Origin of the sequence: Tabrizicola soli (genome assembly GCF_015999335.1) — a bacterium.
GTDB classification, from domain to species: domain Bacteria; phylum Pseudomonadota; class Alphaproteobacteria; order Rhodobacterales; family Rhodobacteraceae; genus Tabrizicola; species Tabrizicola soli.
The window spans coordinates 1-54348 of record NZ_JAEACP010000021.1 but is presented as its reverse complement, the minus strand read 5'-3'; the positions used below and the strand labels follow the sequence as shown (position 1 = coordinate 54348).

The 54348-nt window shown below is 67.7% G+C and carries 57 protein-coding genes (1 of these 57 only partly in view); 25 read left to right on the top strand and 32 right to left on the bottom strand.

Annotation, left to right across the window (positions count from 1 at the left end):
• From I7S92_RS18345 to I7S92_RS23380, 9 genes are all read left to right on the top strand, one after another.
• Positions 1 to 53: the 3' end of a DUF6173 family protein gene (locus I7S92_RS18345; protein WP_242070280.1), read on the top strand. It extends 364 nt beyond the left edge of the window; only the last 53 of its 417 coding nucleotides appear in the window; the start codon falls outside the window, past its left edge; the stop codon is at positions 51 to 53.
• A gap of 69 nt (positions 54 to 122) precedes the next feature.
• Positions 123 to 266 (top strand): aa3-type cytochrome c oxidase subunit IV, encoded by a 144-nt coding sequence (locus I7S92_RS18340; protein WP_197646967.1) that lies wholly within the window; start codon positions 123 to 125, stop codon positions 264 to 266.
• 11 nt (positions 267 to 277) lie between these two features.
• A complete protein-coding gene (locus I7S92_RS18335) occupies positions 278 to 892 on the top strand; it encodes a hypothetical protein (RefSeq protein WP_242070279.1) in 615 nt (204 codons plus the stop codon).
• Between the two features lie 132 nt (positions 893 to 1024).
• Positions 1025 to 1615 carry a molybdenum cofactor guanylyltransferase MobA gene (mobA, locus tag I7S92_RS18330; protein ID WP_197646966.1) on the top strand — a complete coding sequence of 197 codons (591 nt, stop codon included), beginning with the start codon at positions 1025 to 1027 and terminating at the stop codon, positions 1613 to 1615.
• Positions 1612 to 2103, top strand: coding sequence for a molybdopterin-guanine dinucleotide biosynthesis protein B (gene mobB / locus I7S92_RS18325; RefSeq protein WP_197646965.1), 492 nt, complete (start codon positions 1612 to 1614; stop codon positions 2101 to 2103). Before mobA ends, mobB begins: the two co-directional genes overlap by 4 nt.
• Positions 2096 to 2962, top strand: coding sequence for a molybdopterin guanine dinucleotide synthesis (locus tag I7S92_RS18320; RefSeq protein ID WP_197646964.1), 867 nt, complete (start codon positions 2096 to 2098; stop codon positions 2960 to 2962). Before mobB ends, I7S92_RS18320 begins: the two co-directional genes overlap by 8 nt.
• Entirely contained in the window at positions 2953 to 3543 is a 591-nt protein-coding gene (locus tag I7S92_RS18315; protein WP_197646963.1) for a GNAT family N-acetyltransferase, read from the top strand. Before I7S92_RS18320 ends, I7S92_RS18315 begins: the two co-directional genes overlap by 10 nt.
• Before the next feature lie 71 nt (positions 3544 to 3614).
• Positions 3615 to 5060, top strand: coding sequence for an aldehyde dehydrogenase family protein (locus I7S92_RS18310; RefSeq protein ID WP_197646962.1), 1446 nt, complete (start codon positions 3615 to 3617; stop codon positions 5058 to 5060).
• A gap of 108 nt (positions 5061 to 5168) precedes the next feature.
• Entirely contained in the window at positions 5169 to 7145 is a 1977-nt protein-coding gene (locus I7S92_RS23380) for an oxidoreductase (protein ID WP_197646961.1), read from the top strand.
• A 49-nt stretch (positions 7146 to 7194) separates the two neighbouring features.
• Here the strand turns inward: I7S92_RS23380 and I7S92_RS18300 are convergent, their stop codons facing one another.
• From I7S92_RS18300 to hspQ, 7 genes are all read right to left on the bottom strand, one after another.
• Positions 7195 to 7863 carry an RluA family pseudouridine synthase gene (locus I7S92_RS18300; protein ID WP_242070278.1) on the bottom strand — a complete coding sequence of 223 codons (669 nt, stop codon included), beginning with the start codon at positions 7861 to 7863 and terminating at the stop codon, positions 7195 to 7197.
• Positions 7856 to 8746 (bottom strand): homocysteine S-methyltransferase family protein, encoded by an 891-nt coding sequence (locus I7S92_RS18295; RefSeq protein ID WP_197646960.1) that lies wholly within the window; start codon positions 8744 to 8746, stop codon positions 7856 to 7858. The genes I7S92_RS18300 and I7S92_RS18295 overlap by 8 nt, the downstream gene beginning before the upstream one ends.
• Before the next feature lie 97 nt (positions 8747 to 8843).
• On the bottom strand, positions 8844 to 9308 hold the full coding sequence (locus I7S92_RS18290) for a GAF domain-containing protein (protein WP_242070277.1): 465 nt from the start codon (positions 9306 to 9308) through the stop codon (positions 8844 to 8846).
• A complete protein-coding gene (locus I7S92_RS18285; protein WP_197646958.1) occupies positions 9298 to 10872 on the bottom strand; it encodes a gamma-glutamyltransferase family protein in 1575 nt (524 codons plus the stop codon). The genes I7S92_RS18290 and I7S92_RS18285 overlap by 11 nt, the downstream gene beginning before the upstream one ends.
• Before the next feature lie 201 nt (positions 10873 to 11073).
• Positions 11074 to 11532 carry an ATP-binding protein gene (locus I7S92_RS18280; protein WP_197646957.1) on the bottom strand — a complete coding sequence of 153 codons (459 nt, stop codon included), beginning with the start codon at positions 11530 to 11532 and terminating at the stop codon, positions 11074 to 11076.
• Positions 11516 to 11857 carry an STAS domain-containing protein gene (locus tag I7S92_RS18275; protein WP_197646956.1) on the bottom strand — a complete coding sequence of 114 codons (342 nt, stop codon included), beginning with the start codon at positions 11855 to 11857 and terminating at the stop codon, positions 11516 to 11518. The genes I7S92_RS18280 and I7S92_RS18275 overlap by 17 nt, the downstream gene beginning before the upstream one ends.
• Before the next feature lie 51 nt (positions 11858 to 11908).
• Entirely contained in the window at positions 11909 to 12235 is a 327-nt protein-coding gene (hspQ, locus tag I7S92_RS18270) for a heat shock protein HspQ (protein ID WP_197646955.1), read from the bottom strand.
• Positions 12236 to 12439: 204 nt separating this feature from the next.
• On the opposite strand from hspQ, the gene I7S92_RS18265 reads away from it, so the two are divergent.
• Complete coding sequence (locus tag I7S92_RS18265) at positions 12440 to 13021, top strand: transglycosylase SLT domain-containing protein (protein ID WP_197646947.1); 582 nt, start codon at positions 12440 to 12442, stop codon at positions 13019 to 13021.
• A 106-nt stretch (positions 13022 to 13127) separates the two neighbouring features.
• Here I7S92_RS18265 and I7S92_RS18260 read toward each other — a convergent pair whose 3' ends face one another.
• Positions 13128 to 13727, bottom strand: coding sequence for a LolA family protein (locus I7S92_RS18260; protein WP_197646945.1), 600 nt, complete (start codon positions 13725 to 13727; stop codon positions 13128 to 13130).
• A gap of 259 nt (positions 13728 to 13986) precedes the next feature.
• On the opposite strand from I7S92_RS18260, the gene I7S92_RS18255 reads away from it, so the two are divergent.
• Positions 13987 to 15291 carry a D-amino acid dehydrogenase gene (locus I7S92_RS18255; RefSeq protein WP_197647005.1) on the top strand — a complete coding sequence of 435 codons (1305 nt, stop codon included), beginning with the start codon at positions 13987 to 13989 and terminating at the stop codon, positions 15289 to 15291.
• Between the two features lie 53 nt (positions 15292 to 15344).
• Here I7S92_RS18255 and I7S92_RS18250 read toward each other — a convergent pair whose 3' ends face one another.
• Genes I7S92_RS18250 through I7S92_RS18225 form a run of 6 tightly spaced genes read right to left on the bottom strand, consistent with a single transcriptional unit; the run spans position 15345 to position 20971 of the window.
• Positions 15345 to 15698: a cupin domain-containing protein gene (locus tag I7S92_RS18250; RefSeq protein WP_197646943.1), complete on the bottom strand. Its 354-nt coding sequence runs from the start codon at positions 15696 to 15698 to the stop codon at positions 15345 to 15347.
• Between the two features lie 11 nt (positions 15699 to 15709).
• Positions 15710 to 17107 carry an NAD(P)/FAD-dependent oxidoreductase gene (locus tag I7S92_RS18245; protein ID WP_197646941.1) on the bottom strand — a complete coding sequence of 466 codons (1398 nt, stop codon included), beginning with the start codon at positions 17105 to 17107 and terminating at the stop codon, positions 15710 to 15712.
• Positions 17104 to 18225, bottom strand: coding sequence for an ABC transporter ATP-binding protein (locus tag I7S92_RS18240; RefSeq protein ID WP_197646940.1), 1122 nt, complete (start codon positions 18223 to 18225; stop codon positions 17104 to 17106). The genes I7S92_RS18245 and I7S92_RS18240 overlap by 4 nt, the downstream gene beginning before the upstream one ends.
• Before the next feature lie 2 nt (positions 18226 to 18227).
• Positions 18228 to 19013 carry an ABC transporter permease gene (locus I7S92_RS18235; protein WP_197646938.1) on the bottom strand — a complete coding sequence of 262 codons (786 nt, stop codon included), beginning with the start codon at positions 19011 to 19013 and terminating at the stop codon, positions 18228 to 18230.
• Positions 19010 to 19843 carry an ABC transporter permease gene (locus I7S92_RS18230; RefSeq protein WP_197646936.1) on the bottom strand — a complete coding sequence of 278 codons (834 nt, stop codon included), beginning with the start codon at positions 19841 to 19843 and terminating at the stop codon, positions 19010 to 19012. The genes I7S92_RS18235 and I7S92_RS18230 overlap by 4 nt, the downstream gene beginning before the upstream one ends.
• Positions 19844 to 19897: 54 nt before the next feature.
• The gene (locus I7S92_RS18225; RefSeq protein WP_197646934.1) at positions 19898 to 20971 is read right to left on the bottom strand and encodes an extracellular solute-binding protein; all 1074 of its coding nucleotides are present in this window, start codon (positions 20969 to 20971) and stop codon (positions 19898 to 19900) included.
• 245 nt (positions 20972 to 21216) lie between these two features.
• Between I7S92_RS18225 and I7S92_RS18220 the strand changes: the two genes are divergently transcribed.
• On the top strand, positions 21217 to 21828 hold the full coding sequence (locus I7S92_RS18220; RefSeq protein WP_197646932.1) for a helix-turn-helix domain-containing protein: 612 nt from the start codon (positions 21217 to 21219) through the stop codon (positions 21826 to 21828).
• Positions 21829 to 21830: 2 nt separating this feature from the next.
• Here I7S92_RS18220 and I7S92_RS18215 read toward each other — a convergent pair whose 3' ends face one another.
• The 8 genes from I7S92_RS18215 to I7S92_RS18180 are packed head-to-tail and all read right to left on the bottom strand — an operon-like array spanning position 21831 to position 30824.
• Positions 21831 to 22727: an FAD:protein FMN transferase gene (locus I7S92_RS18215; RefSeq protein WP_197646930.1), complete on the bottom strand. Its 897-nt coding sequence runs from the start codon at positions 22725 to 22727 to the stop codon at positions 21831 to 21833.
• 1 nt (position 22728) lies between these two features.
• Positions 22729 to 23283 (bottom strand): nitrous oxide reductase accessory protein NosL, encoded by a 555-nt coding sequence (locus I7S92_RS18210; protein WP_197646928.1) that lies wholly within the window; start codon positions 23281 to 23283, stop codon positions 22729 to 22731.
• Positions 23280 to 24101, bottom strand: coding sequence for an ABC transporter permease (locus I7S92_RS18205; protein ID WP_197646926.1), 822 nt, complete (start codon positions 24099 to 24101; stop codon positions 23280 to 23282). The genes I7S92_RS18210 and I7S92_RS18205 overlap by 4 nt, the downstream gene beginning before the upstream one ends.
• On the bottom strand, positions 24098 to 24994 hold the full coding sequence (locus tag I7S92_RS18200) for an ABC transporter ATP-binding protein (protein WP_197646924.1): 897 nt from the start codon (positions 24992 to 24994) through the stop codon (positions 24098 to 24100). Before I7S92_RS18200 ends, I7S92_RS18205 begins: the two co-directional genes overlap by 4 nt.
• Positions 24960 to 26288: a nitrous oxide reductase family maturation protein NosD gene (locus tag I7S92_RS18195; RefSeq protein WP_197646922.1), complete on the bottom strand. Its 1329-nt coding sequence runs from the start codon at positions 26286 to 26288 to the stop codon at positions 24960 to 24962. Before I7S92_RS18195 ends, I7S92_RS18200 begins: the two co-directional genes overlap by 35 nt.
• Before the next feature lie 4 nt (positions 26289 to 26292).
• Positions 26293 to 28257 carry a TAT-dependent nitrous-oxide reductase gene (nosZ, locus tag I7S92_RS18190; protein WP_197646920.1) on the bottom strand — a complete coding sequence of 655 codons (1965 nt, stop codon included), beginning with the start codon at positions 28255 to 28257 and terminating at the stop codon, positions 26293 to 26295.
• Positions 28258 to 28269: 12 nt separating this feature from the next.
• Positions 28270 to 30453, bottom strand: a complete 2184-nt coding sequence (locus tag I7S92_RS18185; RefSeq protein WP_197646918.1) for a NosR/NirI family protein — start codon at positions 30451 to 30453, stop codon at positions 28270 to 28272.
• Positions 30450 to 30824: a hypothetical protein gene (locus I7S92_RS18180; protein WP_197646916.1), complete on the bottom strand. Its 375-nt coding sequence runs from the start codon at positions 30822 to 30824 to the stop codon at positions 30450 to 30452. Before I7S92_RS18180 ends, I7S92_RS18185 begins: the two co-directional genes overlap by 4 nt.
• 249 nt (positions 30825 to 31073) lie before the next feature.
• On the opposite strand from I7S92_RS18180, the gene I7S92_RS18175 reads away from it, so the two are divergent.
• The 7 genes from I7S92_RS18175 to mnhG all read left to right on the top strand — a co-directional run bounded on the left by I7S92_RS18175 (position 31074) and on the right by mnhG (position 38021).
• Positions 31074 to 31853: a cyclic nucleotide-binding domain-containing protein gene (locus I7S92_RS18175; RefSeq protein WP_197646915.1), complete on the top strand. Its 780-nt coding sequence runs from the start codon at positions 31074 to 31076 to the stop codon at positions 31851 to 31853.
• Between the two features lie 200 nt (positions 31854 to 32053).
• Complete coding sequence (locus I7S92_RS18170) at positions 32054 to 34936, top strand: monovalent cation/H+ antiporter subunit A (RefSeq protein ID WP_197646913.1); 2883 nt, start codon at positions 32054 to 32056, stop codon at positions 34934 to 34936.
• A complete protein-coding gene (locus I7S92_RS18165; RefSeq protein WP_197646911.1) occupies positions 34936 to 35280 on the top strand; it encodes a Na+/H+ antiporter subunit C in 345 nt (114 codons plus the stop codon). The genes I7S92_RS18170 and I7S92_RS18165 overlap by 1 nt, the downstream gene beginning before the upstream one ends.
• Positions 35277 to 36905 (top strand): monovalent cation/H+ antiporter subunit D, encoded by a 1629-nt coding sequence (locus I7S92_RS18160; protein WP_197646909.1) that lies wholly within the window; start codon positions 35277 to 35279, stop codon positions 36903 to 36905. Before I7S92_RS18165 ends, I7S92_RS18160 begins: the two co-directional genes overlap by 4 nt.
• Positions 36902 to 37384: a Na+/H+ antiporter subunit E gene (locus I7S92_RS18155; protein WP_197646907.1), complete on the top strand. Its 483-nt coding sequence runs from the start codon at positions 36902 to 36904 to the stop codon at positions 37382 to 37384. Before I7S92_RS18160 ends, I7S92_RS18155 begins: the two co-directional genes overlap by 4 nt.
• The gene (locus I7S92_RS18150) at positions 37381 to 37665 is read left to right on the top strand and encodes a K+/H+ antiporter subunit F (protein WP_197646905.1); all 285 of its coding nucleotides are present in this window, start codon (positions 37381 to 37383) and stop codon (positions 37663 to 37665) included. The genes I7S92_RS18155 and I7S92_RS18150 overlap by 4 nt, the downstream gene beginning before the upstream one ends.
• On the top strand, positions 37662 to 38021 hold the full coding sequence (gene mnhG, locus I7S92_RS18145) for a monovalent cation/H(+) antiporter subunit G (RefSeq protein WP_197646903.1): 360 nt from the start codon (positions 37662 to 37664) through the stop codon (positions 38019 to 38021). The genes I7S92_RS18150 and mnhG overlap by 4 nt, the downstream gene beginning before the upstream one ends.
• On the opposite strand, the gene I7S92_RS18140 is transcribed toward mnhG, so the two are convergent.
• The 3 genes from I7S92_RS18140 to I7S92_RS18130 all read right to left on the bottom strand — a co-directional run bounded on the left by I7S92_RS18140 (position 38018) and on the right by I7S92_RS18130 (position 43608).
• Entirely contained in the window at positions 38018 to 40939 is a 2922-nt protein-coding gene (locus tag I7S92_RS18140) for a DNA translocase FtsK (protein ID WP_197646901.1), read from the bottom strand. The genes mnhG and I7S92_RS18140 overlap by 4 nt on opposite strands.
• A 7-nt stretch (positions 40940 to 40946) precedes the next feature.
• The gene (locus tag I7S92_RS18135) at positions 40947 to 42125 is read right to left on the bottom strand and encodes an aminotransferase class I/II-fold pyridoxal phosphate-dependent enzyme (RefSeq protein WP_197646899.1); all 1179 of its coding nucleotides are present in this window, start codon (positions 42123 to 42125) and stop codon (positions 40947 to 40949) included.
• 151 nt (positions 42126 to 42276) lie between these two features.
• A complete protein-coding gene (locus I7S92_RS18130; protein ID WP_197646894.1) occupies positions 42277 to 43608 on the bottom strand; it encodes an amidase in 1332 nt (443 codons plus the stop codon).
• A 76-nt stretch (positions 43609 to 43684) separates the two neighbouring features.
• Here I7S92_RS18130 and I7S92_RS18125 point away from each other — a divergent pair, with 76 nt between their 5' ends.
• A complete protein-coding gene (locus I7S92_RS18125; protein WP_197646893.1) occupies positions 43685 to 44914 on the top strand; it encodes a UbiH/UbiF/VisC/COQ6 family ubiquinone biosynthesis hydroxylase in 1230 nt (409 codons plus the stop codon).
• A 124-nt stretch (positions 44915 to 45038) separates the two neighbouring features.
• Here I7S92_RS18125 and I7S92_RS18120 read toward each other — a convergent pair whose 3' ends face one another.
• The 4 genes from I7S92_RS18120 to I7S92_RS18105 all read right to left on the bottom strand — a co-directional run bounded on the left by I7S92_RS18120 (position 45039) and on the right by I7S92_RS18105 (position 47425).
• On the bottom strand, positions 45039 to 45215 hold the full coding sequence (locus I7S92_RS18120; protein WP_197646892.1) for a Trm112 family protein: 177 nt from the start codon (positions 45213 to 45215) through the stop codon (positions 45039 to 45041).
• The gene (locus I7S92_RS18115; protein WP_197646891.1) at positions 45212 to 45868 is read right to left on the bottom strand and encodes an LON peptidase substrate-binding domain-containing protein; all 657 of its coding nucleotides are present in this window, start codon (positions 45866 to 45868) and stop codon (positions 45212 to 45214) included. The genes I7S92_RS18120 and I7S92_RS18115 overlap by 4 nt, the downstream gene beginning before the upstream one ends.
• A gap of 27 nt (positions 45869 to 45895) precedes the next feature.
• On the bottom strand, positions 45896 to 46798 hold the full coding sequence (trxA, locus tag I7S92_RS18110; protein WP_197646880.1) for a thioredoxin: 903 nt from the start codon (positions 46796 to 46798) through the stop codon (positions 45896 to 45898).
• Positions 46799 to 46861: 63 nt separating this feature from the next.
• On the bottom strand, positions 46862 to 47425 hold the full coding sequence (locus tag I7S92_RS18105) for a DNA-3-methyladenine glycosylase I (protein ID WP_197646871.1): 564 nt from the start codon (positions 47423 to 47425) through the stop codon (positions 46862 to 46864).
• An 85-nt stretch (positions 47426 to 47510) separates the two neighbouring features.
• Between I7S92_RS18105 and I7S92_RS18100 the strand changes: the two genes are divergently transcribed.
• From I7S92_RS18100 to yddG, 4 genes are all read left to right on the top strand, one after another.
• Entirely contained in the window at positions 47511 to 48374 is an 864-nt protein-coding gene (locus I7S92_RS18100; RefSeq protein WP_242070276.1) for an EAL domain-containing protein, read from the top strand.
• A 115-nt stretch (positions 48375 to 48489) separates the two neighbouring features.
• Positions 48490 to 49665: an acetyl-CoA C-acetyltransferase gene (locus tag I7S92_RS18095; RefSeq protein ID WP_197646869.1), complete on the top strand. Its 1176-nt coding sequence runs from the start codon at positions 48490 to 48492 to the stop codon at positions 49663 to 49665.
• Between the two features lie 135 nt (positions 49666 to 49800).
• Entirely contained in the window at positions 49801 to 50526 is a 726-nt protein-coding gene (gene phbB, locus I7S92_RS18090) for an acetoacetyl-CoA reductase (protein ID WP_197646868.1), read from the top strand.
• A 138-nt stretch (positions 50527 to 50664) separates the two neighbouring features.
• Positions 50665 to 51525, top strand: coding sequence for an aromatic amino acid exporter YddG (yddG, locus tag I7S92_RS18085; RefSeq protein ID WP_197646866.1), 861 nt, complete (start codon positions 50665 to 50667; stop codon positions 51523 to 51525).
• Here the strand turns inward: yddG and I7S92_RS18080 are convergent.
• The 3 genes from I7S92_RS18080 to I7S92_RS18070 all read right to left on the bottom strand — a co-directional run bounded on the left by I7S92_RS18080 (position 51515) and on the right by I7S92_RS18070 (position 52749).
• Complete coding sequence (locus I7S92_RS18080) at positions 51515 to 51679, bottom strand: YdcH family protein (RefSeq protein ID WP_197646864.1); 165 nt, start codon at positions 51677 to 51679, stop codon at positions 51515 to 51517. The genes yddG and I7S92_RS18080 overlap by 11 nt on opposite strands.
• Positions 51680 to 51778: 99 nt before the next feature.
• Complete coding sequence (locus I7S92_RS18075; RefSeq protein WP_197646862.1) at positions 51779 to 52537, bottom strand: tRNA1(Val) (adenine(37)-N6)-methyltransferase; 759 nt, start codon at positions 52535 to 52537, stop codon at positions 51779 to 51781.
• A complete protein-coding gene (locus I7S92_RS18070; RefSeq protein ID WP_197646860.1) occupies positions 52537 to 52749 on the bottom strand; it encodes a putative signal transducing protein in 213 nt (70 codons plus the stop codon). Before I7S92_RS18070 ends, I7S92_RS18075 begins: the two co-directional genes overlap by 1 nt.
• Before the next feature lie 52 nt (positions 52750 to 52801).
• On the opposite strand from I7S92_RS18070, the gene I7S92_RS18065 reads away from it, so the two are divergent.
• On the top strand, positions 52802 to 53809 hold the full coding sequence (locus I7S92_RS18065; protein ID WP_197646858.1) for a polyprenyl synthetase family protein: 1008 nt from the start codon (positions 52802 to 52804) through the stop codon (positions 53807 to 53809).
• Positions 53810 to 54348: the final 539 nt, after the last annotated feature.

The window sequence follows — 54348 nt, the reverse complement described above, 5'->3', positions numbered from 1 at the left end:
TCCAGTTGAACTCGGGCTGGACCGGGGGCGATTCCGGCGATGCTTCGGCGTGATGCCGACCCGTGACAGGCGGCGGCGAATAGGCTAAGGGGCAACAAGGGATCAAACAAGGAAGCGGTAAAATGGCCGACCACAACGAGCACAAGCACGGAACGATGGACATTCGCGCGCAGGAAAAGACCTTCGAGGGCTTCATCCGCCTGTCGGTCTGGGCCGCCGGACTCTCGATCGCGGTGCTGGTCTTCCTCGCACTGGCCAACGCCTGATCCGCGACTCGATGCTGCGCCTTCTCCTTTGCCTTGCCGCCCTTTCGGGCCTGACCGCCTGCGGCGCGCAATCGGTCTGGGCGCCGGAGGAGCAGGTGCAGGCCGCCCGCTTCACCTCGGACGAGCCGACGTCGATCACGCTTTACACGGTGGTGAACAAGAACTCCGGCTCGGGCGCGCATTCGGCGATCCTGGTCAACGGGTCCGAAAGGGTGATCTTCGATCCGGCGGGAACCTGGCATCACCCGAAACTGCCCGAACGCAACGACGTGCATTTCGGGATGACCGACAAGGCGCTTGCCTTCTACATCGATTACCATGCCCGCAAGACCTATGACGTGATCGAGCAGAAGGTCCAGGTCTCGCCCGAGGTGGCGGAGCTGGTGCTGCGGCGGGTCGAGGATTATGGCGCGGTGCCGAAGGCGATGTGCACGCAGGCGACGTCCTCGGTGCTGCGCGGGGTGCCGGGGTTCCAGAGCATGCCGTCGACCTGGTATCCGAAGAAGCTGGCCGATGCCTTCGGCGAATTGCCGGGCGTGACGACGCGGAAGATCACCGACGACGACGACGACAGCAACCACGGCGTTCTGCTGGTCCAGGCCAACGGCGACCCGCTGGAGGGTTGAGGGTGGGGTCCGGGCCAAAATCCTTCGAAGGATTTTGCAAGACTTTTCGAAAAGTCTTGCGCCCCTGCCCTGCCGCTTGCGCCTGCAGCCTGACCGGCTAGGCTTGGCTTGCCCACAACCGGGAACAGGAATTTGCGCATATTCGGGGTCATCCTCGCCGGAGGAGAAGGTCGCCGCATGGGGGGTGTGGACAAGGCGCTCTTGCCCTTGGCCGGTCAGCCGCTGATTGCCCATGTCCTTGACCGGCTGGAGCCGCAGGTGGAGCGGGTGCTGATCTCGGCCAATGGCGATCCGGCGCGGTTCGGGCGGTTTGGCTGCACGGTCGTGCCGGATGCCCGGCCGCAGGGACCGTTGTCCGGTATCCTTGCGGCGCTGCTGAAAGCCGGGGAGTCGGGTGCGACGCATCTGGTCTCGACCCCGGTCGACACGCCCTTCCTGCCGGGCGACCTGGTGCCGCAACTCCTCATGGCGGCCAAGGGCGCGACCGGGGGGTTGGCCTATGCTGCCGATCCGACCGGGGATCATCCCGCAACGGCGCTTTGGCCGGTCATGCTGGCCCCGGCGCTGTCCGGATTCCTGGCTGCCGGCGAGGCGAAGGTCACGCGTTTTGCCGCGGCGCAGGGGGCCGCGCGCGCTGTCTTCCCGGACCCGCGCGCCTTCGCGAACCTGAACACGCCCGAAGACCTGGCCCTCGCCGAGGCGCTGCTGAAGGGGACGGCATGAGGGTCTACGGCGTGATCGGCTGGAAGAACTCGGGCAAGACCAGCCTGATGGAGCGGCTGGTGAGCGAGATCACCGGGCGCGGCTTCAGCGTCTCGACGGTCAAGCATGTGCATCATTCCGTGGACCTGGACCAGCCGGGCAAGGACACGTTCCGCCACCGCGCCGCCGGGGCGCGCGAGGTGGTACTGGCCTCGGCCGACCGCTTCGCGCTGATGGTGGAGCATCGCGGGCCGGAGCCGGAGCTGCCGGCGATCCTGGCGCGGCTGGCCCCGGTCGATCTGGTGCTGGTCGAGGGCTACAAGCGCGACGCCCATCCCAAGGTCGAGGTCTGGCGCGCAGAGACCGGGCAGGCGCTGATCCAGCCGCAGGATCCGCTGGTGCGGGCGGTGGCGACGGATGCGGCACTGGTGCTGCCGGTGCCGGTGCTGGATCTGAACGACACGCGCACCGTCGCCGATTTCATCCTGCGCGAGGTCGGGCTTGTTTGACCGGGTGATCGTGGTCGACTGGTCGGCGGCGAACCTGCCCACCAGCGCGACGAACCGGGCGAATGCCGTCTGGATCGGCTGCCATGACGCCGAGGGCGGGGCGGAATGGCACCATCGCACCCGTGCCGCGGCCGAGGCCCAGCTGGTGACGCTGATCGACACGGCCCGCGCCGATGGACTGCGCCTTCTGGTCGGCTTCGATTTCGCCATGGGCTATCCGTCCGGCTTCGCGGCCCGCCTGACCGGCGGCGATGTGCGCACAGTCTGGGAGTGGCTGGCGCGCGAGATCACCGACACGCCCGAAAACCGCAACAACCGCTTTGCCGTGGCCGCCCGCATCAACGCGGCATTCCCCGAGGGTCCCGGCCCGTTCTGGAGCCATCCGAGCGGGCAAAGCTGGCCGGGCTTGCCCTTTCGCCGCCATGGCATCGATTATGCGGCGCTTGGGCTGGCCGAGACCCGCGCGGCCGAAGCGGCGGTCCGGGGGGCGAAAAGCCCCTGGATGCTGTTCAATCCCGGCTCGGTCGGGTCGCAGAGCCTGCTGGGCCTGCCGATGATTCACCGGCTGTCGCAGCGGCCCGATGTCTCGGTCTGGCCCTTCGACGCGCCGGAGGCCCCGGTGGTGCTGGCCGAGGTCTACCCCTCGCTGCTGGCGGGGCCGGTGGCGATCCTGGCCAATGCCGAGGGGCTGCCGGCCGATCAGGGGCAGGTCCGGCTCTTGTCGCGGGCGCTGCACCTTCTGGCGCGGGAGGCCCGGCTGGCGCCCCTGTTCGACGCGCCGTCCGAAGCGGCGGAGGAGGGGTGGATCCTTGGGGCGGGGCGCTCCGCCCTTCTGGCCGAGGCGCTGGCATGGGCGTGACGATCTATCACGGTCTGCACGAGGGCCTGCGCCGGGAAGCGGCGCTGCTGTATTGGGAGGCATTCGGCGGCAAGCTGGGCCGGGTCATGGGGCCGGAGCCGCTGGCGCTGGATTATTTCGAGCGGGTGATCCGCGCCGACCTGTGCTTCGCCGCACTGGATGGCGACGGGCGGCTGATCGGCATCGCCGGCTACAAGATCCCGGGAGGCAGCTTTGCCGGGGGCAGCTGGGACGACCTGACAGGCATCTATGGCCGGTTTGGCGGGCGCTGGCGCGGCGGACTGCTGTGGGCGCTGGGGCGCGAGGTCGACAACGACCGTTTCCTGATCGACGGGATCAGCGTCACCAGGGCGCATCGCAGCAAGGGGATCGGCTCGATGCTCATCGCCGCGCTGTGCAACGAGGCGCGGGAGCGCGGCTATCCGGCGGTGCGGCTGGATGTGGTCGACACCAACTGGCGCGCCAGGGCGCTGTACGAGAGACACGGCTTTGTCGCCGCCCGCTCGCAGCGGCTGGGACTCTTGGGCTATCTGTTCGGATTCTCGGCCGCGACCACGATGGTGCGGCCGTTTTCGGCCTGACACCGGGGCAGGCCTTGCCCCGGCAGGCCCCTCCTGTCAGAATATGATCAAATTCCTGAAAGGACCGGACCATGATCACCAAGCGTGAGTTCTACATCAACGGCGCCTGGGTCGCCCCCGAGGTCGCGCGCGACTGCCCGGTCATCGACCCTTCGACCGAGGAGGTCTGCGCGGTGATCTCGCTGGGCAGCGAGGCGGACACCAACGCCGCCGTCGCCGCCGCCAAGGCCGCGCTGCCGGGCTGGTCCGCGACGCCCCCGGCCGAGCGGCGCCGGATGGTGGAGGGGATCCTGGAGCAGTACCAGCTGCGCAAGGAGGAGATGGCACAGGCGATCAGCCTGGAGATGGGCGCGCCGATCGACATGGCGCGGGACGATCAGGCGGAGTGTCTGCCCTGGCACCTGAAGAACTTCCTGCGCGCCTTCGACCAGATCGAATGGATCCGCCCGCTTGGCCCGCATGCCCCCGACACCCGCATCGCGCTGGAGCCGATCGGGGTGGTAGGGCTGATCACGCCCTGGAACTGGCCGATGAACCAGGTCACGCTGAAGGTGATCCCGGCGCTGCTGGCGGGCTGCACCTGCGTGCTGAAGCCGTCGGAGGAGGCGCCGCTCTCCTCGATGCTGTTCGCCGAATTCTGCCATGACGCCGGCGTGCCTGCGGGCGTGTTCAACCTGGTGAACGGCGATGGCGCGGGGGTGGGGACGCAGCTTTCCAGCCACCCGGATGTCGAGATGATCAGCTTTACCGGCAGCACGCGGGCCGGGCGGGCAATCTCGGTGGCCGCGGCGCAGACGCTGAAGCGGGTGACGCTGGAGCTGGGCGGCAAGGGGGCGAATCTGGTCTTCGCCGATGCCGACGATCGCGCGGTGGAGCGTGGGGTGCGGCACATGATGAACAACTCGGGGCAAAGCTGCAATGCGCCCTCGCGGATGCTGGTGGAGCGGAGCTATTACGACCGGGCGGTGGAGATCGCGGCCGAAGTGGCCAGCAGCATCAGGGTCGCGCCCGCCAGCGAGCCGGGCAAGCAGATCGGGCCAGTGGTGAACAAGCGCCAGTGGGACCAGATCCAGGGCTATATCCAGAAGGGCATCGACGAGGGCGCGCGGCTGGTCGCGGGCGGCCTGGGCCTGCCCGAGGGGATGAACAAGGGCTTCTATGTCCGGCCGACGGTCTTTGCCGATGTGAAGCCCGGCATGACCATCGAGCGCGAGGAGATCTTCGGCCCGGTCCTGTGCATGATCCCCTTTGACAGCGAGGCCGATGCGGTGCGGATCGCCAATGACACGCCCTATGGGCTGACCAACTATGTGCAAAGCCTGGACGGCGCGCGGCGCAACCGGCTGGCGCGGGAGCTGAAGGCGGGGATGGTCGAGATGAACGGCCGCTCGCGCGGGGCGGGGGCGCCGTTCGGCGGCATCAAGGCCAGCGGCCGGGCGCGCGAGGGCGGGGCCTGGGGAATCGAGGAGTTCCTGGAGGTCAAGGCGATCTCGGGCTGGGACGTGGCCTCGGAATAGGACGGTGGGTCAACCCGCGCCAGGGCGCGGAACGACCCACCCTACCCGGCGCAGAAAACTTGACACAGGTGTCGAGAATCGCTGACATGGGGGCAACCGGAGGCCCCCATGACCCAGCATCCCCGCCTGATGTCCCCGCTCAAGCTGCGCGACCAGACCCTGCGCAACCGCATCGTCTTTGGCGCGCATACCAACAACATGTCCGACCAGGGCATGCCCGGCCCGCGCTTTGGCAAATACCTGCTGGAGCGTGCCCTGGGCGGGGCGGCGATGGTGGTGGCCGAGCCGGTGCCGGTACACCGGACGGGCGTCCTGACCCGGGGCAACATCCTGCATTCCGATGACGCGGTGATTCCGGCCTATCGCACCATCACCGACGAGGTGAAGGACGCCGGCGCGGTCATCATCCAGCAACTCTACCACATCGGCGCGCATGGCGATTCCGACCTGAGCTTCGCGCCGCACTGGTCGCCTTCGGGCGGGCCGTCCTATCACGACAGCGACGGGTCGCACGCGATGACCGGGGCGGAGGTCGAGGAACTGCTGCAGGCGCATGTCGCGGCGGCGGTGCGCGCGAAGGCGGCGGGGTTTCAGGGGGTGGAGGTCTGGGGGGCCTATCACTCGCTGGTCGACCAGTTCTGGACACCCTGGTCGAACCAGCGGACCGACCAGTGGGGCGGGTCGCTGGAGGGGCGGACGCGGTTTTCGCGCGAGCTGATCGAGCGGGTGCGGCGGGCCTGCGGGGAAGAGTTCATCGTCGGCTTGGCGGTCAGCTATTCGACGGCCTACGAGGTGACCCTAGGCGCCGAGGCCTTGTGCGAGATCCTGGCGCTGCATGACCGGACGGGGCATGTGGACTATGTGACGGTCGGGGCCGGGTCCTATCTGGAATTCGAGGCGATCATCCCGCCCTTCACCCATGCCGAGAAGCTGACGACGCCGCTGACGCAGCAGTTGAAGGGGGTGCTCAGCCATGCGGTCGTGACCTCGGAGGCCGGGGTACGGACGCCGGAGAATGGCGAGGCGATCATCGCCTCCGGCTTGGCGGATCTGGTGTCGATCGTGCGGGGGCAGATCGCCGACCCGCATCTGGCGCGGAAGGTGGCGGAGGGGCGGGCCGAGGACATCCGGGGCTGCATCTCGTGCAACCAGATGTGCTGGGGGCGGCGGTCGCGCGACTACTGGATTTCCTGCCTGATCAATCCCTCGGCGGGGCGGGAGTTCGAGTGGGGCGGGGATCGGTTCGTGGCCTCGCCCGCGCCCAAGGATGTGCTGGTGGTGGGCGCTGGCCCGGCAGGGCTGGAGGCGGCGCGGGCGGCGGCGGAGCGGGGGCACCGGGTGGAAATCGTGGAGGCTGCTCCGGTCGTGGGCGGGCAGTTCCGGCTGGCGGGGATGCAGCCGCGGCGGGGGCAGATCCTGGAGTTGATGGACTGGTACGAGCGGCAGTTCGAGAAGCTGGGGGTGCGGTTGCGGCTGAACACCTTCCTGGACGAGCAGGAGGTTGCAGAGCATCCGGCTTCGGTGGTCGTGGTGGCGACGGGATCCCTGCCGGACGAGACGGGGTTCCAGCGCTGGGTGCCATCGGAGCCCTCCCTGCCGGGGATCGAGGCGGGGGGCGTGTGGTCGCCCGAGGCGGTGCTGCGGCGCGAGGCCCGGCTGGGCGACGCGGTGGTGATCTACGACGAGGGCAGCAACTGGCGCGGGGTCGGCACAGCCTGGGCGATGGCGGAGGCCGGCAAAAAGGTGACCATCGTGACGCCGGAGCCCTTCGTCGGCAAGGAGATCGCCCGGACGGCGGCGGACGGCGTGGTGCGACGGCGGCTGGGGGCGCTGGGGGTGCGGATGCTGACAGAAAGCTGTCTTGTCCGTTGGCACGGCAACGGGGTGACGGTGCGGTCGTTCCTGACCGGGGAGGAGGAGGTGATCCCGTTCTCGGCCCTGGTGATGGCGACGACGAACCGGGCCTTCGATCCGCTGCCCGAAATGATTGCGGGCAAGGTGATGCATCGGATCGGCGATTGCACGGCCCCCCGGCTGGCGGCCTATGCCTTCCATGAGGGGCGGAAGCTGGGGCTGGCGATCTGACCTGCCGGCGGCGGGACAGGATGGGTGAATCACCCACCCTGCGCCGGGATCAGAAGGGCACGGGCGCGGCGAAGCTGACCCGCTCGCCGGTGGCCGGGTGGTGCAGCGACAGCGTCTCGGCATGCAGCATCAGGCGGGGATGGGCGGCCCTGGTTTCGGGCGCGTAGATCTGGTCGCCGAGGATCGGGTGCCCAAGCGCCAGCATGTGAACGCGGAGCTGGTGGCTGCGCCCGGTGTGGGGCGTGAGGCGGACGCGGGTCTCGTCTTCGCTGCGGCCAATCACCTGCCAGTCGGTCTGCGCCGGGCGGCCATGCGTGTGGTCGACTTTCTGGCGCGGGCGGTAGTCCCAGTCACTGCCAAGCGGCAGGTCGACGGTGCCGCTCTCGCCTTCGATCCGGCCCTTCAGCCGCGCGACATAGGCCTTTTGCGCCCGGCGCTGCTCGAACTCCTGCCCGAGGAAGCCCTGCGCCTGCCTGGTGCGTGCGAAGATGATCACGCCCGAGGTGTCGCAATCCAGCCGGTGCACCAGAAGCGCGTCCCAGCGCGCGGCCCGCAGGCGGGTGATCAGGCAATCCTGCCGGTTCTCCAGCTTGCCCGGCACGGTGAGAAGGCCGGCGGGCTTGTCCAGGACCAGGATCGCCGCGTCCTCGTGCAGGATCGAGAGCGGGGTGTCGGGCGGGTCATAGGCGAAATCGGGGATCAGCGAGGGCTTATGCAATGGTATGACCTTCGGCCGTGAGGCGGGCGTGGAGGCGGCGGATATGGGCCGGGCCGACCTCGCAGCAGCCGCCGATCAGGGTGGCGCCCTGCGCGACCCAGCCTAGCGCGAAGTCGGCGTAGCGGTCGGGCGTCAGGTCGTGGCGGGCACAATAGGTGGGGGCGGAGGTGCCGTGGCTGTGCGGCGTGATCTCGGAAAAGCCGTTGGCATAGGCGCCGAAGGGCAGGCCGAGCGGCTTCAGTTCGGCGAGGGCTGCAGACATCGCCTCGGGCATCGAACAGTTGGCGAGGACGGCATCGGCGGGGGTCTCCGCCAGCACCTCGGCCAGCGCGGCCACGGGTTCGCCGGAGCGCAGGCGCGTGCCGTCGCGGTCCTGGACCGAGACCGAGAGCCAGACCGGGCGGCCGGTGGTCCGCGCGCCCTGGAGGGCGCCCCGGGCGAGGGCGAGCGAGGAAATGGTCTCGACCAGGATCAGGTCGACATGCGGGGCAAGGATCTTCGCCTTCTCGGCATAGAGCGGGGCGGAAACCCCGACCGGCGGGGTAAGGTCGGGGCGGTAGCTCTCGCCGAGAGGTCCCATCGAACCCGCGATCAGCCCGCGCCCGGCGGCGGCGCGGGCCTCATGCGCCTCGGCCAGGGCGCGGAGGTGAAGGGCGTGGTAGAGGGGGTCGAGGCCCTGCGGGACCAAGCGGTCATGCAGGATGTTGTAGGTGTTCGTCGTGGCAAGGCTGGCTCCGGCGGCGAAGTAATCCTCATGGATCGCGCGGACCAGGCCGGGGTGGTCGAGCATGACCCGCGTCGCCCAGAGCGGGCCGGGATCGGTCCCCGCGCGGGCGATCAGCTCCTGGCCCATGCCGCCGTCGAGGAGGGTGAGTCTGCTCATGCGCTGGTTCCTCTGGCTGGCCCCGGAGGGTTTCACACCCTCCGGACCTCCCGTGGAGTATTTAGGCCAAGAGGAAGCACAATTTTAGTCGAATTGTTCAGGTTGCGTCGCGGAAGACCTCGGCCAGCAGGGGGACGAGCCAGTCCTCGTCGGCCTTGGTGAAGGCGGCGGGGTTGTCGCTGTCGAGATCGAGGACGCCGAGGAGCCTGCCCTGCCCGTTCCAGACCGGGAGGACCAGTTCGGATTTCGTCGAGGACGAACAGGCGATATGGCCGGGGAACGCCTCGACATCGGGGATGTTCTGCACCTGCCCGGTGCGCGCGGCGGCGCCGCAGACGCCCCTTGAAAACGGGATGACAAGGCAGCCGTGGCCGCCCTGGTAGGGACCGATCTTCAGAAGCTCGGGTCCGGTGACGCGGTAGAAGCCGGTCCAGTCGCAGAACGGATGGGCGTGGTGGATCTCGCAGGCCATGGTGGCCATCAATGCGACGGTATCCGTCTCGCCATGGGTGAGGGCGCGGATCGCTTCGGTGATCGCGGGGCGGTCGGGTTCAGTAGCCAAGGGCGCAGCCATCCTTTCTGGGATCCGAGGCACCGACCAGCAGGTCGCCGTCGATGCCGATTGCCTGGCCGCCCCCCAGCGGCACGTGGGGAATCACGACCTTGTGGCCCATGGCGGCAAGCTCGGCCCGGATCTGGTCGGAATAGCCGCGCTCGACCTCCATCCCCTCGGCGCCGGAGAAGCAGCGGGGCGCGTCGATCGCCGCCTGCGGGTCCATGCCGAAATCGGTGAGGTTCGAGACGAAGCGGGCGTGCCCACAGGGCTGGTAGGCGCCGCCCATCACGCCGAAGGGCATGGTGACGCGGCCGTTCTGGCGGATCATGCCGGGGATGATGGTATGCATCGGGCGCTTGCCGCCGCCGGCCTCGTTCGGGTGACCCTCGGCCAGGGTGAAGCCTGCGCCGCGGTTCTGGAAGTTGATGCCGAATTTCGACGAGGCGAGGCCCGCTCCGAAACCCCAGAAGATCGAATAGATCAGCGAGACCGCCATCCGGTCGCGGTCGACGACGGTGATGTAGATCGTGTCGCGGTGCACGGCCTCGGACAGGGGGGCGGCTTGCGGCATCGCCTGTTTCGGGTCGATCAGCGCGGCGAGCTTCGCGGCGGTTTCGGGGTGCAGCATATGCGCGAGGCGGCTGGTGTGGTCGGGATCGGCGATGAAGCGGTTGCGGGCGTCGTAGGCGAGTTTCGTCGCCTCGGCCTCGATATGGGCGCGCTGGCTGCCGAAGGGGTCCATCGTCTTGATGTCGAAGTGGCCGAGGATGTTCAGCAGGAGGATCGCCGTGGCGCCCTGGCCGTTCGGCGGATGCTCGACCAGTTCGACCCCCTGGTAGAGACCGGAGACCGGGGTGGTGTAGTCGCAGGCGGTGGCGGCGAGGTCGTCCAGCGTGTGGGTGCCGCCCAGAGCCTGCAGCGAGGTGATCATGTCCTCGGCCACTTCGCCCTGATAGAATCCGGCGCGGCCTTCGCGCGCGATGCGGCGCAGGACCTCGGCCTGGCCGGGGGCGCGGAAGATCTGGCCCACGGCCGGGGCCTTGCCGCCGAAGCTGTAGAAGTCGCGGGCGGCCCCCTTCAGGCAGGGCAGGTCGTCGACCCAGTCGAAGGCGACGCGGGGGGCGACGGGGATGCCTTCCTCGGCATAGTGAATGGCGGGGGCGAGGATTTCTTCCAGCGACTTCAGCCCGTAATCCGCGTTCAGGCGGCAGAAGGCGTCGATGGCACCGGGGAGCGTGACCGATTCGATGGCCTGGATCGGCATGACGGTCAGGCCACGGGCACGCAGCTCGGCGGCGTTCAGGCCCCGGGGCGCGCGGCCGGAGCCGTTCAGGGCGACGATCTCCTCGGATCCCGGCGGTTTCAAGAGAACGAAACAGTCGCCGCCGATCCCGGTCATCTGCGGCTCGGCGATGTTGAGGACCATGGCGCCGGCGATGGCGGCATCGGCCGCGTTGCCGCCGGCTTTCAGCACCTCGACCGCAACCTGCGCCGCGATCGGGTGCGAGGTCGCCGCCATGCCGTTACAGGCATAGACGGCGGAGCGGCCGGGAAGGTGAAGGTCGCGCATCTGGTCCCCCGATGGTTCGCGCCAACCCTAGGGCCGGGACGGTCGGGAGTGCAAGGTCGGCTGGCACCCGGAGAAGCTGAGGGCAGATGATCCGGGTGCCGGCGAGGCCGGAAGGGCCGCGGTCGGACGGTGGCCGGAAGCCGCGGCGGAAAGGCGGATGGACTGCGGCGAATCCGGGACGCTTCGCTGCAAATCGAGAGGTCAGGGATACTCGACCAGGGGAATGAGGAAGTTCAGCCGATTCGTGCCCCGCCGCCGCCGGTACTCCAGATCGCGGGTCATGCTGCGGATCAGGTGCCAGCCGAAGCCGCCCTCGGGCAGGTCGGTCTCGGCCAGGTCGGTCTGCGGCAGCCTGCCTTCGGGCAGGGAACCACCGGGCATGGCAGCCCCCTCATCCACCACCTCGCACCAGAGCGCACCGGGATGCAGCGCGACAGTCACGGCGACGTGGCCCTCCAGCTCGGCATAGGCGTGTTCGGCGACGTTGTTCAGCACCTCGGCCAGTACAATCTCGACCGTGGAGCGCAGGTCGGTGGCGAGGTCCACGACCGGCGGCGAGGCGGTGACGCGCCGGAGCGCGGCCCGGACCGAAGCCGGCTCGGCCCGGATCACCAGGTCGTGCGTGTCGGCCTGGGCGAAGGGGTCAGGTGCCGGCGGCATGCGAAGCGGCAACCTCGATCGAGGAATGGATGGTGAAGATCGAATCCATCCGCGTCAGGCGAAAGACCTTTTCGACGGTGGCGGTCAGCCCCGAAAGCTCCAGCGGGCGGGCGGGGCCAAGCATCTTCTTCACCGCGACGATGGCGCCGAGACCGCTGGAATCCAGGAACTGGACACGGGCCAGGTCAAGCACCACGCGCTGGTCCCCGGCCCTGGTGACCTCGCGCATCCGTTCCTTGAACTGGATGGCGGTGGCGGCGTCGATCCGGTCCTCCATCACCGAGACGGTCAGGACCTTGGGTCTTGTCTGGGTTTTCAGCTGCATCTTGGTTCCCCTGGCTGCATTTCCTGCAGGCTAGGGGAAAAGCGTTAAGCGTCAGTTGAGCTGGAAGGTCACCGGATAGCACCCATCCTGGAAATCCCCGAAAAGATCGCCGAGATCGGGATGGTCCACGGGCTCTCCCGTCTCGTCCGGGACGAGGTTCTGCTCGGAGACATAGGCGACATAGTAGCTTTGGCCATTCTCTGCGAGCAGATGGTAGAAGGGCTGGTCCCTTGCGGGACGGCTGTCCTCGGGGATGTTGTGATACCATTCCTCGGTATTCGAGAATATCGCATCCACATCGAACACGACACCACGAAACGGATGCTTCCGATGGCGGAGCACCTGGCCCAGGTGATACTTGGCGTGGGCGGTGAACATCTGCGCAATCCCCATGCGAGATATTTACGCCGATGGGGCGGCCCTGTCCACCAAGCTGCGCCGAATCGGTGGAAACAGTGTGTGGGGCCTGCACCGACAGTCGCGGCTGTCGGTTTTATGATCGCAGGGCGCGGAGTTCCCCATTTCATCGCCTTCAGGCTTGCGGTATCCTGCGGCCAAAAGAAGAACGAGCACGAGGGGCAGATGAGCAGGTTTCTCCGTGCGTCGCTGTTGGTGGCGTTCCTTGCGTCATGCGGGGGCGGCGGCAATTATTCGGCGCCCAGGCAGCTGGACGATGCATGTGCGATCATCCGCGAGCGGCCGCAGTATCTGCGGGCGATGGAGCGGACCGAGCGGCGCTGGGGCATTCCGGTGCATGTGCAGATGGCGACGATCTATCAGGAATCGAAGTTCATCGGCAATGCGCGCACCCCGCACACCTTCGCGCTGGGGGTGATCCCGATGGGGCGGCAGAGCACGGCCTATGGCTACAGCCAGGCGCTGAACGCGACCTGGGAGGAATATCAGCACAGCGGCGGGGGGCGGCGGGCGAAGCGGGACGACATCGCCGCGGCGACCGATTTCATGGGCTGGTACATGGACGAATCCAGCCGGGCCCTGGGGATCTCGAAAGCCGACGCCGAGGCCCAGTACCTCGCCTATCACGAAGGGCGGAAGGGCTATGCCAACCAGTCGCACCTGGGCAAGCCCTGGCTGGTCGAGGTGGCCGCCGCCGTGGGCCGGCGCTCCGAGATGTATCGCGGCCAATTGGCCTATTGCCGCTGATCCTGCCCGGCCGGCGCGGGGCCGTGGCGGGCAAGGCTCTCCCCCCGTCGGCATGAAAACCGGAGACGGACCAGCAGGTCGGCGGCGCAGAACGCCGGCCTTTGGCCTAGTTCCCGCGCCGCTTCATCTCGGCCGAGATGTCGAAAAGCCGCGCGCCCATGTTGCCGCCCTTCTTCAGTTCGCCCAGAACCACGGTGGTCTGCTGGCCGAGATCGTCGGTGATGATCCATTGCCGCAACTCGACCGGGTTCGAGGTGAAGACCAGCTCGATCGTGCCGTATTCCGGGGTCTCAGGGTCCTGCGCGCGGACGCGGGTCGAGGTGCCATCCTCGGTATGGCCCACGACCATCCTGGCGCGGGACAGGTCGATGTTCTCGGCCAGGATCAGGTTCAGGGGCGTGCGCTTCAGCGGATACTGCTCGGGCGGCTGGTTCGACTTGGCGTCGAAGACCGCAACCTGCTGGCCCCCGGCGATCACCAGGCTGCGGTCGGGCGGCGCGTATTCAAAGCGCACGCGGCCCGGGCGGCGGATGTAGATCTTGCCGGTCGAGATCGAGCCGTCGGAGTTGACCTGGGTGAAGTCGGCCTCGACCGTCGTGAGGCTGTTCAGATAGTCCGAGATGGTGCCAAGCGGAATCTTCTCGGCCGCGGCGGGCAGCGGCAGAAGGAAGGCGAGCGGGGCCAGAAGGGCGAAGCGACGGTTCATGCCGGATATAATAGCGGCGGCCCGGGCGGCTTGCACCCCCGGCGATACGGGTTTGCAAGGACGTGCCGACGCGTGATTGCGCGTGAGGGCGCAAGGCTCTACGACGGGATTCGCCACTTCCGGTTGATCATTCGAACTTTCCACGATTATACGCAACATTCTTCGACATTCAGGGCAAACCAAACCAGAAATCCCCAAGAACTTCGCGCAGGACGGACGTATTCTGCAAGGCATCGGAAAATTCTGGCGGATGACTGACATGAAAGTCGTGGTGCTTGGCGCGGGCGTGATCGGGGTGACTTCGGCCTGGTATCTGGCCAGGGCCGGGCATGAGGTGACGGTGATCGACCGCCAGCCGGCCCCGGCGCTGGAGACCTCTTTCGCCAATGCGGGCGAGATCAGCCCCGGCTATGCCTCGCCCTGGGCGGCGCCGGGCATTCCGGTCAAGGCAATCAAGTGGATGTTCCAGGAACATGCGCCGCTGATCGTCCAGCCGCGCCCGGACTGGACCAAGATCAGCTGGATGGCGCGGATGCTGATGAACTGCACCGCCTCGGCCTATGCGGTCAACAAGAGCCGGATGGTGCGGCTGGCGGAATATTCGCGCGACTGCCTGATGGAGCTGCGGACCGAGACCGGGATCTCTTACGACGAGCGAACCCAGGGCACGCTGCAGCTGTTCCGCACCGAAAAGCAGGTGGCGGCGGCCGAGAAGGACATCGCGGTGCTGAAGGCGGACGGCGTGCCGTTCGAGGTGCTGGACGCCGAACAGTGCGTCGCGGCCGAGCCGGGTCTGGCGGCGGCGAAGCACAAGCTTGCGGGCGGGTTGCGGCTGCCGGGGGATGAGACCGGCGATTGCTTCAAGTTCACGCAAAGCCTGTCGGAAATGGCAGAGGCGCAGGGCGTGACCTTCCGCTATGGCGTGGGGATCGACGGGCTGGAGGCCGAGGGCGGCCGGATCGTCGCGGCCCGGACCAGCGCGGGCCGGGTGGCGGCGGATGCCTTCGTGGTGGCGCTGGGTTCCTATTCGCCGATGCTGGTGGCCCCTTTCGGGATCAAGCTGCCGGTCTATCCGGTGAAGGGCTATTCGATCACGGTTCCGATCGTGGACGAGGGCCGCGCCCCGGTCTCGACGGTGATGGACGAGACGCACAAGATCGCGATCACCCGGCTGGGCGGCCGCATCCGCGTCGGCGGCATGGCCGAGATCGCGGGCTTCGACATGAGCCTGAAGGCCAAGCGGCAGGCGACCCTGACCCATTCGGTCGAGGATCTGTTCGGCGGCGCGGGCGACCAGTCCCAGGCAAGCTTCTGGTGCGGGCTGCGGCCGATGACGCCGGACGGGACGCCGGTCGTCGGGCGCTCGCCGATCGAGAACCTGTTCCTGAATACCGGGCACGGGACGCTGGGCTGGACCATGGCCGCCGGCTCAGGCCGGGTGCTGGCGGATATCGTCAGCGGTCGCCGGGCCGAGATCGAGGCCTCGGATCTGGGCTATGCCCGCTACCTGCGCGAGGGGCGCAAGGGGATGCGGCAGGGCTCGGGGGTTGCGGTGCCGGCGTAAGACCGGCCGTGCGATGCCTGGGGGAGGGCCGCAGGGCCCTCCCCCTTTTTCATTCAGCCGGTATAGAACACATAGATCTTGCGCGTCTGCTCCAGGAGGCGCCATTCGCCCTTCCAGCCGCGCGGCAGCATCAGGGCATCGCCGGGCCCCAGCCGCTCCACCCGGCCATCGGCATGGTGCATCTCGACCGAGCCGGAGAGGAAATGGCAGAACTCCGCCGCCTGCGAGCGGTCGGCCGTGAAACGGCCGGGGGTGCATTCCCAGATGCCGATCTCCAGCTTGCCGTCGGGCGATTTCCAGAGCGTCCGGGTCGCTTCCTTCTGGTCGCCTTCGATCGTGGTGGGCTTGGGCGCGAAATCGTCCAGCTCCATATCCGCAAGGGCAAGAAATCCTGACAGGTCAATCATTTCGGGTCCTTTCAACGTCCGGTAATCTTGTTGGCCAGCTTGGCCAGGGCCGAGGTCCGCACGCCGCCGGACCGGGCCTCTTGCGCGTCGGCGCGGTAGTAAAGCTGGTACATGCCGTGCACGCCCAGCCAGCGGAAGGGCTCGGGCTCCCACTCGCGGACCTTGCGGTTCACCCAGGGCAGGGTGACAAGCCCGGTATCGCGGCCGAGGATCAGGTCGGCCAGCGTCTGCCCGGAGAGGTTCGAGGTCGAGACACCCAGCCCGACATAGCCACCGGCCCAGGCCATGCCCGACTGCCGGTCAAAACCCACGCTGGCGCACCAGTCGCGGGGAACGCCGAGGACGCCGCACCAGCCATGTGCCAGCTTCAGGCCGGCGGCCTCGGGCAGAAGGCGGCGCAGGATGCCCTGGAGCTTGTCGATGGTCGCATCCTGGGTCTGGCCGCGCACGTCGGTCTTGCTGCCGAAGCGGTAGGGCACCCCGCGCCCGCCCATGGCGATGCGGTTGTCCGCCGTGCGCTGCGCGTAGGAATAGGTGTGCGAGGCATCGCCCAGAAGCTCGTACCCGTTCCAGCCGATCTGCTGCCAGACGGTTTCCGGCACCGGCTCGGTCACGACGATGGCGCTGTTCAGCGGCAGGATCTTGCGCGACTGGCCGGGCAGGCCGGGGGTGAAGCCCTCGGTCGCGCGGACGATCACCGGGGCGGTGACAGTGCCCCGGTTGGTGTGGACGCGGCCCTTCTCCATCCCGGTGACGGCGGTCTGTTCCCAGATCTGCACCCCCAGCCGTTCCACCGCAGCGGCAAGGCCGCGGACCAGCTTGGCCGGCTGGACCCTTGCCACGCCATGCGTGACCAGCGCGCCCACGGCGTCCTTGACCTTGATCCGCGCCCGCATCTCCGACCCGCCGATCATCTCGATCCGGGTTTTCGGGGTGCCCCAGGCGATCTCTTCCTCATAGGTCTCGCGCATCCGTTCCAGCTGCGCTGGGGTGCAGGCGACGGTCAGGCCATCGGTCGGCAGGATGTCGGCCGAAATGCCCTCAATCTCTGCGACGCGCATCACCTCGGCCACCGTGCCGCGCAAAGCGTGACCCATGGCGATCACGCCCTCGCGGGTGCCGCCCGCGGCCAGGTATTTCTCGCGGCTCCAGCTGAAACCGCCGGTCAGCCAGCCGCCGTTCCGGCCCGAGGCGCCGAATCCGGCGAATTCGCGCTCGACCACGGCGACGGAAAGGTCGGGTTGCAGGGTCTTGAGGTAATAGGCGGTCCAGAGGCCGGTATAGCCCGCGCCGATGATGCAGACATCGACCGAGCGATCGCCCGGCAGCGGCGGGCGATAGCCGGGGGTCCCCCCCATCTGGGCATACCAGAACGAAACATCCCCGTTGCGCGCGACGCTCGCGTTCATTTGTCCTCTCCCGATTGGGCCGCGAGGCTGCTGCCATCGTCGGCAAGCAGGCGGGCCTCGTGTTTCTGCCAGGCGACCTCGACCGGATCGCCCAGCGCGAAGTGGTCGTCCGCCAAGGTCATGCGGGCGATGCCGCGGGTGCCGTCGGCCAGCGTCACCTCGTATTTCACGCCCGAGCCGAGGTAGATCGCCTCGGTCACGCGAGCGGGAAGGCGGTTCGTTCCGGCAACCGCGCCTGTTCCGGGCCGGGCCAGGGTGATCCGCTCGGGCCGCAAAAGCAGAGCCTGCGGACCCGCGCCCGCCGGGCGGCCGGGAATGCCGACCCACTGGTCGCCCACCTTGATCGCGGTCTCATCGCCGCGCGTCTCATGCGCGCCGGTCAGCACGGTGGATTCGCCGATGAAGCGGCCGACGAACAGCGTCTCGGGCCGTTCGTACAGGTCGCGGCCCGAGCCGACCTGCTCGATCCTTCCCTTGTTGAACACGGCGATCCGGTCGGACAGCGCCAGCGCCTCCTCCTGGTCGTGGGTGACGTAGACGAAGGTCGTCCCCAGCTCGCGGTGGATGCGCTTGATCTCAAGTTGCAGCCATTCACGCAGCTTCTTGTCCAGCGCGCCCAAGGGCTCATCCATCAACAGAAGCGGCGGGTCGAAGACCATCGCGCGGGCGAGCGCCACGCGCTGTTGCTGGCCGCCCGAAAGCTCGGCCGGGTAGCGGTGGGCGAAGTCGGTCAGGTGCACCATGGCCAGCGCCGCCGCTACGCGCCGGGCGCGGTCGGCCTTGGGCAGCTTGCGCAGCTTCAGCGGGTATTCGACATTCCCGGCCACCGTCATGTGCGGGAACAGCGCATAGTGCTGGAACACGACGCCCACATTGCGCTTGTGCGCGGGCAGGTTGCCGACCGAACGCTCGCCGATCAGAATCTCGCCCGCCGTCAGGTCGGTGAAACCGGCGATCACGTTCAGCGTCGTCGTCTTGCCCGAGCCGGAGGGGCCGAGGAAGGTCATGAACTGGCCGGCCTCGATCTGCAGGCTGACCTTGTCGAGCGCGGTGAAAGTCCCGTAGGTCTTGGTGACGTCGCGGATGTCGACTGCAGCGCCGCGGTGTTTTGCGTCCATGTTCAGGAACGTCTCCGTCTTGTGCCAAGCCAGAGCCCGACAGCGATGGTGAACGAGGTCAGCACGAAGATCAGCGTGCCCACCGCGGCGACCGTGGGATCGGAATCGCGGGTCATGCTGGCGAATATCTGCACCGGCAGGGTCTTCAGCGTCGGGCTGTTGATGAAGAGGGCCACGATCACCTCGTCGAACGAGGTGACGAAGGCGAAGAGCAGGCCCGAAAGGATGCCGGGGGCGATCAGCGGCAGGGTCACCGTGAAGAAGGTGGTGATGCGCGAGGCGCCAAGGCTGGCTGCCGCCGTCTCAAGCCTGGTGTCGAAGACGGCAAGGCTGGCGCCGACGGCGATGATCACGAAGGGGATCGCCAGCATCGAATGCGCCAGCACGTAGCCCACCAGCGTGCCGACCATCTGGTGGTCCAGGTAGACGGCATAGATGCCGATCGCCAGCACCACGCCGGGCACGATCATCGGCGTGATCAGGATGGCGCGCAGGATGCCGCCGGGCCCGGCCTTCATCTTCGCTAGACCCATGGCCGCCAGCGTGCCGATCACCGTGGCAACCACCGCGACGATGGCCGCGATCTTCAGCGAGCTGACGATGCTGCCCGACCAGTCCGGGCTGTTCAGGATGTTGGCATACCATTGCAGCGAAAATCCGTCGGGCGGAAAGGCCAGCGATTTCTTCTCGGCGAAGGAGATCGGCACGATCACCAGCGTCGGCGCCACCAGCCAGAGCGCCACTCCGGCGCAGAAGATCCAGATCAGGATACGTTGCAGGCGGGTCACTTGCTGCCCCCGGAAATCTGATAGCGCCGGCGGGTGAAGCGGGCCGCGATGGCCAGCAGCACCAGAGTCGAGGCGAGGAGAATGACCCCCATGGCCCCGCCCTTGCCCCAGTTCAGCTGTTGCAGAACCTGTTGCTGCGCCAGCGTGGACAGCATGGTGGCCCGCGGCCCGCCCAGAAGCGCGGGCGTGATGTAGAAACCAAGGCCGAGGATGAAGACGATCACCGCGCCGCCGAATACGCCCGGCAGCGACAGCGGCAGGTAGACCTGGAGGAAGGCCAGCACCGGCCGCGCGCCAAGGCTGCGCGCCGCCTGCACAAGGCGCAGGTCGATGCCGCGCATGACGGCGTAAAGCGGCATGATCATGAAGGGCAGCAGGACCTGGGTCATGCCGATGATCACGCCGGTCTGGGTACGGATCAGCCGCACCTTCTCGAACCCCAGCGCCATGATGACCTTGTTGATGACGCCCGAGTCCTGCAGCAGGATCACCCAGGCCAGCGTCCGCACCACGCCCGAGACCCAGAAGGGGACCAGCACGCAGAGGATCAGCAGCAACCGCATGTTCGGCCCCACCGCCGTCATCAGCCAGGCGTAGGGATAGCCCAGCACGAGGCACAGGACAGTGACCCAGCCCGCGACCTCGAAGGTGCGCCAGAACACGGTCATGTTCACCGGACGGCTGAAGAACCAGGTATAGTTGCCAAGGCCCGGCTCGGGGTCGGTGAAGCTGCGGATCACCACCTGGAGGAGCGGGTAGCCCAGCGCAACCACAAGCAGAAGGATCGCGGGCAGCACCAGCCAGGCCGGTTGGCGGAGAAGCTTGGGCATCGCGGTACTTTCGGGCGGAAGGGCGGGGCCGTCGATGCGGCCCCGCCGAAGGGATCAGTTCCCGGCGATGAACTCGCCCCACTTGGTCTCGACCTCGTCGTAGTTCTCGATCCAGTAGGGGATGTTCTGCTGATAGCCCATCGCGACCTTTTCAGGCGTGTTGGTCAGCCATTTCTGCAGCAGCTCGTCCACCTGCGGCTGCGCGTCCTTGTGGATCGGCGAGTAGGAGGTCTGCTCGGTCATGATCTCCTGCGCGCGTTTGCCGATGGCGGCGTTGATCAGCGCATAGGAGGCGTCGGGGTCCTTGACGCCGACCGGGATCGTCAACTGGTCCATGACGACGATCCAGTCCTGCCAGACCGGCTCGTACTCGGCCCCGTTCTTCTGGGCGGCCATGGCGCGGCCCGACCAGGCGATGACCATGTCGGCCTCGCCCGATTCCATCATTTGCTGCGATTCCGCGCCGGTCTTCCAGAAGATCAGGTCTTCGCCCAGACCACGGAACTTGTTCAGCGCGCGGTCGACGTCGGCCGGGAAAAGCTGGTCCTTCGGCACGCCGTCGGCCAGAAGCGCGATCTCGACCAGGGTGGTGTCGGGCTCGGAATCGCCGGGCATCGCGCGGGTGCCGGGGAAGTTCTCGGTGTCGAAGAAATCGGCCCAGCCCTTCGGCGGGTTGTCGCCATAGGTGGACTTCTTGTACATCAGCACGGTGCCGTAGTTCATCGCCGGAACCGAACATTCGCCGACCTGACCCTCGGGGATGTTCGAGGTGTCGATCTTCGTCAGGTCCAGCTTCTGGAACAGCGTTCCGCAATAGACATAGGGCGTGAGCGTGCCGGTATCGACCACATCCCACTGCACGTCGCCCGATTCGACCTGGGCCTGGATCTTGGCGACCTCGGTCGGTCCGTCCGACAGCAGGGTGACGCCCGACTTGGTGACGAAATCCTGCAGCGAGGCGATCTGCCCGTCCTGGTAGATCCCGCCGTAGGAGACGAAGGTCAGCGTCTTGCCGGCCAGCGAGCCCTCGGCCACTTCGCCGGCAACCGGCGCGTCCTGGGCCTGGGCCGCAAGACCGATCGTCATCAACAGGCCCGCTTGCAGCGCGACCTTTGCAGTCCGTTTCATCAGCATCCTCCGTTGGTTGTCCTGCGCCCTTCTGGGTGCCATCGTTCTGTCCTTCGGCTCCCGAACCTGCCGCCTGACGTTCGCAGCCCGTTCAAGTAACTTTACACAGCGTAAAGAAGCGCTGTACACAAATCAAGCGGATCCTGAATTGAGAATTGACCGACGAAGGTTCGCACCCTACCTGCCGGCAAGCTGCCATGGCAGCGCCGGAACATCGGGTGCCGGCCCCCGGAACGGAGTTGACGATGGCGGAAACTGTCATGCCTGCTGGGGAAGACCCCGCCACGCCCGAGCTGGACATCCTGGCGCGACGGGTGAAGCGGTTCCGTCAGGCCCGGCGTCTGTCGCTGCGCCAACTGGGAGAACTGTCGGGAACCACGGCCTCGTTCCTCAGCCAGCTTGAACGGGGTGCGACGGGGGCCACAACCTCGACGCTGATGCGGATCGCGAATGCGCTGGACATCTCGATCGCCGACCTGTTCGACGACCGCCCCCGCTCGACCCACCGCGTCCTGCGCAAGGCCGAGCGGCCCTCCTGGCCCGAGGCGGCGGGCTATCGCAAGATGCTGCTCTCGCAGCGGCCGATCCAGGATTTCGAGGTTTTCGTCGGCGAGTTCGACGTGGGTGGCTCGACCGGGCCCGAGCAATACACCCACGGCGACAGCCATGAGATGATGCTGGTGATCGCGGGCGAGGTCGAGCTGCATCTCGCCGAGGAGATCCACAGGTTGTCGGAAGGCGACTGCATCGAATATGCCTCGTCCACACCGCATCGCACGGTGAACTGCGGGACGCGTATCGCCACCGTGCAATGGATCATCTCGCCGCCCAGCGGCTATGGCGCGAAAACCGCCTGACTTCAGGCGGCCACGGCGACCTCGACCCTGGCCTCCGGGAAGCTGGCGCAAAGCCCGTCCATCGCCACGCGGCTGTCCATCAGGCAGGCCGAAGTCGAAAGCGCATCGGCCAGCGCCGCCGAGGGGGCCGAGATCGAGACCGATTGCCAGGCCGAGCGCAGGGGACGGCCGGTTCGAGGGTCGAGGATGTGGCTGGTCACCCCGTCACCGCCGAAGGTCATGCCCAGCGGCGCCGAGGTCGCCAGAGCCCGGTCCCGCAGGCTGATCCCCCCGCCCGAGGCCAGCTTCACCGGCCAGTCGCCCTCGGGAAGGGCGCGCATCTCGCCGGTGTCGATCAGGGCGCGGGTCAGGCCGTGGCTTTCCAGAAGCGCCGCCACCCGGTCGGCGATGAAGCCCTGGGCGATGCCGTTCAGCGTCAGCGCCATGCCGGGACGCAGTGTGATCGCCTCGGGCGCAAGGGTCACGCCCTCCCAGCCGATCAGCACGCGGACTTGCGCCCGCTCGGCCTCGGTCAAGGACGTGCCGCGGGTCAGGGCCCCAGCCTCGGCCAGCCAGAGCGGCTGGACCGTCGGGTCGAAGCTGCCGCCGCTGGCACGATGCACCGAGGCGGCGAGGGTGAGGCAGTCCAGCAGTTCGAAAGGCGGCGCCTCGAGCCTGGCCTCGCGGTTCAGCCGGACCAGCGACGACTCGGGCCGATAAAGCGAGAACACCTGTTCCAGCCGCCGGATCTCGTCCATCGCGAGGGCGGCAAGGCGCGGGGCCTCGGGGTGCTGCAGGCGCAGCGTCACGGTCGCGCCCAACGCGATGCCGGTCTCGACATGCAGGTCGGGGCTGCGTCCCAGCGCCATCGTGGGCGCAAGGGCGGCGGAAATCGCGATGAAGCGGCGGCGGGTCAGCATGTCAGCCTCCAGTCTTGTCGGAGAGCGCCTTGAGGCGGCGGGAATAGTCGTCGTCGCCGCCGGCCTCGGGCATCGGGGCGATCACGGCGCTGTCGGGGATATCCTTCAGGCCCATCACATTGCCACCATGTTCTGCGGCAAAGGCCTGGGCATCGGCAAGTTCGGCAAAGGGCGCGATCTCGGGCGCGCCCATGCCACCGGGAAGATCGCCGCCCACGACATAATGCGCGGTGGTGGCGTCGATCCAGTTCGCAGCGCCCGGTTCCTGCCAGGTCGCACCTTCGGCACCCATGTCGCTGACATAGATGGCAAGGACCTTGTGCGTCTGCTCGGGCAGGCGGAGGTAGGCCACGGTATCGCTCACCTGGCTGAAGAACAGCGGCGCGCCGGGCAGGCCCTCGAGATGCACCTGCCCTTTCGGACCCTCATGCTCCAGCAGGTTCATCTGGCAGAAATGGCCGATGGTCTCGGGGGTGAGGGCGAGCGGGTCGGTGTTCTGCGCCACCTCGTCCTGACAGGCGGCAAGGGCAAGGACGAACAGCAGGGCGCGTTTCATGGCGTGACCTTTCGGAAGGCGGCAGCGGCCAGGGCGAGGGCGGCAAACGGCCAGATAAGGACGGAGGACAGCGATTGCCAGAGCGGGATGGCATCGGCCGCCCCGCCCACCCCGGCCGCGGCGGCGGTGGCGCCCGAGGCGGTGAGGTTGAACAGGCGGAAAGCGTCGGCCGGGTTGGCGAGAAGCGCGACGGGGAAGGCATCGGTGGTGAACCAGCCGCCGTTGTCCGCGACGATCGCCGAAAGAAGCGCGAGGTCGTAAAGGACGACAAGCCCCAGCCAGAGGCCGATCGCCAGCCCGGCCGCACCGGAGGGACGGCGCGAGAGCGCGGACAGCGCATAGCCTGCGCCAAGGAAGGTCGCGCCAAGCAGGACCGAGGACCAGCTGAGCCGGAACAGCGCGGGCAGGCCCGCAAGCGCGTTCTCGTCGGTGGCGATCGCCACGCCGGCGGCAAGGCCGTGGCCAAGAAGGACGGCCAGCGTCAGGATCGCCAGATGGGCGACCAGCTTGCCGAGCAGGATTTCCTCGCGCGCGATGGGATAGGCGAGGAGAAGCGACAGGGTGCCGCGTTCGGATTCGCCGGCGATGGCGTCGAAGCTCATCAAAAGGGCGAGAAGCGGGATCAGGTAGACCGAGAGCGAGGTCAGCGAGGCCACGGTGACGGACAGCCGGTCGACGCCAAGGCCGCCGGTGGGCGCGGACCCGGCCAGCGACAGGACCAGCGAAAAGACCGCCATCAGGACCAGCGCGATGGCGACCCAGCGGTTGCGAAGGGCGATGCGGAACTCGGTCCCGGCGGTGGAGAGGATCCGGTTCATTGCGCGCCCTGCTGGCTGAAATGGGAGTAGAGGTCTTCCAGGCTGGGCGGCAGGACCTCGAGGTCCGCCACCTTGTCGCCAAGCCCGGCGATGCGGCCCAGCGTCTCGAGCTTTTCGGTCTGGGCGCAGGTCAGGTGCAGTGCGCCGTCCACCAGGATCGCGCCGGGCAGCGCGCGGGCGATGTCGGGGGCATAGCCGTTGCGGGCGGTGACATGCATCGTCACCGGCAGGTCGGCCCGGCGGCGCAGGTCGGAAAGCGTGCCTTCGGCCACCAGGCGGCCCCGCGACAGGATCAGGATGCGGTCGGTCCGCGCCTCGACTTCCGTCAGGGCGTGCGAGGACAGCAGGATCGACGCCCCCTGCGCGGCAAGGTCGTCGAGGAGCGCATAGAACTCGCGCCGGGAAACGGGGTCGAGGCCCGAGGTCGGCTCGTCCAGCACCAGGAGGCGCGGGTTGCCGATCAGCGCCTGGGCGAGGCCGACCCGCTGGCGCATCCCCTTGGAATAGGTGCCGATCCGGCGGCGGGCGGCCTGGCCCAGGCCCACCTTCTCCAGCAGGCCCATGGCCAACGACGGGCTTTCGCCGCGCAGCGAAAGGTAATGGCGGATCTGTTCCTCGCCAGTCAGGGCCGGGTGGAAGGCCACGTTTTCCGGCAGATAGGCGACGGCACGGCGCGCGGCGGGCGAGCCGGGGGCCGCGTCGCAGATCGTGACCTCGCCGCCCGTCGCGGGAATCAGGCCGAGGATGATCTTCATCAGCGTCGACTTGCCCGCGCCGTTGTGGCCCAGGAGCGCCACCCGCTCGCCCGGGGCGACGGTCAGGCTGACCCCGCCAAGCGCGGCAAGGTCGCCGAACCGCTTAGTGAGTGCCGAGATCTTCAAGGTCGATGTCATCGTAACTGCCTTTTGCCCAGCGTCCGGCGACCTCTGCCTCCATGGCGGCGATGTCGTCGGGAACCGGGATGGTAAGGGGTTGCATCAGCGGGTGGCTGTCGGTCACGCCGCCCGGCAGGATCGCCGGGAACGAGGACTGCGACCAGCGCACCAGTTGCACGGCGGGAGAGCCGGTCAGCAGCGCGGCGGCGGGTTGCGACCAGAGGATATGGTCCATCAGGTCGTTCGGGCGATAGACCCCGTCAGCGATGCCGTCGCCATTGAGGTCGAAGGCGGGATGGTCGGACCAGTAGTTGCCGCGGCCCTCGAAGCTCCACTCCATGAAGCGGGTGCCGACGTATTTCACCTGCTCCTGGTTGGCGATGAAGGCGTTGCCGGTCAGCATGTTGCGCTCGGACCCGGCGGTGAAGTGGATGCCGATGCCGCAGTCCTGGAAGCGGTTGTTCGCGATCAGGTTCTTGTGGGCGTTGTAGATGAACAGGCACTTCTTCGTGCCGCCGCGCACCAGGTTGCCCGCCACGTCGGCGCTGTTGGCGAAGTTCAGCATCACGCCATGCTCGCGGTCGCCGAGGGAAAGGTTGTCCTTCACCACGACCCGGTTCGAGAACATGATGGCAAAGCCCAGATGGTTGCCGATCGAGATGTTGCCCGAAACCTCGGAATCATGGGTGTACATGTAGTGGACGGCGAAGCGCAGGTCGCGGAACAGATTGTTGCGGTAGGTCCCGGTCTTCGACGCGTTCGAGAAGATCCCGTCACGGCCCCAGCGGACGGAGTTGCCCTCGATCACGGTGCCGGGGCTGTTCCAGATGTAGATGCCGTTGCCGCGCTCGTTCATGCGCGGATTCTTGCGGCCCTCGATGGCGTTGCCGCGCACCAGGCTGTCCAGTCCGCCATGCACGTCGATGCCATGCATGTTGTCGGTCAGCCGGTTGCCCTCGATCCGCGCGCGGTCGGCGCCCTTCAGGATCTTGATCCCGGCGTCGAGGTCCTGGTTCACCTTGCCCGAGCCGGTGACATGCAGCCCGGTCAGGACCACATCGTCGGCGTCGATGGTGACGACGGACCCCTGCCCCTGCCCGTCGATGGTGGCCGTGCCGTCACCCTGCATCGTCAGGGTCCGGTCGATGGTGACGGGGCCAAGATAGGCCCCGCCAGAGAGGATGAGGACATCGCCGGGTTCGGCCCCGGCGATGGCTGAGGCAAGCGTGCCCTGGCCCGGCGCGACATGCACCTCTGCGGCCTGAAGCGGCGCCGAGAGCAGGACGAAAAGGGCGGTCAGGCACGCACGCATGGTCTTATGCCCCCGAGGGTTCCACGAACATCCGGCCGCGCATCTCCATGTGAAGCGCGTGGCAGAACCACTGGCAGTAGTACCAGTAGACCCCGGCATTCGCCGCAACGAAGGTGATCGAACTGGTCGCCTGCGGCCCGACCTCCATCGCGACACCGTGGTTGCCCATGGTGAAGCCGTGGGTCAGGTCGTCGATGTCATCCAGGTTGGTGACGATGACCGTGACCTCGTCGCCTTCCTTGACCGTGAAGCTTTCCAGCGCAAAGTTCGGCGCCTGGCTGGTCATGTAGACCCGGACCTTCTTCGGATCGTCCTTGTCGCGGATCACCATGTCCTGCCAGTCGTCCAGGTTCACCCCGTCCGCCTCGGCCTGGGCGCGGGTTTCGGCCCACATCTTGTCCTGACGGTCCCAGGTCGAACGGATGTTGGTCATCCGCGAAGCTGCAACGGCGATGGCGTCGTGCGGCTCGGCGAAGTTGGGGCCGTCGTGGACGATGACCATCTTGTCGCCCGAGATGTCGATCAGCTGGTCGTTCTCGGGTTTCAGCGGACCGACGTTCAGGAAGCGGTCCTTCGAGAACTTGCAGAGGCAGACCAGCCACTGGTTCTCGGCTTCCAGCGTCTCGCCCATCACGGTCTTGAGGTGGCCGGGCTGGTAATGCACGTCCAGCTTGTCCTTGATCGGGTCGATCTGCTCGCCCGCATAGGCCTTGATCGCGTCCTCGATGTTCCACTTCACCACCTGGCTGTCCAGGAACAGCGAGGTATAGGCGTTGCCGCGCCCGTCAAAGGCGGTGTGCAGCGGGCCGAGGCCAAGCTCGGGCTCGGCGACAACGGCGCTGCGCAGATCGACCTCGGCGGCGGGCTTCTCGAACAGGGCGTCGAACTTGGTCACGTCCAGCACGGTGACGGTGGGCGAAAGCTTGCCGGCAATGCAGAGGTGCTTCTTGTCCGGCGCCATGTTGCAGCCGTGCGGGTTGTTGGCGATCGGGATGTAGCGGGTGAAGTTGCTGTTGGCATCCTTGCGGCCGTCCAGCACGCGCACGCCGTTCAGTTCCTGCCCCTCGCCCGCCGCGACCGCCGCCTCGATGGCCGCGATGTTGAAGACGACGACGTGGTCCATCTCGGCTGCGGTCATGTCGGCCAGCGTCATGCCCATTTCCGAGTTGTAGCTGGTCGAGAAGGCCCACTTGCCCTCGTAGTCCGCGTCGCAGTTGTCGAGGTTGCCCGAGACCATCACCTGCCAGGCCGGCATCATCGCCTCGGCGTCGACGGCGGTGAAGATGTTCACATAGGTCGAGACATCCTGCATCGTGGTGCCGTCGTTGACCAGCGGCGCCTCGTCCTCGCCGTTGCAGAAGATGTACTTGGTCATCGGGGCCTTCTGCGGCCGCATCCCGTGGATCGCCTTGGCGTTCGGGATTTCCAGGATCGCGTCGGTCTTCATCACGTCGCAGCGCACCCGCGCGACGCGGGTGTTCGCCTTGTCGTTCATGAACAGGTACTTGCCGTCGTACTTGCCGTCGGTGAACGACATGTGGACGTGGTGCAGGTCGCCGTTGTCGTGGATCTTCTTGCCGTTGGCCGCGAGCTGCTTCTTCGTCTTCTCGGTCATCGTGCGCTGGTGGATGCGGATCGACTCATTGGTCTCGCCCCAGCCGGTGGCCGAGCAGCGGTTGAACACCGGAACCCGCATCAGCTCGCGCATCGAGGGGATGCCGAGGATGCGCATCTCGCCGGTCTGGCCCGAGGACCAGAAGCCGTAATGGGTGTCAAGCTGGCCGGGCGCGATGTTGAAGCCCTCGCCCGCGGCCAGGGCCGCGGTGCTGCCCAGCGCAAGCGCGCCGACACCCGCGCCGGTGCCCAGCGCCAGACGCCCGCCGCCGATGGCGCCCGCAAGCGCCGCACCGCCTGCGGTGGCCCCCAGAAGGCCGCGCCGCGTGATCCCCGAGATTGGTCGTTCAGACATGATCTGTCCCTTTCATTGTGCCGGTTGGGGTTTTGGTTGGTTCGGATGCCCGGAGATGTTCCGGGCCGGCGAAGCGGCGACAGCCTCGCGCCGCTTCAGCTTCTTGATGACCACCGGGCATTTGCTGGTGGACTGGTAGAGCACCTGGCAATGCAGGCAGTCGATGCACTCGTTCGGGTTGATCTCGCCCGTTGGGTGGATCGCCTGAACCGGGCATTCGTTGGCGCAGGTCTGGCAGGGGTTGCCGCATTCGCGGTACCGCTTCAGCCAGTCGAACATCCGTATCCGGGCCGGGATCGCCAGCGCCGCGCCCAGCGGGCAGAGATAGCGGCAGTAGAAGCGTTCGACGAACAGCCCCGCCGCCAGAAGCGCCAGCGCATAGGCGACGAAGGGCCAGGCGCGGACGAACTTCAGGATGATCGCGGTCTTGAAGGGCTCGACCTCGGCCAGATGCTCGGCCTGCTCGATCGACATGAGGCTGACGCCGAAGAGGCCGAGGAAGATCATGTACTTGACCGGCCAGAGCCTTTCGTGCAGCCCCCAGGGCAGCGTCCATTGCGGGATACGCAGCTTGCGGGCGATCTGGTTGGTCAGTTCCTGCAGCGCGCCGAAGGGACACAGCCAGCCGCAATAGGCCCCCCGCCCCCAGAACAAGAGCGCCGCCGCGACCGCGAACCACAGGATGAAGGTCAGCGGGTCCAGGAGGAAGGCCTGCCAGCTGAAGCCCGTCATCAACGAGCCGAACAGCGCCATCAGGTTGACGACCGAGAGCTGCGCATTGGCATACCAGCCCAGGAACACCAGGGTCACCGTCAGGAAACCCATGCGGAACCAGTAGAACCGGCGCTCGTAGCGGGTGGCGAAACCCTGGAAGAAGAACGCCAGCGTCAACACCGCCAGCATCGCGCCGGTGACCGCGATCTCAACCTTCTTGTCCAGCCAGATCCGCCGCCAGAGGGCCTGATGCGCGGCGCTTTCCTCTTGCGAAGCCACGGCCTCGGCCGGGCCGGGGATCGCGGCGGGCTCGGCCTGCGCGACGGGGCGCAGGTATTGCTGCGGCAGCTGGTAGCCAAGGTCGAAGGTGGTGAAGACCTTCTCGATCGGGCCGACCTCGCGATGGACCAGAAGCTGGATGCGGAAGGGTTTCGTCGGGTCGAAACCCACGTCCGAGGGGATCTTGAACAGGTCGGCCTCGGTGTACTCGGGCGCGCCCGCGGCCTGCACCGCCACCAGACGCTTGTGCATCTTGTCGCGGAAGCGGACCGAGACATCGTCCTGGATCAGCACGATCCGGTCGAAGATCCCGCCGCGCACATAGCCCGAACCCTTGAAGCTGTAGAGCCCGCGGCCCACCAGGACGATCGCGTTCTCGCCCGGCTGCAGCCAGGCGGCAAGGTTCGCGGCCTCGCCCTCGCCCAGGATCGCCTTGGCGATGGCGGGCTGGGTGACGAGGGCGGCCTGCATCTCGATGAAGGTGGTCTCGGGCGCCTCGGTCAGGGCGCGGGCGGTGGCACGCTCGTCGCCAAGGGCGGCGAAGGCCTCGTTGACCTGCCCCACGTCCAGCGACAGCCGCCGCAACGTGCCGTCGCCTTCCAGCGTCGTCCAGTCCGAGGCGGCCTTGGCCTCGGGGTTCAACTCGAAACTGGGGCCGGTGGCTGCGGCGTCGGGCTGCAGTCCTCCCAGACCCAGGGCGCGCGCGACCTTCAGCCCGGCACGCACGATTGAATCGTCGATGACCATGACCGTCACCGTCGCGCCCGAGATGATGTCGACATCATGCCCGGTGCCGCCCGACTGCGCCTCGGCCACGAGGTCGAGCCCGACATAGGCCTGGACCAGGGCGTCGATCTTGGCCTGGGGGATGCCGATCAGCACGATCGGCTCGGAATGCTTGACCAGCTTGAGGCCGGTGATCCGGGCGTCCTTGTCCACCGCGACAAGCGTGTGGATCGGCTTGCCCGAGTAGCCGGTGGTCGAGACGAAGTCCGAGGTGATGAAGGCCCAGCCCACCGTTTCGCCATCCTTCAGGACAGGTGCGACGGGGTGGGTGGCGTCCAGGGGACCGTAACCGTCAGCCTCGGGCACCAGCGTTTCGGCGGGAACTTCGGCCAGGTATTTGGTCAGGACGGGCTCGGCCAGGGCGGGAAGGCCGACAAGCGAAAAGAAGGCGACGATCAGGAAGCGGAGCAGGGTCATAGGGCAATCCGATGCTTTGCCGTCGCGGCCGGGGGGCCGCGGGGCGCAGGGAACAGGTGCGGTGTCGGAACGGAATCCGTCGCCGGATGCAGCGTTGCCACCGCCGGGACGACCCGGGCGACAAAGGCGACGGGCTGAAGCGGTGGGTCAAGCAGGACCGGGCCTGCGGCCAGGCAATCGGGACAGGTACGGCAGTCCTCGGCGGGATCGACCGGATTACCGCTCTGGTCCAGCCAAACGGTCGCGACATTGCCATGGGCGCAGATCACGGTCATCGTCCCCGCCACCGCGACACGCGCCGCACCCGGGCCGGCCATGACCAGCGCGAGGGCGACGATAAGCCCGGTGAGAAGGGTGGACAGCCGTTGCATGTGGCCTCCATGGCTGGAAGTCGCCGCCGAATCCTTGACCAAGATCAAGTTAGTCTTTTTCCGCGGCATGACAACCGCGAGATGATCCGGCAAACATTTGCAAAAAAAGGCTAAAGCAGCCGCATTGCACAGATCTCCGAACCGGCAGTTGCGGAAATCCGCCGTGCTTTTCGGTATACTTCGGACCTTGATTTGATATTTGTCAGTTGAGCCCTTGCTCTGACCGGAACTGGTAAGAGGTGACTTTACGTGCGTGCCGAAGATTTCGACGAGGTCCGGCGCCTGCCGCTGTTTCGCAGCATGCGGCCCGCCTCGTTCCAGGCCGTGATGCAGGGCACCTATGCCCAGCGGTTTCCTCCCCGGCTGGATCTGTTCCGCCAGGGCCAGGGCGCCGACTTCCTGCATGTGGTGCTTGAGGGCAGCGTCGAGCTTTTTGCCGATTGGCAGGGCGCCAGCACGACCATGGCGGTGGTGCGTCCCGTCGGGACCTTCATCCTTGCGGCCTGCATCCGCGACCTGCCCTATCTGATGTCGGCCCGGACACTCGAGCAGACCCGCATCCTTCTCGTCCCCGCCCCGGGGATTCGCGCGGTCTTCCGCGAGGATGCCGAGTTCGCAGTCTCGATCGTGGAAGAGCTTGCCGAGGCCTTCCGCTCGATGGCGCGGCATGCGAAGAACCTCAAGCTGCGCAACTCGCGCGAGCGGATCGCCGGCTACCTGCTGGAACAGTCCGAGCTTGCCGGGCGCGCCGACCGTTTCGTGCTGCAGGTCGAAAAGCGGCTGGTTGCCTCTTATCTGGGGATGACCGCGGAAAATTTCTCGCGGGCGCTTCGATCGCTTGCGATGGATGGCGTCGAACTGAAGGGCCAGACGGTGACGATCACCGACCGCGCAGCACTGGTCCGGGCGTGTCCCAACGACATGCTGATCGACGGCCCCAATCCCGATGCGACCGGCGGCGGCCTGACGCTGCCCCGGCCCGCACTCCCACGGGAACGGCGAAGGAAGGGGCGGCCGGGGCAGGGCTGATGCCTGGCGGCAACATCGGTAAAACAGTTGCGTGACCGGGCTGAAACACCGTCGGGAAGGACTTGATTCGGCAGGCGAAAGCCTTTGATCATGACAAGAGACTTCCGATGCATGCTGGAACGGCCGATCCGCACCCTGCGGCAACGGTCGGGCTGCGTGCGTCGGCGGCGGCAATCCAGCGAGAGGGACGACAACCGGGCATGATGGAAGGAAACCTGCTTCTGATCCTCGCCGGCCTGCCTTTTCTGGCGGCCGCCGTGGCGAGTACGGTTTCCTCGCGGGCGCATAGCGCGGCGGCCTGGTCCTCGGGGCTGATCCTGGCGGCAGGATTGGCGATCCTGGCCGTCCTGCGCGGCTCGCTCCAGAACGGCGAGATCCTGCGGACCACGCTGCGCTGGGTGCCGTCGCTGGGGTTGGACCTGGCCTTCCGCATGGACGCCTTCGTCTGGCTTTTCGTCACGCTGGTCTATGGCATCGCGATCCTGGTGCTGATCTACGCGCGCTACTACCTGTCGCCTTCCGACCCGGTGCCGCGCTTCCATGGCGTGCTGATGGTCTTTACCGGGGCGATGGTCGGCATGCTCGTCTCGGGCAACATCCTGATGCTGGTGGTGTTCTGGGAACTGACCTCGCTGGTCTCCTTCCTGCTGATCGGCTACTGGCACCAGGGCCAGGCCGCGCGGGACGGGGCGCGGATGGCGCTGATCGTGACCGGGATCGGCGGGATGGCCCTGCTGCTGGCCATGCTGATCCTGGGGCAGATCGCGGGCAGCTACGACCTCGACCGGGTGCTGGCCGCGGGCGAGGTGGTGCGGGCGCATCCGCTGTATCCGCTGGTCCTGGTTCTGTTCCTCCTGGGCTGCTTCACCAAGTCGGCGCAGATGCCCTTCCACTTCTGGCTGCCGGGTGCGATGGCCGCGCCCACGCCGGTCTCGGCCTTCCTGCATTCGGCGACGATGGTGAAGGCCGGGGTGTTCCTGCTGATCCGCTTCTCCCCGGTTCTGGGAGAGACGCAGCTGTGGTTCTTCCTGGTCACCGGGACCGGGATGGCGACGCTGGTGCTCGGCTCGCTCATCGCGCTGTTCCGGCATGATCTCAAGGGTCTCCTGGCCTATTCCACGATCGGCCACCTGGGCCTGATCACCGCGCTGGCCGGAATCGGCAGCAACGGCGCGATCCTGGCGGCGATCTTCCACATCGTGAACCATGCCGTGTTCAAGGCCAGCCTGTTCATGGCCGCCGGGATCATCGACCACGAGAGCGGCACACGCGACATGCGGCGGCTGAGCGGGCTGATGCGGCTGATGCCGATGACGGGAAGCCTGGCGATCGTCGCCTCGGCCGCGATGGCGGGGGTTCCGCTTCTGAACGGGTTCATCTCGAAGGAGATGTTCTTCGCCGAGGCCGCCGACTGGCACAACGGCACCTGGCTGGACAACTCGCTACCCTGGCTTGCGACGCTGGCGGGGATCTTCGCGGTCGCCTATTCGCTGCGCTTCATCACCAGCGTCTTCTTCGGCCCGCCCCCGGTCGACCTGCCGAAGACCCCGCACGAGCCCCCCGCCTGGATGCGGCGGCCGGTGGAATTCCTGGTGCTGGCCTGCCTAGTGATCGGGATGCTGCCCGGCCTGACGCTGGGTCCGGTCCTGAACCAGGCGGCGCGGGCGGTCCTGGGGCGGAACCTGCCCTACAAGGACATCGCGATCTGGCACGGGTTCAACCTGCCCATGGTGATGAGCCTGGTGGCATTGGCCGGAGGGGTGGTTCTGGTCGCGCTGTCCGGCGCGCGGATCGCCGAGGGGCCGGAGGGGCCGCCACTTTTGCACCGCCTGCGGGCGCAACGCTTGTTCGAGAAGGTGCTGTTGGTCACGACCTGGCGCGCGCCGCGGTTCCTGCACGACATCTTCGGGACCGAGCGCCTGCAGCCGCAGCTTCGCCTGGCCGTGCTGGCCGCCATCGCGGCGGCGGCGGTGGCGCTGTGGGGAAGCCTCGCTCCCTCGCCGCAGCCGCTGGGCAATCCGCTGGATCCGGCCTTTGCCGCGATGTGGCTGGCCGGCGGGGCCTGCGCCCTGGGGTCGGCCTGGATGGCCAAGTATCACCGTTTCGCCGCACTGATCCTGCTCGGCGGGGCCGGACTGGTCACCTGCCTCACCTTCGCCTGGCTCTCGGCGCCCGATCTTGCGGTGACGCAGCTTCTGGTCGAGGTGGTGACGACCGTCCTTCTGGTGCTGGGCCTGCGCTGGCTGCCGAAGCGGCGCGAGGAGATTCCGGGCGACCGTCTGGTCGCGGCCCATCTGCGCCGGTTCCGCGATCTGGTGATCGCGCTGGTCGGCGGTGCCGGGCTGGCGGCGGTCTCCTATGTCCTGCTGACCTGGCCGCTGGTTCCGAACGTCGGCGACTGGTTCCTGCGCAATGCCTACAAGGAAGGCGGCGGCACCAATGTGGTCAACGTGATCCTGGTGGATTTCCGCGCCTTCGACACGTTCGGCGAGATCACGGTTCTGGCCATCGTCGCGATCACCGTCTACGTCCTTCTGCGCCGCTTCCGCCCCGCGCAGGAAAGCCTCGACTCGTTCAAGACCGCCAGCCCCGAGGAAACCGCGCAGCTTGCCGATGCGCTGCTGGTGCCGTCGGTCATCATGCGCTGGATGTTCCCGGTGCTGATGCTGGTCGCGGCCTATCTCTTCGTGCGCGGGCATGACCTGCCGGGCGGTGGGTTCTCGGCCGGGGTCACGCTGTCCATCGCCTTCCTGCTGCAGTACCTGGCGCATGATGTCCGCTGGGTCGAGACCCGGCTGACCGTCCTGCCGATCCGCTGGATGGGGGTGGGCCTGCTGATCGCGGGGTTGACCGGGCTGGGGGCGCTGGTCTTCGGCTATCCCTTCCTGACCGCCCATTCGCGCTATGTCACCCTGCCGCTGATCGGAGAGGTCCCGGCCGCCACGGCGCTGATCTTCGACACCGGGGTCTTCGCGCTTGTGGTCGGCGCCACGGTCCTGATGCTGATCGCCATCGCGCACCAGTCGCTGCGCATCGCCCGCCTGCGTGAACGCGAGCAGGCCGCCGAACGGGAGGCCGCGTGATGGAGATCGTGCTGTCCCTCGCCATCGGCGTCCTCGCCGCGTCGGGCATCTGGCTGATCCTGCGGCCGCGGACCTTCCAGGTGATCGTCGGGCTTTGCCTGCTGTCCTATGCGGTGAACCTGTTCATCTTCTCGATGGGGCGGCTGACCATGGCCGCCGCGCCGGTGATGCCGCGTGGCGGTTTCGTCGATCCGACCGCCTATGCCGATCCGGTGCCGCAGGCGCTGGTGCTGACCGCCATCGTGATCAGCTTCGCCACCACGGCGCTGTTCCTTGTGGTCCTCATCGCCTCGCGCGGGGTGACGGGTACCGACCACGTCGACGGACAGGACCGCGAGCCATGAGCCTTTCGCCCGAACATCTGATCATCGCGCCGATCCTGATCCCGTTCTTCGCCGGGGCGCTGATGCTGGTCTATGACGAGCGGCAGCGGCGCACCAAGCTGATCATCGGGCTGATCGCGGTCACGGCGATGCTGCTCAGCGCGGCCGAGCTTCTGGTCCGCTCCAAGGGCAGCGAGTTGACCGGCGGCAACGACATCGGCTTCTACCTGCTCAGCGACTGGTCCGCCCCCTTCGGCATCGTGCTTGTGATCGACCGGCTGTCGGCGATGATGCTGGTGCTGACCGCGCTCCTCGCCCTGCCGGCGCTGATCTATTCGGCCGCCGGCTGGCACCGGCAGGGGCAGCATTTCCACAGCATGTTCCAGTTCCTGCTGATGGGCCTGAACGGAGCCTTCCTGACCGGCGACCTGTTCAATCTCTTCGTCTTCTTCGAGGTCCTGCTTGCGGCATCCTACGGCCTTCTGCTGCATGGCGGTGGCCAACTGCGGATCCGGGCCGGGCTGCATTACATCGCGGTGAACCTGACCGGCTCGCTCATGTTCCTGATCGGGGTCAGCCTGGTCTATGGCGCGACCGGCACGCTCAGCATGGCGCATCTGTCGACCCTGGTCTGGGGGCTGGAGGAGCAGCCGCGCGCACTTTTGCAGGCGGGGGCGGGGATCATGGCGGTCGCCTTCCTGATCAAGGCCGGAATCTGGCCCCTGTCCTTCTGGCTGTCCACCGCCTACATGGCCAGCGCCGCGCCGGTGGCCGCCATGTTCGCGATCATGACCAAGGTCGGCGTCTATGTGCTGATCCGCCTCTCCTTCCTGGTCTTCGGCGCGGCGGCGGGGGTGTCGACGGGCTATGGCGCGCTGGTGCTGATCACCGGGGGCCTGGCCACGGTGGCCTATGGCTTCCTCGGTGTCCTCGCCTCGCAAAGCCTGGGGCGGATGGCCGCGCATCTGGTGCTGGTGTCCTCGGGCACGGTGCTCGCCTCGGCCGGTTTCGTGCTGGAGGGGGCGGGGACCGGCATCCTGGCGGGGGCGCTGTTCTATCTGCTCAGTTCCACCCTGGCGACGGCGGCGCTGTTCCTGCTGATCGAACCGATGAGCCGCGAGGAGGGCGGGATCGCCGCCCTTCTGGCGCTGACCGCCGACGCCTATGGCCTGGACGAGCGCGAGGAACAGCCCGAGGTCGGCCTGGCCGTGCCCGGAACGCTGGCGGTTCTGGGCCTGTCGTTCGGCGTCTGCGTCCTGGCCCTGACCGGCCTGCCGCCGCTGTCGGGCTTCATCGGCAAGCTGGGGATGCTGCGCGGGATCCTCGCGGCCGAACTGCCGGTCCCTGCCCTGGGCTGGGCCTTCGTCGCGCTGGTGATCCTCTCCGGCCTGGCTACGCTGATCGGCCTCGTCCGCATCGGCATCCAGACCTTCTGGGCCACGGAATCCGAGCCGCCGCGGGTGCTGGCGCTGGAAATCGCGCCGGTCCTGGTGCTGGTGTCCCTGCTGTTCGTCCTGACCCTCAAGGCCGAGGTCACGATGCGCTACATGCAGCAGACTGCGCGGGCGATCATCTCGCCCACGATATATGCCGAGGGCGTCCTGGGCGCCCCGCGTGCGGCCGACGGGAGGGAGAGCAGCCCATGAGCCGCATCCTGCCGCATCCCCTGCTGACCCTGGCCCTGATCCTGATGTGGCTGGTCCTCACCCGGGCCTCGCTGGGCCATCTGGTCCTTGGCACCGCCGTCGGCGTCGGCGCGGGGCTGGTCTATGCGCGGCTGGAGACCGGGCCGACCCGCCTGCGCTCGGTCACGGCGCTGGTCCGGTTGGCAGGCGTGGTGGCGCTGGACATCGTCCGCTCCAACGCGGCCGTGGCGGTGCTGATCGTCTCCAGCCGCCGGCATCGCAAATCCGGCTTCGTCGAGATCCCGCTGCGGCTGCAGGACCCGACAGGGCTGGCGCTGCTGGCGATGATCATCACCGGAACCCCCGGCACCGCCTGGCTGGAGCATGACCGGGCCAGCGGCGTTCTTCTGCTGCATGTGTTCGACCTGAAGGACCCCGAGGACTGGCGGCACCTGATCCGCACCCGATATGAGGCCCTGCTGCTGGAGGCATTCGCATGACCACCGCCACCCTGCTTCTTGCCGCGCTGACCTTTGCCCAGTTGGCCCTGGCGCTGGCCGCCTGCCTCGCCGCCGTGCGCATCCTGATCGGCCCGCGCGCGCAGGACCGGGTTCTGGCGCTGGACGCGCTTTATGTCTCGGTCATGCTGCTGTTCGTGACCACAGGCCTGCGGCTTGGCTCGATCTTCCTGTTCGAGGCCGCGCTGGTGATCGCGGTGACCAGCTTCGTGTCCAATGTGGCGCTGGCCAAGTTCCTGATGCGCGGCGAGGTGATCGAATGACCGGGCTGGATCCGCTTCCGCTCTGGCTTGCGGTGCCGGTGGCGCTGTTCCTGGTCCTCGGCAGCACGCTGACGCTGCTGGGCACCGTCGGCCTCGTCCGGCTGCGCAGCTTCTACGACCGCATCCATGCCCCGACGCTGGGCACCAGCTGGGGCGCGGCGGCGATCCTGATCGCCTCGCTTCTCTCCTGGTCCTGGCTGCAGGACCGCGCCATGGTGCATGAGGTGGTGATCGGCGTCTTCCTCCTGATCACCACGCCCGTCACCATGATGCTGCTCGGCCGCACCGCCCTGGTCCGCGACCGGGCCAAGGGCAGCCCGGATGTGCCGCCCCCGGCCGGAAGCCGCAGCGACTAGCGCTCCTCGACCAGGATCTCGCGCTTGCCGACATGGTTGGCGCGGGTGACGACGCCTTCCTCCTCCATCTGCTCGACCAACCGGGCGGCCTTGTTGTAGCCGATCCCCAGCTTGCGCTGGATGTAGGAGGTCGAGCACTTGCGGTCCTTGGCCACGATGGCGACGGCCTGGTCGTAAAGCGTGTCGTCGCCTTCCGAGTTGAGACCCAGCACCATGTCGATCTCGTTGTCGCGCTCGTCATCCACGCTTTCGACCACGCCCGACATGTAGACCGGCGGGCCGAAGCTCTTCAGGTGGTTGACGATCTCCTCCACTTCCTCGTCCGACACGAAGGGCCCGTGGATACGGGTGATCTTCGCACCGTTGCCCATGTAGAGCATGTCGCCCGCGCCCAGCAATTGCTCGGCCCCCTGCTCTCCAAGGATCGTCCGCGAGTCGATCTTCGACGTGACCTGGAAGGAGATCCGCGTCGGGAAGTTGGCCTTGATCGTGCCGGTGATCACGTCCACCGAAGGCCGCTGGGTGGCCATGATCAGGTGGATGCCCGAGGCCCGCGCCATCTGGGCAAGGCGCTGGATGCAGGCCTCGATCTCTTTCCCTGCCACCATCATCAGGTCGGCCATCTCGTCGACGATGACGACGATATAGGGGAAGGGCTGCGGCGCGAATTCTTCGGTCTCGAAGACCGGATCGCCGGTCTCCTCGTCGAAGCCGGTCTGGATCGTGCGCTTGAACATCTCGTTCTTCGACAGCGCCTCGCGCACCCGGCCGTTGTAGCCCTCGATGTTCCGCACGCCCATCTTGGACATCTTGCGGTAACGCTCCTCCATCTCGCCCACGACCCATTTCAGGGCGACGACCGCCTTCTTCGGGTCGGTGACGACGGGCGACAGCAGGTGCGGGATGCCGTCGTAGACCGACAGTTCCAGCATCTTCGGGTCGATCATGATCAGCCGGCATTCCTCGGGCGTCAGCTTGTAGAGGAGGCTCAGGATCATCGTGTTGATCGCGACCGATTTCCCCGACCCCGTGGTCCCCGCGATCAGCAGGTGGGGCATCTTGGCCAGGTTCGCCACCACCGGCTCGCCGCCGATATCCTTGCCGAGCGCAAGCGGCAGCCGCAGGTGGCTGTCGCCGAAGTCGCGGGCGGCGAGGATCTCGCGCAGCACCACCTTCTCGCGGTGGGCGTTCGGCAGCTCGATCCCGATCACGGAACGCCCCGGCACGGTGGAAACCCGCGCCGACAGCGCCGACATGCTGCGGGCGATGTCGTCGGCCAGCCCGATCACCCGGCTGGCCTTCAGGCCCGGCGCCGGTTCCAGTTCGTACATGGTGACAACCGGGCCGGGGCGGACGGCGGTGATCTCGCCCTTGACGCCGTAATCGTCCAGCACCGATTCCAGCATCCGGGCGTTTTCCTCCAGTGCCTCGTCCGACAGCTGGTTGCGCGCGATGCCGACCGGCGACGCCAGCAGCGACAGCGGCGGAAGCTCGTAGGCCTGGGCCTTTTCGTCAAAGCGCAGCGCGGGCTGGCTTTCCGCCATCGCCTGCCGCGAGGGAGCGGGCTTCTTCACCGCATGCTGCACCACTGCCTTGCGGTCGGATGCGAAAGCCATCGGCCGGGCCGAGGGCGTGTCATCGAAGGCATCCAGATCGTCCAGATCGTCGTCCAGCGCCTCGGGCCCATCGTCCCAGCCTGCGTCTTCCTGCGAGAACATGTTGACGGAAAGGTCCTCGTCCTCCGCCTCGATCTCGGCCGGGAACGACGGCGCGGAGACCAGCGGGGCAATGCGCGGCAGCGGGCGGGTATCGGCGATCAGCGGCGCAGGCCCCTTGGGCCGCATCACCGGCGGCTCGACCCTTGCGGCGGGCGGCAGCGGCGGCGGGGTGGTCGGAAAATCCGGGCTGCGCTGGACACGGGTGCGGATCACGTCGGAAATCCGCGCCCTGATCCGATCCTCGCTCGGCATGGCCTGGTTCCACGAAGGGGTCTCGGGCTCGATCAGCTCCGGCTCGGGCTCGGGGACCGCATTGCGGCGCAGGCGGGCCAGCAGGCCCAGTTTCGGCTGCGGCGCGGGCGCAGGCTCGGGCTGGCGCGGATCGGCGCGCAGCGTTCCCGGCATCGCCCGCGCCTGACTGGCGCGCAGCGGTTCCGGTGCCATGACCGGCGGCGTGGACTGGCGCAGGCCAGCCTCGCGGGCCGAGAGCGGCACAGCCCGGTTGCGAGCGCGGTCCTGCAGCGCCACCGCTCCGCTCAACGCGCCGCGCGCGCCCGTGCCAAGGGCCGTTGCCGCCGCGTTATATCCCAGGATCGAGCCGAGGAGGAGGAAGCGCCCGATCGCCTGCAGCTCGGCCCGGTCAAAGCCGGTGACATACAGCATGAAGGCGACAAGACCGCCGAAGGTCAGCAGCGACAAGAGCTTCAGCCCGAAGCCCGCGCTGCCCGGCATGACCCCGATCAGCGAGCCGAGCACCGTATCGCCGAACAGGCCGCCCAGGCCGAAGGTATGGGTCCAGGTATCCCCCGGCACCAGCGTGGCGCAATGGACGGCGGCGAAGGCCACGGCGACCACGGCAAAGACCACCCGGCCGAGCGCGCGCTCGCCGCCCCGATGCAGCATGAACCGGCCGCCCCAGACCGCGAAGATCACGGGAATCGCCCAGGCGCCCTTGCCGATCAGGATGGTCAGGGTCGAGGCGACGGCCGCCCCGAACCGGCCCAGCAGGTTCTGCGCCGGCTCGTCGGTGGCGACCATCCAGCCCGGATCCTCGGCCGAGTAGCTGCCCAGGATCAGGGTAAAGCCCAGCGCGACCAGGATCAGCCCCAGCCCCATGAGCTCGCGCCCGCGGCGCTCCAGCATCGCCTGCGTGCCCTGGTCCAGAAGCGGATCGCGCTGCCGTGCCTGAAAGGATGCCATTGGTCCCTCACCCATAGATGCAGTCGCGAAGCAGGATCAGCCCGCGCTGCGTTTCTTCTGGCGTGGCGACCAGCGCCACGCGGATGTAGCCCGCGCCGGGGTTCTGGCCCCCGGCATCGCGCGAGAGATAGGCGCCGGGCAGGACCCGAACCCCCGTCTCGCGCCAGAGTTTCAGCGCCGCCGCCTCGCCATCGTCGACCGGCAGCCAGAGGAAGAAGCCGCCGTCCGAGGCCTTGTAGCCCTGCACGCCTGCGAAGATCCGGTCGGCATCGGCGAATTTGGCCTGATAAAGCGCCCGGCTGGCGGTGACATGGCCCTCGTCGGCCCAGGCCGCCTCGGCCACGCGCTGCAGCGGCAGGGGCAGCGGCGCCCCGGCAAAGGATCGCAGCTGGCGGATGCGCTTCATGCTCTCGGGTCCCGCGGCCACGAAGCCCGAGCGCAGGCCCGGCAGGTTCGACCGCTTGGACAGCGAATGGAACACCGCCACGCGCTCGGGATCGGCCCCCTGCGCCTTTGCCACCTGCAACAGGCCGGGCGGCGGAGACTTGCGCCAGATCTCGGAATAGCACTCGTCGGCCAGCACCGCGAAATCATGCTTCTCGGCCAGGGCCAGCAGATCGGCCAGATATTCGGCCGGGGCGACCGCGCCCTGCGGATTGGCGGGCGAGCAGATATAGGCCAAGGCCACCCGGTCCAGCACCTCCGGCGGCAGGCTGCCGTAATCGGGCAGAAAGCCGGTGGCCGCCGTGGCCGGGACATAGACGGGCTCCGCCCCCACGGCCAGCGCCGCCACGGCATAGACCTGGTAGAACGGGTTCGGCATCAATACGACGGGACGCTTGCCGCCCTTGGTCTCGGGGCAAAGGGCGATGCAGGCGTTGAACAGTCCTTCGCGCGTGCCGTTCAGCACCATGAGACGGTCGTCCGGAACGGTGACGCCATAGCGGCGGTCGATCCAGGCGGAAATGGCGGCCAGAAGCTCGGGCGTGCCGTCGTTCGGCGGGTAGACCCCGAAGCCGGAGAGATTCGCGGCCAGGATCGGCCCGACGAAACCCGGCATGGCATGGCGCGGCTCGCCGATGGTCATGGCGATGGGTTCGCCGCCGGGGGCGTGCGCGTCCAGAAGTTTCCGCAGACGCGGAAACGCATAATCCGGCAGGTTCGAAAACCGCTCAGGAAAAGCCATTGCTGCCTCAAGTCAGGGGTCTGTCCGCCCCATTTGCCTCAAGGATAGCGGGCCGCGCGGAGGAGGTCCAGAAAAACCAGCCCGGTTAGGGGCTTGGCGCGAAGGTTGTGGCTTTTCGGCAGGGATGGGCAAGGTGGGCGATTCGCCCACCTTACCGCAACGCCCGTTCGGCCGCCGATCCCAGCCGCAGAAGCCGCGCTTCCTGTCCCGGCCCGGCCATCAGGGTGATCCCGCAGGACGGCTGCGAGGTCGGCAGGGTCAGGGCGCAGGCCCCCATCAGATTGCCGATCCGGGTATTGCGCAGGGCCAGCAGGTTCTCGGTCACATAATAGGCGTCGTCGGTCATCAGCCGGTCCACCTCGGGCGGCAGGATCGGCGAGGTGGGCAGAAGCACCGCGTCAAACGCGGCCGTCCGCGCGGTCCAGGTCTCGCGGATCCGGGTCAGTCGCCGCCATCCGGCCACGAAGTCGGTGGCCGGGACCGTGGCGCCCGAGCGGAACCGCTCCAAGATGCGGGGGAACATCTTCTCCGGCGCGGCCTCGATCGTTTCGCGCCAGATGCCATAGGCTTCGGCGGTGAACAGGACCGCGGCAAGGGACAGGGCCTCGGCCGCTTCCGGCGCCTGGATGCGGGTGATGCTGGCACCTGCGCGCGCAAGGCGGGCAACCGCATCCTCGAAGCCCTTGCCCGGCCGGTCGCGCAGATCGTCCAGCGCCACCGTCTCCAGCACCGCCAGCCGTGCGCCGGAAAGGCTCGCGCCGCTCAGGTCGGCCGGGCGGGTGCCGTTCAGCACGGCAAGAAGTTGGGCGCAATCCTCGACCGAGCGGGCCATGGGGCCGATGGTGTCAAAGCTTTCGCACAGTGGCACCGTGCCCCCCATCGGCAGGCTGCCATGCGTCGTCTTCAACCCCACCAGGTCGTTCCAGGCCGCCGGAATCCGCACCGATCCCCCGGTGTCCGAGCCGATCGCCGCCGGAGCCAGCCCGAAGGCGACCGAGGCCGCCGCGCCCGAGGACGAGCCCCCCGGCACCGCGCGCTCGTCATTCAGGCAGGGCGGCGTCCCCGTCACCGGGTTCAGGCCCAGGCCCGAGAAAGCCAGCTCCGACATATGCGTCTTGCCAAGGCAGACGAGGCCTTGCAGCGTCGCGGTTTCCAGCACCACCGCATCGCGGGCGGGGGTGCGATGCTTCAGCAGGGCCGATCCGGCCTCGGTCGCCACTCCGGCGGTGTCAAAGAGGTCCTTCCAGCTGACCGGCACCCCATCGAGAAGCCCCCGGCGCATCCCCGTCTTAGCCCTTGTCGCGGCGGCCATCGCCTCCCCCCGCGCACGGGCGGGGGTGCTGCGGGCGTAGATGCGCGAGGACAGCGGGTGGCGCTCGATTGCCTCCAGCATGGCCTCGGTCAGTTCGACCGGATGGATCCGGCCCTCGTCGATCTCGCGTCCCAGGTCGGATGCGGTCATGTTCGCCCAGGTTCCGGTCATGGCTCTCCTCGTTTTGGGCGACGGTAGCGGCTTGCAGACGCATGGACAATCGGGCCGTGCGGGATATGTAGGGGGCATGAACCGGGACACCGACATCCTGATCGCGGGCGGGGGGCTGAACGGCCCTGCCCTTGCCTTGGCGCTGGCTCAGGGGGGCTACCGCGTCACGGTCGTCGACGCGCGCCCGGCGCCGGACCGGGCCGAGGCGGGGTTCGACGGGCGGGCCTATGCGCTGGCCATCGCCTCGGTGCGGCTGCTGAAGGCGATCGGGATCTGGGGCCGCGTGGCCGGGCAGGCGCAGCCGATCCTGCAGATCAAGGCGAGCGATGGCCGGGCAGGCGAAGGCGCGGCGCCGTTCTTCCTGGAGTTCGACGCGGCCGAGATCGAGGAAGGCCCGATGGGCTACATGCTCGAGGACCGCTTTCTCTATGCCGCCTTCCTGGAGGCGATGCGCGAGACGCCGGGGATCACGCTGCTTTCGGGCGAGACTGTGGTGGGGCAGGAGGTCTCGGCCTCGGGCGTGGCGGTGACGCTGGCCTCGGGGCGCAGGCTGGTGGCGGGGCTTCTGGTCGGCTGCGACGGGCGCGGCTCGGGCGTGGCGGCGCGGGCGGGGATCAGGCGGATCGGCTGGGGCTACGGCCAGACCGCGCTGGTCACGGCGATCCGGCATGAAAAGGACCACCAAGGGGTCGCGCAGCAGTTCTTCATGCCCTCGGGTCCGCTGGCGATCCTGCCGCTGAAGGGCGGGCACCACTCCAGCATCGTCTGGAGCGAGACCGACGAGGTCGCGCAGGCGATCCAGGCCCTGCCGGATGCGGAGTATCTGTCGGCCCTGCGGCCCCGGTTCGGGGATTTCCTGGGTGAGATCAGCCTGGCCGGGACACGGTTCACCTACCCGCTCTCGCTGTCGCTGGCCGAGCGGTTCGTGTCCGACCGGGTCGCGCTGGTGGGGGATGCGGCGCATGGAGTGCATCCGATCGCGGGGCAGGGGCTGAACCTGGGGCTGCGCGACGTGGCGGCGCTGGCCGAGGTGCTGATCCTGGCAAGGCGGCGGGGGGAGGATGTGGGCTCTCCGGTGGCGCTGGAGGAATACCAGCGATGGCGGCGGTTCGATGCGACGGCGCTGGCGCTGGGGATGGATGCGGTCAACCGGATCTTTTCCAGCGACAATCCGGTCCTGCGGCTGGGTCGCGACCTGGGGATGGGTCTCGTCTCGGCCCTGCCGGGGCTGCGCCGGGGGTTCATCCGGCAGGCGGCGGGGCTGACGGGGGAGTTGCCGAAACTTCTGGCGGGCAAGCCGATCTGAGCGGTTGTCCACGCGCGGGCAGCCGAAGGGATGCCGGGATTTCAAGGGCTTGGCTGTGAGCGTTAGGGAATCATTAGGGTTGTTGTGAGTGTCGGGGCAGGCCCCGACCTACGGGGGGCTTGGCTTATTCGATCTCGCGGGCTTCGCTGAGGAGCATCACGGGGATGCCGTCGCGGATCGGGAAGGCGAGGTGGGCGGCCTTGGAGATCAGCTCCTGCTTCTCGGCGTCATAGGTCAGGATCGCATGGGTCACCGGGCAGACCAGCGCCTCGAGCATCCGGCGGTCGGCGGGCTCGGTCATTGCAGGATCTCCTCATCCGAGCCGCCGCGCAGGGCGAATTCGATCAGGGTCACGATGGTCTCGCGCCTTGTATCGAGGGTCGGGGCTTCAAGCAGGGCCTGCTTGTCCTCGGGCGAGAAGGGGCAGAGCATGGAAAGCGAGTTGATCAGAAGCTCGATCTCGGCCTCCTTCAGGCTGTCCCAGTCGGTCGAAAGGTTCATCTTGACGAAATAGCGGCCGAGAAGCGCCATGAACTCGCCTCGGCGGAAGCCGGGGTCCTCCTCGGTGGGGCCGAGGTCGCGGGTGAAGGGGGTCCAGTCCACCAGGCAGCGGCGGTAGGGAGTGAAGCCCTGCACCTCCTCCTTCACGCGGAAGCGGGAGATGCCGGAGAGGGTGATCATGTAGCGCCCGTCCTCGGTTTCGGAAAAGCCGGTGATACGTCCGGCGCAGCCGATGGCCTGCAGACGCGTCTCGCCCTCACGCTTTTCCGAGGCCGGGGTCTCGCGCGGCTGGATCATGCCGATCAGCCGGTGCGGGGTCTTCAGGCAATCCTCGATCATCGCAAGATAGCGCGGCTCGAAGATGTGCAGTGGCAGGCGAGCCCTGGGCAGCATGAGGGCTCCGGGCAGGGGGAAGACCGGAATCACGTCCGGCAGGTCTGAGGCGCTGAACATGGGCAGCGACATAGCCCGCTGCCCGCCTCAGGCAAATATCATCGACGAGAGACGGCGGCGGCCGGCAAGGACGATCGGATCCTGCGGCTTGAGCGCCTCGAAGATGGTGAAGAGCTGGGTCTTTGCCGCGCCGTCGTTCCATTCGCGGTCGCGGCGGAACAGCTCCAGCAATTCGTCCACGGCTTCCTTCTGGTTCCCGGCCGCAAGCAGCGCGGCGGCAAGGTCGAAACGGGCCCGGTGGTCGTCCGGGTTCGCCTCGACGGCGGCGCGAAGCTCGGCCTCGGGGCCGGCATTGGCGGCCTGCCGGGCCAGTTCAAGCTGGGCACGGGCGGCGTCCAGCTCCTTGGACTTCGCCACCGGGGCCGGGGCGGCTGCGATCAGCGCCTCGGCCTGGTCGAGATCGCCAAGGGCGATATGGGCGCGGACAAGCCCGCCATAGGCGGCGGCGTTCTCGGCCTCTTCGCCCAGGATGGCGGCGAAGGTCTCGGCCGCGTCGGCGGCGGCGCCTTCGGTCAGCATGTCCTCGGCCGCCTGGATCGCCTCAGCCAGGCCGCCGTCCCCGGCAAGGGCCGAGACGCGCTCGATGAAGGCCTTGAGTTCGGAAGCCGGCACCGCGCCCTGGAAGCCGTCGACCGGCTGGCCCTGCCAGAAGGCGTAGACGGTGGGGATGGACTGGATGCGCAGCTGGGCGGCGATGCGCTGGTTCTGGTCGACATCGACCTTGACCATGCGCACCTTGCCCCTGGCGGCGGTCACGGCGGCTTCGAGCATCGGGCCGAGGGTCTTGCAGGGGCCGCACCAGGTGGCCCAGAAGTCGACGATGACCGGAACCTCGCGGCTGGCCTCGATCACGTCGGCCATGAAGCTGGCTTCGGTTGCGTCCTTGATCAGGTTCGCGTCGGCTTGCGGTTTGTCGCCCATGCCCAGCATGCTGGCCCCCTTGCGGTTTGTCTGCCGGATATATGAGCCCTTGGCGCGGAAAGTCCAAGGGGTCTAGCGGGAGGGGCAGCCGGCCAGATGGTCGTTCACCAGGCCCGCCGCCTGCATGAAGGCATAGGTGATCGTGGGGCCGACGAAGGAGAAGCCCCGGGCCTTCAGCGCCTTCGACATCGCCTCGGATTGCGGGGTGCTTGCGGGGACCTGCGCCATGCTGGCGGGATGGTTGACGAGGGGGGCGCCGCCGACGAAGGACCAGAGGAAGGGAGAGAAACCTTCGGCCGCCTCGATCTGCAGGAAGGCGCGGGCGGCGCGGAGCGTGGCCTCGATCTTGCCGCGATGGCGGATGATGCCGGGATCTTGCAACAGGCGGGTGACCTCGGCCTCGCCCCAGGTGGCGAGAATCTCGGGGCGGAAGCCGTGCAAGGCGGCGCGGAAGGCCTCGCGCTTGCGCAGGACGGTGATCCAGGAAAGCCCGGCCTGGAAGCTTTCGAGACAGAGGAGTTCGAACAGACGGTAGGGGTCTCGCTCGGGCCGGCCCCATTCACAGTCGTGGTAGGCGATGTAGAGCGGATCGGTGCCGCACCAGGGGCAACGCATCGAATTGTCGGTATTTTCCATCGGCTGACCCTGGGACGTTAGCGAGGGGTTTACCGAAGCGGAGGCAGGCTGTCGATCAGGATCGGACTGCACCCGGGGGCTGCGCATGAGTTTCATGATGGACGCGAAAGTGTCGAAGTTCGACCGCGACCCGACGCTTGCCAATCCGCTAGCCGCCGCGATCGCCGCGGCCGACCGCGAGACGCTGAAGACCGTGGCGGGGGCATTGCGGGACCGGCGGATGCGGCTGGCCTGGCAGCCGGTGGTCTATGCCTCGGACCCGTCGGTGATCGGCTTCTTCGAGGGATTCATCCGGCTTCTGAACCTGCGCGACCAGGTCATTCCGGCACGGGACTTCATGGGCGCGGTGGAGCAGACCGAACTGGGCCGCGAGATCGACTGCGCAGCGCTGCAGATGGGGCTGATGTGCCTGCAGCGCAATCCGCAGATCCGGGTCTCGATCAACATGTCGGCGCGTTCGGTCGGCTATCAGCGCTGGGGATCGATTCTGCGCAAGGCGCTGCGCGACAGCCCGAAGCTGGGCTACAACCTGATCCTCGAGATCAGCGCCCCCTCGGCGATGCAGGTGCCCGATGTGCTGCGCCCCTTCATGGCGGAGATGCGCAACCACGGAATCGTCTTTGCGCTGGACGATTTCGGCGCCAGCCTGATCTCGCTGCAGATCCTGCACGAGTTGCGCTTCGAGATCGCGAAGATCGAGGGCAATCTGGTGCGCCACATCGACCGGCTGGAACCAAGCCAGGCCATCGTGCGGGCCGCGCTGGCGCTTGCGCGGGAGATGGGGATGTATGTCGTGGCCGAGGCGGTCGAGACCGAGGCCGAGGCGACGTGGCTGCGCGAGGCGGGGGCGGGCTGCATGCAGGGCTATCTCTTCGGCGCGCCCTCGGTAACGCCGGACTTCCGCGCCTTCCGGAACGGGCGGCCGAACCTGGGGCCGCCGGGCGGATGACGGGTTTCGCGCTGGTTGCGCCAACATTCTTGCGCTTGCGGCCGGTTCCGCTTAGGCCATGGGTGACGCGGCGAAAGCCCTCTCGGGTCGCCGGGCGCTAGAGAGAGGATCTGGAATGACCAATGTCGTAATCGTCGCCGCCGGCCGCACCGCCGTAGGCAGTTTCAACGGCTCGTTCGCGAACACTGCGGCCCATGACCTGGGCGCGGCGGTGATCGAGGCGGTCGTCGCCCGCGCCGGGATCGACAAGGCCGAGGTCGAGGAGACGATCCTGGGCCAGGTGCTGACCGCCGGCCAGGGCCAGAACCCGGCGCGGCAGGCGCATATCAAGGCGGGCCTGCCGAAGGAGGCGAGCGCCTGGTCGCTGAACCAGGTCTGCGGCTCGGGCCTGCGGGCGGTCGCGCTGGGGGCGCAGCATGTGCAGCTGGGCGATGCGCGGATCGTGGTCGCGGGCGGGCAGGAATCGATGTCTCTCAGCCCCCATGTCGCGCATCTGCGCGCGGGGCAGAAGATGGGCGACCTGAACTTCATCGACTCGATGATCAAGGACGGGCTCTGGGACGCGTTCAACGGCTATCACATGGGCCAGACCGCCGAGAACGTCGCGAACCAGTGGCAGATTTCCCGCGACATGCAGGACGAATTCGCGCTGGCCAGCCAGAACAAGGCCGAGGCCGCGCAGAAGGCCGGCAAGTTCAAGGACGAGATCATCCCCTTCACCATCAAGACCCGCAAGGGCGACACGGTGGTGGATGCCGACGAATACATCCGCCACGGCGCGACGATGGAGGCGATGCAGAAGCTGCGTCCGGCCTTCGTGAAAGACGGCTCGGTCACGGCTGCGAACGCGTCGGGCATCAACGACGGAGCGGCGGCGGTGGTGCTGATGACGGCGGAAGAGGCGGTGAAGCGCGGGCTGACGCCGCTGGCGCGGATCGCCTCCTATGCGACTGCCGGGCTCGACCCCTCGATCATGGGCGTCGGGCCGATCCACGCCAGCCGCAAGGCGCTGGGGAAGGCGGGCTGGAAGGTCGGCGACCTCGATCTGGTCGAGGCGAACGAGGCCTTCGCCGCCCAGGCCTGCGCGGTGAACAAGGACATGGGCTGGGATCCGTCGATCGTGAACGTGAACGGCGGCGCCATCGCCATCGGCCACCCGATCGGCGCCTCGGGCGCGCGGATCCTGAACACGCTTCTGTTCGAGATGGGCCGGTCGGGCGCGAAGAAGGGCCTGGCCACGCTATGCATCGGCGGCGGCATGGGCGTTGCCATGTGCCTGGAACGCGCCTGAGCCACAACTGTTGCTGCGCCGCAGCGATACTCCGCGAAATGAAATCGGGCGCGCAATAATGTTGCGCGCCCGATTTCATTTCGGTAACAGGATTTCAATGGGATAGGCTGACTTACCTGCAGGAGGAGAATCACGATGTCACGGGTTGCATTGGTCACGGGCGGTTCGCGCGGCATTGGCGCGGCGATCTCGGTCGCGTTGAAGGCGGCGGGCTACAAGGTCGCGGCGAACTATGCCGGCAACGACGAGGCGGCCGCGGCCTTCACCAGGGAGACCGGCATCCCGACCTACAAATGGTCGGTCGCGGAGTATGAGGCCTGCAAGGAAGGCATCGCCAAGGTCGAGGCCGATCTAGGCCCGGTCGACATCCTCGTGAACAACGCCGGGATCACCCGCGACGCGATGTTCCACAAGATGACCCCCACCCAGTGGAAGGAAGTGATCGACACCAACCTCTCGGGCCTGTTCAACATGACGCATCCGCTGTGGTCCGGGATGCGCGACCGCAAGTTCGGGCGGGTGATCAGCATCAGCTCGATCAACGGGCAGAAGGGCCAGGCGGGGCAGGCGAACTATTCGGCGGCCAAGGCCGGGGACCTGGGCTTCACCAAGGCGCTGGCGCAGGAAGGGGCGCGGGCCGGGATCACGGTCAACGCGATCTGCCCGGGCTATATCGCGACCGAAATGGTCAAGGCGATCGACGAGAAGGTGCTGAACGAGCGGATCATCCCGCTGATCCCCGTGGGCCGGCTGGGCGAGCCCGAGGAGATCGCGCGGATCGTGGTCTTCCTGGCCAGCGAGGACGCCGGGTTCATCACCGGCTCGACCATCAGCGCGAACGGCGGGCAGTTCGTCGTCTGACCCCTCCTCGTTCGACTTCGTCTCCTCGTCGGCGAGGAGTGACGAAGTCATCGACGAGCATCGGGCCGTCCTGCGGGGCGGCCCTTTTCCTTGTGCGCCGGGGCGGCTATGCGGGGCGGACCGGAGCGGGAGGCTGGAATGGGCAAGGGACGGGCAACGGGGATCGGCTTCTCGGCGGTGCTGATGTGGTCGCTGCTGGCGCTGTTCACCATCGGCAGCGCGCCGGTGCCGCCCTTCCTGCTGAACGCGCTCTGCTTCGGCATCGGGGGAAGCATCGGCCTGATCTGGACGCTGCGGCAGGGGTTCGGGGTGCTGCGGGGCGTGGGGTGGAAGGTCTATGCCTTTGGCACGGTGGGGCTTTTCGGCTATCACTTCCTGTATTTCACCGCCTTCCGCCTGTCGCCCAGCGCCGAAACCGGGCTGATCGCCTATCTCTGGCCGCTGTTCATCGTGCTGTTCTCGGGCCTTCTGCCGGGCGAGCGGTTGCGGGCCGCGCATGTGATCGGCGCGCTGATCGCCTTTGCCGGCGCGGCGGTGATCGTGCTGGGGCGCGAAGGCGCGGCAAGCTCGACCGCCGGGCTGACGCTGGCGTTCCTTTGTGCGCTGGTCTGGGCGGGCTATTCCGTGCTGTCGCGACGGCTGGGCGACGTGCCGACGGAAAGCGTGACGGTCTTCTGCCTGGCAACGGCGGCGCTGTCGGTCGCGGCGCATCTGGCGCTGGAGGAGACGCTCTGGCCAGAGGACAGCCTGGGCTGGGCGGCAGTGCTGGCGCTGGGGCTGGGGCCCGTCGGCGCGGCTTTCTTCACCTGGGATATCGGGATGAAGAAAGGCGACATCCAGCTTCTGGGCGTCGCCTCTTATGCAGCACCGCTGCTGTCGACGCTGGCCCTGGTGGCGGCCGGGATTGCCCGGCCGACCTGGACCATCGCGCTTGCGGCCGTGCTGATTACGGCCGGTGCGGCGCTGGCGGCACGGGCCAGCGCCAGGGTCAGGTGCTGAGCCGCTCGATCTCCTCCTTCAGGCGCAGCTTCTGCTTCTTCAGTTCGGCGATCTTCAGGGCATCCGTACTGGGGCTGCGCTGGGCCTGCTCGACTTCGGCCGAGAGGGTTTCGTGCTTCTTGCGCAGTTCCACCAGATGCGATGCGATCGTCATGGTCGTCCTCCTGTAAAGCTACCCACGGGACAAGTGCACCACGAAACGCGAGTCGTGTCATCACCTGTTACAGGCCTGTGACAGCTTGATGCAGCGGGTTCAGCGAAAATACGCAGCAAGATCGGCGCCTTCCCGCAGGACGGCGTTGGCCTCGGCGGTATAGCTCTCGCGGTCGCCGTCATGGGCCGGTCCGGCGTGGACGACCAGCGGCGCGAGCAGGCGGAAGGCGGCCCGGCCGCCCTTGCGCGCGCGCAGAAGGATACGCAGCGCCGGACGCCCCTGCCGCGCGGCAAGCGGCAGGACCGAGGCCGAGCCGAGCTTGGGGGCCATCGCGGCCAGGACCTCGGGCAGGCCATCGGCGCCGCAGATCAGCGTCAGCCAGCCGCCGGGACGCAGGCGACGGGTGGCGGCGGCGACCCAGTCGGCCAGCGGCGTTTCCACCCGCATCGCCCGGGCGCGGTCCTGCCGGGGCGAGGGGCTGCCTCCGGGCGGGTAATAGGGCGGGTTGGCGATCACATGGTCGAAGTCGCGGCGCAGCGCAGCCGGCATCCGGGCCAGGTCGCCCTCATGGACCGCAAGCGCCAGGCCGTTGCGACCGGCATTGCGGCGGGCAAGTTCGGCGTAATCCGGCTGCAACTCCAGCCCCGCGAGGGCAAGGCCGGGCACCCGCCAGCCAAGGCAGAGCGCCGCCGCCCCGGCCCCGCAGCCAAGGTCAAGGACGCTCTCCCCCGGTTCCGCCGGGCAGGCCGCGGCCAGCAGCACGGGATCGGTCGCGGCGCGATAGCCTTTCAGCGGTTGCAACAGGCGCAACCGGCCGCAGAGGAACTTGTCATCGGAAAGCTGGTCCTCGGCAAACATCAACTGGTCGGGATGTCGTTGTCGCGCAGGATGGCCGCGGCGCGGAAATGGTCGCGCTCGGCCACCATGAGGCGCTGCGGCAGGATGCCCATGCTGCCGTCAAGGACGCTCATGTGGACGTCGAGCGGAAAGGTGGCTATACCCTCGCCACCAAGAAGATGCGTGGCGAAGGCGATCAGCGTGGGGTCCGTCGTCCGCAGAATTTCCTTCATGGCATGGAGTTAACCCCGCCTTCCGGCCGGGGGCAAGGCGGAAGGCGCGGGGATGGACGGGGTGGCTGAGACAAAGGTGAAGGCGCCGCATGACCGGCTGGCAGAGTGGCTGGCCGAGGATATGGCGGCGGTCAATGCGCTGATCCGCGCGCGGATGGCCAGCAAGCACGCCCCCCGCATCCCCGAGGTCACCGCCCATCTGGTCGAGGCCGGGGGCAAGCGGCTGCGGCCGATGCTGACCCTGGCTGCGGCACGGCTTCTGGGCTATCAGGGCAGCGACCACCAGAAGCTGGCCGCGACGGTGGAATTCATCCATACCGCGACGCTCTTGCACGACGACGTGGTGGACGAAAGCCAGCGCCGGCGCGGACGACCGACGGCCAACCTGCTGTGGGACAACAAATCCTCGGTCCTGGTGGGAGACTATCTTTTCGCCCGCAGCTTCCAGCTCATGGTCGAGACCGGCAGCCTGCGGGTGCTGGACATCCTGGCCAATGCCAGCGCGACGATTGCCGAAGGCGAGGTGCTGCAACTTACGGCGGCGCAGGATCTGGCGACGGATGAGGCGATCTACCTGCAGGTCGTGCGCGGCAAGACGGCGGCACTTTTCTCGGCCGCGACCGAATCGGGTGCGGTTATATCGGGTGCGATGGATTCTCAGGTCAAGGCGCTTTACGACTACGGCGATGCGCTGGGGATCGCCTTCCAGATCGTCGACGATATCCTGGATTACGGCGGGCAGGATGCGGTGATCGGCAAGAACATCGGCGATGACTTCCGCGAGCGCAAGCTGACCCTGCCGGTGATCAAGGCGGTGGCGAAGGCCGATGCCGAGGAGCGTGCCTTCTGGATCCGCACGATCGAGAAGGGCGACCAGCGCGAGGGCGACCTGGAGCAGGCCATGGCGATCCTGGCCCGGCACGGCGCGATCGCGGCCGCCCGGGACGAGGCCCTTGCCTGGGCTGAGCGGGCGCGGCAGGCCATGTCCTCGCTGCCCGATCACCCGCTGCGGCAGATGCTGGACGATCTGGCCGGCTATGTCGTGGCGCGTGTGCTCTGACCGGGCAAGATCGTGAAATGACCGAATTGGGATCATTTTTTGGTCAAAGTCTAAGGGAATTCTAAACCAAGACGTTGTGGTATTGACTGGTGATCGTCGAACGACCTGCCCGGAACGAGGATGCGCATAAGCATCCCGGGGCAGGGGCTGCAGAAACGGCACGGAAGTGGCCGGACCTGCGCCAGGCTGCAAACGACGAAGGTGAATGGTGCAGAAGCGGGTGGATCTCCGGCCGCGCCCGGAGAGGGAGTATTGAAGATGGACGTCCTCGACTGGCCGCGCCGCAGGCCAGGGGCGCGGCTGTGTTTGCCTTGCCCCGGCGGAACCGAATCGATCCGATCCTCCACCCGGCCCCGGCAGGCCGCGCCCCATGACGGCGCGACGCTGCTGCTGCGGCTGGACGGCCTGCGGTGCTGGAGGAGACGGGCATGATATGGCGATCGCGTGAGCCGCGCTATGACGTCGCCTCGGGGATAAGCCAGGGCGCGCGCGACTATCAGGAGGATGCGATCACCGCCGATTTCCCGGTGGGGGCCGAG

What these genes read in the sequence shown, in the direction of transcription:
- I7S92_RS18240 (WP_197646940.1), bottom strand. Translation starts at nt 18,225, where the DNA reads ATGGACGCAAAACACCGCGGCGCTGCAGTCGACATCCGCGACGTCACC.
- I7S92_RS18170 (WP_197646913.1), top strand. Translation starts at nt 32,054, where the DNA reads ATGATGGAAGGAAACCTGCTTCTGATCCTCGCCGGCCTGCCTTTTCTG.
- yddG (WP_197646866.1), top strand. Translation starts at nt 50,665, where the DNA reads ATGGGCAAGGGACGGGCAACGGGGATCGGCTTCTCGGCGGTGCTGATG.
- I7S92_RS18130 (WP_197646894.1), bottom strand. Translation starts at nt 43,608, where the DNA reads ATGACCGGAACCTGGGCGAACATGACCGCATCCGACCTGGGACGCGAG.
- I7S92_RS18280 (WP_197646957.1), bottom strand. Translation starts at nt 11,532, where the DNA reads ATGCCGCCGGCACCTGACCCCTTCGCCCAGGCCGACACGCACGACCTG.
- mobB (WP_197646965.1), top strand. Translation starts at nt 1,612, where the DNA reads ATGAGGGTCTACGGCGTGATCGGCTGGAAGAACTCGGGCAAGACCAGC.
- I7S92_RS18140 (WP_197646901.1), bottom strand. Translation starts at nt 40,939, where the DNA reads ATGGCATCCTTTCAGGCACGGCAGCGCGATCCGCTTCTGGACCAGGGC.
- I7S92_RS18120 (WP_197646892.1), bottom strand. Translation starts at nt 45,215, where the DNA reads ATGACCGAGCCCGCCGACCGCCGGATGCTCGAGGCGCTGGTCTGCCCG.
- I7S92_RS18205 (WP_197646926.1), bottom strand. Translation starts at nt 24,101, where the DNA reads ATGAACCGGATCCTCTCCACCGCCGGGACCGAGTTCCGCATCGCCCTT.
- I7S92_RS18340 (WP_197646967.1), top strand. Translation starts at nt 123, where the DNA reads ATGGCCGACCACAACGAGCACAAGCACGGAACGATGGACATTCGCGCG.
- trxA (WP_197646880.1), bottom strand. Translation starts at nt 46,798, where the DNA reads ATGCTGGGCATGGGCGACAAACCGCAAGCCGACGCGAACCTGATCAAG.
- I7S92_RS18200 (WP_197646924.1), bottom strand. Translation starts at nt 24,994, where the DNA reads ATGACATCGACCTTGAAGATCTCGGCACTCACTAAGCGGTTCGGCGAC.
- I7S92_RS18180 (WP_197646916.1), bottom strand. Translation starts at nt 30,824, where the DNA reads ATGCAACGGCTGTCCACCCTTCTCACCGGGCTTATCGTCGCCCTCGCG.
- I7S92_RS18275 (WP_197646956.1), bottom strand. Translation starts at nt 11,857, where the DNA reads ATGCAGCTGAAAACCCAGACAAGACCCAAGGTCCTGACCGTCTCGGTG.
- nosZ (WP_197646920.1), bottom strand. Translation starts at nt 28,257, where the DNA reads ATGTCTGAACGACCAATCTCGGGGATCACGCGGCGCGGCCTTCTGGGG.
- I7S92_RS18075 (WP_197646862.1), bottom strand. Translation starts at nt 52,537, where the DNA reads ATGTTTGCCGAGGACCAGCTTTCCGATGACAAGTTCCTCTGCGGCCGG.
- I7S92_RS18250 (WP_197646943.1), bottom strand. Translation starts at nt 15,698, where the DNA reads ATGATTGACCTGTCAGGATTTCTTGCCCTTGCGGATATGGAGCTGGAC.
- I7S92_RS18255 (WP_197647005.1), top strand. Translation starts at nt 13,987, where the DNA reads ATGAAAGTCGTGGTGCTTGGCGCGGGCGTGATCGGGGTGACTTCGGCC.
- mnhG (WP_197646903.1), top strand. Translation starts at nt 37,662, where the DNA reads ATGACCGGGCTGGATCCGCTTCCGCTCTGGCTTGCGGTGCCGGTGGCG.
- I7S92_RS18260 (WP_197646945.1), bottom strand. Translation starts at nt 13,727, where the DNA reads ATGAACCGTCGCTTCGCCCTTCTGGCCCCGCTCGCCTTCCTTCTGCCG.
- I7S92_RS18135 (WP_197646899.1), bottom strand. Translation starts at nt 42,125, where the DNA reads ATGGCTTTTCCTGAGCGGTTTTCGAACCTGCCGGATTATGCGTTTCCG.
- I7S92_RS18210 (WP_197646928.1), bottom strand. Translation starts at nt 23,283, where the DNA reads ATGAAACGCGCCCTGCTGTTCGTCCTTGCCCTTGCCGCCTGTCAGGAC.
- I7S92_RS18215 (WP_197646930.1), bottom strand. Translation starts at nt 22,727, where the DNA reads ATGCTGACCCGCCGCCGCTTCATCGCGATTTCCGCCGCCCTTGCGCCC.
- I7S92_RS18160 (WP_197646909.1), top strand. Translation starts at nt 35,277, where the DNA reads ATGAGCCTTTCGCCCGAACATCTGATCATCGCGCCGATCCTGATCCCG.
- I7S92_RS18220 (WP_197646932.1), top strand. Translation starts at nt 21,217, where the DNA reads ATGGCGGAAACTGTCATGCCTGCTGGGGAAGACCCCGCCACGCCCGAG.
- I7S92_RS18315 (WP_197646963.1), top strand. Translation starts at nt 2,953, where the DNA reads ATGGGCGTGACGATCTATCACGGTCTGCACGAGGGCCTGCGCCGGGAA.
- I7S92_RS18335 (WP_242070279.1), top strand. Translation starts at nt 278, where the DNA reads ATGCTGCGCCTTCTCCTTTGCCTTGCCGCCCTTTCGGGCCTGACCGCC.
- I7S92_RS18100 (WP_242070276.1), top strand. Translation starts at nt 47,511, where the DNA reads ATGAGTTTCATGATGGACGCGAAAGTGTCGAAGTTCGACCGCGACCCG.
- I7S92_RS18165 (WP_197646911.1), top strand. Translation starts at nt 34,936, where the DNA reads ATGGAGATCGTGCTGTCCCTCGCCATCGGCGTCCTCGCCGCGTCGGGC.
- I7S92_RS18095 (WP_197646869.1), top strand. Translation starts at nt 48,490, where the DNA reads ATGACCAATGTCGTAATCGTCGCCGCCGGCCGCACCGCCGTAGGCAGT.
- I7S92_RS18125 (WP_197646893.1), top strand. Translation starts at nt 43,685, where the DNA reads ATGAACCGGGACACCGACATCCTGATCGCGGGCGGGGGGCTGAACGGC.
- I7S92_RS18310 (WP_197646962.1), top strand. Translation starts at nt 3,615, where the DNA reads ATGATCACCAAGCGTGAGTTCTACATCAACGGCGCCTGGGTCGCCCCC.
- I7S92_RS18225 (WP_197646934.1), bottom strand. Translation starts at nt 20,971, where the DNA reads ATGAAACGGACTGCAAAGGTCGCGCTGCAAGCGGGCCTGTTGATGACG.
- I7S92_RS18065 (WP_197646858.1), top strand. Translation starts at nt 52,802, where the DNA reads ATGGACGGGGTGGCTGAGACAAAGGTGAAGGCGCCGCATGACCGGCTG.
- I7S92_RS18150 (WP_197646905.1), top strand. Translation starts at nt 37,381, where the DNA reads ATGACCACCGCCACCCTGCTTCTTGCCGCGCTGACCTTTGCCCAGTTG.
- I7S92_RS18115 (WP_197646891.1), bottom strand. Translation starts at nt 45,868, where the DNA reads ATGTTCAGCGCCTCAGACCTGCCGGACGTGATTCCGGTCTTCCCCCTG.
- I7S92_RS18080 (WP_197646864.1), bottom strand. Translation starts at nt 51,679, where the DNA reads ATGACGATCGCATCGCATCTGGTGGAACTGCGCAAGAAGCACGAAACC.
- I7S92_RS18230 (WP_197646936.1), bottom strand. Translation starts at nt 19,843, where the DNA reads ATGCCCAAGCTTCTCCGCCAACCGGCCTGGCTGGTGCTGCCCGCGATC.
- phbB (WP_197646868.1), top strand. Translation starts at nt 49,801, where the DNA reads ATGTCACGGGTTGCATTGGTCACGGGCGGTTCGCGCGGCATTGGCGCG.
- I7S92_RS18295 (WP_197646960.1), bottom strand. Translation starts at nt 8,746, where the DNA reads ATGAGCAGACTCACCCTCCTCGACGGCGGCATGGGCCAGGAGCTGATC.
- I7S92_RS18195 (WP_197646922.1), bottom strand. Translation starts at nt 26,288, where the DNA reads ATGCGTGCGTGCCTGACCGCCCTTTTCGTCCTGCTCTCGGCGCCGCTT.
- hspQ (WP_197646955.1), bottom strand. Translation starts at nt 12,235, where the DNA reads ATGTTCACCGCCCACGCCAAGTATCACCTGGGCCAGGTGCTCCGCCAT.
- I7S92_RS18245 (WP_197646941.1), bottom strand. Translation starts at nt 17,107, where the DNA reads ATGAACGCGAGCGTCGCGCGCAACGGGGATGTTTCGTTCTGGTATGCC.
- I7S92_RS18185 (WP_197646918.1), bottom strand. Translation starts at nt 30,453, where the DNA reads ATGACCCTGCTCCGCTTCCTGATCGTCGCCTTCTTTTCGCTTGTCGGC.
- I7S92_RS18285 (WP_197646958.1), bottom strand. Translation starts at nt 10,872, where the DNA reads ATGCGCGACCTTCACCTTCCCGGCCGCTCCGCCGTCTATGCCTGTAAC.
- I7S92_RS18265 (WP_197646947.1), top strand. Translation starts at nt 12,440, where the DNA reads ATGAGCAGGTTTCTCCGTGCGTCGCTGTTGGTGGCGTTCCTTGCGTCA.
- I7S92_RS18070 (WP_197646860.1), bottom strand. Translation starts at nt 52,749, where the DNA reads ATGAAGGAAATTCTGCGGACGACGGACCCCACGCTGATCGCCTTCGCC.
- I7S92_RS18105 (WP_197646871.1), bottom strand. Translation starts at nt 47,425, where the DNA reads ATGGAAAATACCGACAATTCGATGCGTTGCCCCTGGTGCGGCACCGAT.
- I7S92_RS23380 (WP_197646961.1), top strand. Translation starts at nt 5,169, where the DNA reads ATGACCCAGCATCCCCGCCTGATGTCCCCGCTCAAGCTGCGCGACCAG.
- I7S92_RS18155 (WP_197646907.1), top strand. Translation starts at nt 36,902, where the DNA reads ATGAGCCGCATCCTGCCGCATCCCCTGCTGACCCTGGCCCTGATCCTG.